Origin of the sequence: Aquicoccus porphyridii (assembly GCF_008369105.1) — a bacterium.
Classification (GTDB): Bacteria; Pseudomonadota; Alphaproteobacteria; order Rhodobacterales; family Rhodobacteraceae; genus Aquicoccus; species Aquicoccus porphyridii.
In genome coordinates this window covers 1-53898 of record NZ_VINQ01000019.1, presented here as the reverse complement: position 1 = coordinate 53898, position 53898 = coordinate 1, and the positions used below count along the sequence as shown (strand labels likewise).

At 65.4% G+C, this 53898-nt stretch carries 62 protein-coding genes and 2 pseudogenes (1 of these 64 only partly in view); 30 read left to right on the top strand and 34 right to left on the bottom strand.

All coding sequences use genetic code 11. The features are described 5' to 3' along the window. On the bottom strand, positions 1–209 hold the 5' end (the start) of the coding sequence (locus tag FLO80_RS18575; protein ID WP_111365807.1) for a helix-turn-helix domain-containing protein. The gene continues 655 nt to the left of window position 1, outside the view; only the first 209 of its 864 coding nucleotides appear in the window; the start codon lies at positions 207–209; its stop codon lies off the left edge, out of view. Positions 210–316: 107 nt separating this feature from the next. On the opposite strand from FLO80_RS18575, the gene FLO80_RS18570 reads away from it, so the two are divergent. Genes FLO80_RS18570 through FLO80_RS18560 form a run of 3 tightly spaced genes read left to right on the top strand, consistent with a single transcriptional unit; the run spans position 317 to position 2316 of the window. Then, positions 317–523 (top strand): DUF2061 domain-containing protein, encoded by a 207-nt coding sequence (locus tag FLO80_RS18570; protein WP_111365809.1) that lies wholly within the window; start codon positions 317–319, stop codon positions 521–523. After that, positions 516–1412 (top strand): fatty acid desaturase, encoded by an 897-nt coding sequence (locus tag FLO80_RS18565; protein WP_342781747.1) that lies wholly within the window; start codon positions 516–518, stop codon positions 1410–1412. The genes FLO80_RS18570 and FLO80_RS18565 overlap by 8 nt, the downstream gene beginning before the upstream one ends. 19 nt (positions 1413–1431) lie before the next feature. Then, on the top strand, positions 1432–2316 hold the full coding sequence (locus FLO80_RS18560) for an EamA family transporter (protein WP_111365814.1): 885 nt from the start codon (positions 1432–1434) through the stop codon (positions 2314–2316). Positions 2317–2332: 16 nt separating this feature from the next. Here FLO80_RS18560 and FLO80_RS18555 read toward each other — a convergent pair whose 3' ends face one another. Next, positions 2333–3070, bottom strand: a complete 738-nt coding sequence (locus FLO80_RS18555) for an NUDIX hydrolase (RefSeq protein WP_111365816.1) — start codon at positions 3068–3070, stop codon at positions 2333–2335. Between the two features lie 27 nt (positions 3071–3097). Further along, the gene (locus FLO80_RS18550) at positions 3098–3520 is read right to left on the bottom strand and encodes a DUF983 domain-containing protein (protein ID WP_246156731.1); all 423 of its coding nucleotides are present in this window, start codon (positions 3518–3520) and stop codon (positions 3098–3100) included. A 241-nt stretch (positions 3521–3761) separates the two neighbouring features. On the opposite strand from FLO80_RS18550, the gene FLO80_RS18545 reads away from it, so the two are divergent. From FLO80_RS18545 to FLO80_RS18530, 4 genes are all read left to right on the top strand, one after another. Then, a complete protein-coding gene (locus tag FLO80_RS18545; RefSeq protein ID WP_111365820.1) occupies positions 3762–4340 on the top strand; it encodes an EF-hand domain-containing protein in 579 nt (192 codons plus the stop codon). Positions 4341–4428: 88 nt separating this feature from the next. Continuing rightward, positions 4429–5019 (top strand): RNA polymerase sigma factor, encoded by a 591-nt coding sequence (locus FLO80_RS18540; RefSeq protein WP_111366399.1) that lies wholly within the window; start codon positions 4429–4431, stop codon positions 5017–5019. Next, a complete protein-coding gene (locus FLO80_RS18535) occupies positions 5012–5413 on the top strand; it encodes a hypothetical protein (protein WP_146611035.1) in 402 nt (133 codons plus the stop codon). Before FLO80_RS18540 ends, FLO80_RS18535 begins: the two co-directional genes overlap by 8 nt. After that, complete coding sequence (locus FLO80_RS18530) at positions 5410–5934, top strand: periplasmic heavy metal sensor (protein ID WP_111365824.1); 525 nt, start codon at positions 5410–5412, stop codon at positions 5932–5934. The genes FLO80_RS18535 and FLO80_RS18530 overlap by 4 nt, the downstream gene beginning before the upstream one ends. Positions 5935–5969: 35 nt before the next feature. On the opposite strand, the gene FLO80_RS18525 is transcribed toward FLO80_RS18530, so the two are convergent. Then, positions 5970–7385, bottom strand: coding sequence for a diguanylate cyclase (locus FLO80_RS18525; protein ID WP_111365826.1), 1416 nt, complete (start codon positions 7383–7385; stop codon positions 5970–5972). A gap of 85 nt (positions 7386–7470) precedes the next feature. Between FLO80_RS18525 and FLO80_RS18520 the strand changes: the two genes are divergently transcribed. The 10 genes from FLO80_RS18520 to modC all read left to right on the top strand — a co-directional run bounded on the left by FLO80_RS18520 (position 7471) and on the right by modC (position 18714). Beyond that, on the top strand, positions 7471–7755 hold the full coding sequence (locus tag FLO80_RS18520) for a DUF3572 domain-containing protein (protein ID WP_111365828.1): 285 nt from the start codon (positions 7471–7473) through the stop codon (positions 7753–7755). Positions 7756–7796: 41 nt separating this feature from the next. Continuing rightward, positions 7797–8510 (top strand): HAD family hydrolase, encoded by a 714-nt coding sequence (locus FLO80_RS18515; protein WP_111365831.1) that lies wholly within the window; start codon positions 7797–7799, stop codon positions 8508–8510. A gap of 386 nt (positions 8511–8896) precedes the next feature. After that, complete coding sequence (locus FLO80_RS18510; RefSeq protein ID WP_111365836.1) at positions 8897–10453, top strand: trimethylamine methyltransferase family protein; 1557 nt, start codon at positions 8897–8899, stop codon at positions 10451–10453. Between the two features lie 225 nt (positions 10454–10678). Beyond that, a complete protein-coding gene (locus tag FLO80_RS18505; RefSeq protein ID WP_111365838.1) occupies positions 10679–12325 on the top strand; it encodes a Na/Pi cotransporter family protein in 1647 nt (548 codons plus the stop codon). 194 nt (positions 12326–12519) lie between these two features. Beyond that, a complete protein-coding gene (locus FLO80_RS18500; protein ID WP_111365840.1) occupies positions 12520–14310 on the top strand; it encodes a DUF4153 domain-containing protein in 1791 nt (596 codons plus the stop codon). 67 nt (positions 14311–14377) lie between these two features. Next, complete coding sequence (locus FLO80_RS18495) at positions 14378–14965, top strand: heme NO-binding domain-containing protein (RefSeq protein WP_111365842.1); 588 nt, start codon at positions 14378–14380, stop codon at positions 14963–14965. Beyond that, entirely contained in the window at positions 14962–16005 is a 1044-nt protein-coding gene (locus tag FLO80_RS18490) for a GGDEF domain-containing protein (protein ID WP_246156730.1), read from the top strand. Before FLO80_RS18495 ends, FLO80_RS18490 begins: the two co-directional genes overlap by 4 nt. A gap of 119 nt (positions 16006–16124) precedes the next feature. Next, positions 16125–16904 (top strand): molybdate ABC transporter substrate-binding protein, encoded by a 780-nt coding sequence (modA, locus tag FLO80_RS18485; protein ID WP_246156729.1) that lies wholly within the window; start codon positions 16125–16127, stop codon positions 16902–16904. Between the two features lies 1 nt (position 16905). After that, on the top strand, positions 16906–17583 hold the full coding sequence (gene modB, locus FLO80_RS18480; RefSeq protein WP_111365845.1) for a molybdate ABC transporter permease subunit: 678 nt from the start codon (positions 16906–16908) through the stop codon (positions 17581–17583). A 3-nt stretch (positions 17584–17586) separates the two neighbouring features. Next, positions 17587–18714: a molybdenum ABC transporter ATP-binding protein gene (gene modC, locus FLO80_RS18475; RefSeq protein ID WP_246156728.1), complete on the top strand. Its 1128-nt coding sequence runs from the start codon at positions 17587–17589 to the stop codon at positions 18712–18714. On the opposite strand, the gene ureG is transcribed toward modC, so the two are convergent. The 19 genes from ureG to def (FLO80_RS18385) all read right to left on the bottom strand — a co-directional run bounded on the left by ureG (position 18702) and on the right by def (FLO80_RS18385) (position 33336). Next, positions 18702–19373 carry an urease accessory protein UreG gene (ureG, locus tag FLO80_RS18470; RefSeq protein WP_111366407.1) on the bottom strand — a complete coding sequence of 224 codons (672 nt, stop codon included), beginning with the start codon at positions 19371–19373 and terminating at the stop codon, positions 18702–18704. The genes modC and ureG overlap by 13 nt on opposite strands. An 11-nt stretch (positions 19374–19384) precedes the next feature. Then, entirely contained in the window at positions 19385–20017 is a 633-nt protein-coding gene (locus FLO80_RS18465; protein ID WP_111365851.1) for an urease accessory protein UreF, read from the bottom strand. After that, on the bottom strand, positions 20017–20517 hold the full coding sequence (locus tag FLO80_RS18460; RefSeq protein WP_111365854.1) for an urease accessory protein UreE: 501 nt from the start codon (positions 20515–20517) through the stop codon (positions 20017–20019). Before FLO80_RS18460 ends, FLO80_RS18465 begins: the two co-directional genes overlap by 1 nt. 9 nt (positions 20518–20526) lie before the next feature. Continuing rightward, positions 20527–22233 (bottom strand): urease subunit alpha, encoded by a 1707-nt coding sequence (gene ureC / locus FLO80_RS18455; protein ID WP_111365856.1) that lies wholly within the window; start codon positions 22231–22233, stop codon positions 20527–20529. Positions 22234–22235: 2 nt separating this feature from the next. Further along, a complete protein-coding gene (locus FLO80_RS18450) occupies positions 22236–22541 on the bottom strand; it encodes an urease subunit beta (protein WP_111365858.1) in 306 nt (101 codons plus the stop codon). Next, positions 22538–22693, bottom strand: coding sequence for a hypothetical protein (locus tag FLO80_RS22930; RefSeq protein ID WP_188078338.1), 156 nt, complete (start codon positions 22691–22693; stop codon positions 22538–22540). The genes FLO80_RS18450 and FLO80_RS22930 overlap by 4 nt, the downstream gene beginning before the upstream one ends. A gap of 13 nt (positions 22694–22706) precedes the next feature. Continuing rightward, entirely contained in the window at positions 22707–23009 is a 303-nt protein-coding gene (locus FLO80_RS18445) for an urease subunit gamma (RefSeq protein ID WP_111365861.1), read from the bottom strand. Between the two features lie 10 nt (positions 23010–23019). Further along, positions 23020–23838: an urease accessory protein UreD gene (locus FLO80_RS18440; protein WP_111365863.1), complete on the bottom strand. Its 819-nt coding sequence runs from the start codon at positions 23836–23838 to the stop codon at positions 23020–23022. A gap of 129 nt (positions 23839–23967) precedes the next feature. Next, positions 23968–24663 (bottom strand): urea ABC transporter ATP-binding subunit UrtE, encoded by a 696-nt coding sequence (gene urtE, locus FLO80_RS18435; protein WP_111365865.1) that lies wholly within the window; start codon positions 24661–24663, stop codon positions 23968–23970. A gap of 3 nt (positions 24664–24666) precedes the next feature. Continuing rightward, positions 24667–25407, bottom strand: a complete 741-nt coding sequence (urtD, locus tag FLO80_RS18430) for an urea ABC transporter ATP-binding protein UrtD (protein WP_111365868.1) — start codon at positions 25405–25407, stop codon at positions 24667–24669. Continuing rightward, positions 25404–26588 (bottom strand): urea ABC transporter permease subunit UrtC, encoded by a 1185-nt coding sequence (gene urtC, locus FLO80_RS18425; protein ID WP_111365871.1) that lies wholly within the window; start codon positions 26586–26588, stop codon positions 25404–25406. Before urtC ends, urtD begins: the two co-directional genes overlap by 4 nt. A gap of 3 nt (positions 26589–26591) precedes the next feature. Then, complete coding sequence (gene urtB / locus FLO80_RS18420) at positions 26592–28565, bottom strand: urea ABC transporter permease subunit UrtB (RefSeq protein WP_111366409.1); 1974 nt, start codon at positions 28563–28565, stop codon at positions 26592–26594. A gap of 72 nt (positions 28566–28637) precedes the next feature. Continuing rightward, a complete protein-coding gene (urtA, locus tag FLO80_RS18415; protein ID WP_111365873.1) occupies positions 28638–29921 on the bottom strand; it encodes an urea ABC transporter substrate-binding protein in 1284 nt (427 codons plus the stop codon). A 399-nt stretch (positions 29922–30320) separates the two neighbouring features. After that, positions 30321–30557: a GlsB/YeaQ/YmgE family stress response membrane protein gene (locus FLO80_RS18410; RefSeq protein WP_111365876.1), complete on the bottom strand. Its 237-nt coding sequence runs from the start codon at positions 30555–30557 to the stop codon at positions 30321–30323. Between the two features lie 12 nt (positions 30558–30569). Beyond that, entirely contained in the window at positions 30570–30809 is a 240-nt protein-coding gene (locus tag FLO80_RS18405; RefSeq protein WP_111366412.1) for a hypothetical protein, read from the bottom strand. Between the two features lie 10 nt (positions 30810–30819). After that, positions 30820–31740, bottom strand: a complete 921-nt coding sequence (gene fmt, locus FLO80_RS18400) for a methionyl-tRNA formyltransferase (RefSeq protein WP_111365879.1) — start codon at positions 31738–31740, stop codon at positions 30820–30822. Between the two features lie 92 nt (positions 31741–31832). Continuing rightward, complete coding sequence (def, locus tag FLO80_RS18395; protein WP_111365882.1) at positions 31833–32327, bottom strand: peptide deformylase; 495 nt, start codon at positions 32325–32327, stop codon at positions 31833–31835. Beyond that, positions 32324–32821 carry a peptide deformylase gene (gene def / locus FLO80_RS18390; RefSeq protein ID WP_111365884.1) on the bottom strand — a complete coding sequence of 166 codons (498 nt, stop codon included), beginning with the start codon at positions 32819–32821 and terminating at the stop codon, positions 32324–32326. The genes def (FLO80_RS18395) and def (FLO80_RS18390) overlap by 4 nt, the downstream gene beginning before the upstream one ends. Then, positions 32818–33336 (bottom strand): peptide deformylase, encoded by a 519-nt coding sequence (def, locus tag FLO80_RS18385; RefSeq protein ID WP_111365887.1) that lies wholly within the window; start codon positions 33334–33336, stop codon positions 32818–32820. Before def (FLO80_RS18385) ends, def (FLO80_RS18390) begins: the two co-directional genes overlap by 4 nt. Before the next feature lie 288 nt (positions 33337–33624). Here def (FLO80_RS18385) and FLO80_RS18380 point away from each other — a divergent pair, with 288 nt between their 5' ends. Further along, positions 33625–34794, top strand: a complete 1170-nt coding sequence (locus tag FLO80_RS18380) for a MalY/PatB family protein (RefSeq protein WP_111366414.1) — start codon at positions 33625–33627, stop codon at positions 34792–34794. A gap of 96 nt (positions 34795–34890) precedes the next feature. Here FLO80_RS18380 and FLO80_RS18375 read toward each other — a convergent pair whose 3' ends face one another. Continuing rightward, positions 34891–35244 (bottom strand): hypothetical protein, encoded by a 354-nt coding sequence (locus tag FLO80_RS18375; protein WP_111365890.1) that lies wholly within the window; start codon positions 35242–35244, stop codon positions 34891–34893. A 249-nt stretch (positions 35245–35493) separates the two neighbouring features. Between FLO80_RS18375 and FLO80_RS18370 the strand changes: the two genes are divergently transcribed. Beyond that, a complete protein-coding gene (locus FLO80_RS18370; protein WP_111365893.1) occupies positions 35494–36480 on the top strand; it encodes a glutathione S-transferase family protein in 987 nt (328 codons plus the stop codon). A gap of 10 nt (positions 36481–36490) precedes the next feature. Here FLO80_RS18370 and FLO80_RS18365 read toward each other — a convergent pair whose 3' ends face one another. Then, positions 36491–36856: a response regulator transcription factor gene (locus FLO80_RS18365; RefSeq protein ID WP_111365896.1), complete on the bottom strand. Its 366-nt coding sequence runs from the start codon at positions 36854–36856 to the stop codon at positions 36491–36493. Positions 36857–36983: 127 nt separating this feature from the next. On the opposite strand from FLO80_RS18365, the gene FLO80_RS18360 reads away from it, so the two are divergent. Then, entirely contained in the window at positions 36984–37631 is a 648-nt protein-coding gene (locus tag FLO80_RS18360; RefSeq protein ID WP_111365899.1) for a sulfotransferase family protein, read from the top strand. 125 nt (positions 37632–37756) lie between these two features. Next, positions 37757–38473, top strand: a complete 717-nt coding sequence (locus FLO80_RS18355; protein ID WP_111365902.1) for a Hint domain-containing protein — start codon at positions 37757–37759, stop codon at positions 38471–38473. A gap of 94 nt (positions 38474–38567) precedes the next feature. Here FLO80_RS18355 and FLO80_RS18350 read toward each other — a convergent pair whose 3' ends face one another. The 9 genes and pseudogenes from FLO80_RS18350 to FLO80_RS18310 form a co-directional block, all read right to left on the bottom strand. Then, positions 38568–40769 (bottom strand): 3-hydroxyacyl-CoA dehydrogenase NAD-binding domain-containing protein, encoded by a 2202-nt coding sequence (locus FLO80_RS18350; protein ID WP_111365905.1) that lies wholly within the window; start codon positions 40767–40769, stop codon positions 38568–38570. Then, the gene (locus FLO80_RS18345; RefSeq protein WP_111365908.1) at positions 40766–41263 is read right to left on the bottom strand and encodes a cupin domain-containing protein; all 498 of its coding nucleotides are present in this window, start codon (positions 41261–41263) and stop codon (positions 40766–40768) included. Before FLO80_RS18345 ends, FLO80_RS18350 begins: the two co-directional genes overlap by 4 nt. Then, a complete protein-coding gene (locus tag FLO80_RS18340) occupies positions 41263–42474 on the bottom strand; it encodes an acetyl-CoA C-acetyltransferase (protein WP_111365911.1) in 1212 nt (403 codons plus the stop codon). Before FLO80_RS18340 ends, FLO80_RS18345 begins: the two co-directional genes overlap by 1 nt. A gap of 26 nt (positions 42475–42500) precedes the next feature. Beyond that, positions 42501–43133: a glutathione S-transferase family protein gene (locus FLO80_RS18335; protein WP_111365914.1), complete on the bottom strand. Its 633-nt coding sequence runs from the start codon at positions 43131–43133 to the stop codon at positions 42501–42503. A gap of 301 nt (positions 43134–43434) precedes the next feature. Continuing rightward, positions 43435–44571 (bottom strand): acyl-CoA dehydrogenase family protein, encoded by a 1137-nt coding sequence (locus tag FLO80_RS18330; RefSeq protein WP_111365917.1) that lies wholly within the window; start codon positions 44569–44571, stop codon positions 43435–43437. Between the two features lie 20 nt (positions 44572–44591). Next, entirely contained in the window at positions 44592–44804 is a 213-nt protein-coding gene (locus FLO80_RS18325; RefSeq protein ID WP_111365920.1) for a hypothetical protein, read from the bottom strand. A gap of 45 nt (positions 44805–44849) precedes the next feature. Next, positions 44850–46625 carry an acyl-CoA dehydrogenase C-terminal domain-containing protein gene (locus FLO80_RS18320; RefSeq protein ID WP_111365923.1) on the bottom strand — a complete coding sequence of 592 codons (1776 nt, stop codon included), beginning with the start codon at positions 46623–46625 and terminating at the stop codon, positions 44850–44852. 46 nt (positions 46626–46671) lie between these two features. Continuing rightward, entirely contained in the window at positions 46672–47079 is a 408-nt protein-coding gene (locus tag FLO80_RS18315) for a MerR family transcriptional regulator (protein ID WP_111365926.1), read from the bottom strand. 201 nt (positions 47080–47280) lie between these two features. After that, positions 47281–47628 (bottom strand): annotated as a pseudogene (locus FLO80_RS18310) (MerR family transcriptional regulator); the annotation flags it as partial. 242 nt (positions 47629–47870) lie between these two features. On the opposite strand from FLO80_RS18310, the gene FLO80_RS18305 reads away from it, so the two are divergent. The 9 genes and pseudogenes from FLO80_RS18305 to FLO80_RS18265 all read left to right on the top strand — a co-directional run. Beyond that, positions 47871–48287 carry a PaaI family thioesterase gene (locus FLO80_RS18305; protein ID WP_111365932.1) on the top strand — a complete coding sequence of 139 codons (417 nt, stop codon included), beginning with the start codon at positions 47871–47873 and terminating at the stop codon, positions 48285–48287. After that, entirely contained in the window at positions 48287–48796 is a 510-nt protein-coding gene (locus FLO80_RS18300) for a PaaI family thioesterase (RefSeq protein WP_111365935.1), read from the top strand. The genes FLO80_RS18305 and FLO80_RS18300 overlap by 1 nt, the downstream gene beginning before the upstream one ends. Continuing rightward, positions 48789–50120 carry an MATE family efflux transporter gene (locus tag FLO80_RS18295; protein WP_111365941.1) on the top strand — a complete coding sequence of 444 codons (1332 nt, stop codon included), beginning with the start codon at positions 48789–48791 and terminating at the stop codon, positions 50118–50120. The genes FLO80_RS18300 and FLO80_RS18295 overlap by 8 nt, the downstream gene beginning before the upstream one ends. An 87-nt stretch (positions 50121–50207) precedes the next feature. Further along, complete coding sequence (locus FLO80_RS18290) at positions 50208–51455, top strand: lytic murein transglycosylase (RefSeq protein ID WP_111365943.1); 1248 nt, start codon at positions 50208–50210, stop codon at positions 51453–51455. Positions 51456–51729: 274 nt separating this feature from the next. Beyond that, positions 51730–52170 (top strand): hypothetical protein, encoded by a 441-nt coding sequence (locus FLO80_RS18285; RefSeq protein ID WP_246156727.1) that lies wholly within the window; start codon positions 51730–51732, stop codon positions 52168–52170. Next, positions 52170–52808: a MotA/TolQ/ExbB proton channel family protein gene (locus tag FLO80_RS18280; RefSeq protein ID WP_111365945.1), complete on the top strand. Its 639-nt coding sequence runs from the start codon at positions 52170–52172 to the stop codon at positions 52806–52808. The genes FLO80_RS18285 and FLO80_RS18280 overlap by 1 nt, the downstream gene beginning before the upstream one ends. 25 nt (positions 52809–52833) lie before the next feature. Then, the gene (locus FLO80_RS18275) at positions 52834–53184 is read left to right on the top strand and encodes a biopolymer transporter ExbD (RefSeq protein WP_246156726.1); all 351 of its coding nucleotides are present in this window, start codon (positions 52834–52836) and stop codon (positions 53182–53184) included. Next, a complete protein-coding gene (locus FLO80_RS18270; RefSeq protein WP_246156725.1) occupies positions 53181–53585 on the top strand; it encodes an ExbD/TolR family protein in 405 nt (134 codons plus the stop codon). Before FLO80_RS18275 ends, FLO80_RS18270 begins: the two co-directional genes overlap by 4 nt. Continuing rightward, a pseudogene (locus FLO80_RS18265) lies at positions 53585–53898 on the top strand (hypothetical protein); the annotation flags it as partial. The gene FLO80_RS18270 and the pseudogene FLO80_RS18265, both read left to right, overlap by 1 nt.

Here is a 53898-nt window from a genome sequence, read left to right as displayed (position 1 = left end):
GACACGCCGAGTGCCGAGGCACATTCGCCCACCACCTGCGCATTGGGCAGCCGCGCGCCTTCGCCCTTCAAGAGTTGTGAAATGGTCGAGCGGTCGACGCCCGTGCTACGGGCGAGCGCGCTTTGGGTGACGCCGCGGTTTTGCATGGCCTGGGAAAGGCGGTTGCGGAATTGCGCCGCACGGAGGCGTTTGTCGATTTTATGTCGCATATTGTGATAACTATCACCATTCGTGCGTTTTGTTAACCATATTCGGAATACGCAAACCCGCCACCGCCCTGTAACGCATATGTGACAGCAAAAAATCAGGAGGCGGAATGGAGAGCAGTCGGCGGACCATGCTCAAGGCGATCTTGTGGAACCTGTTGGGGTTGACGGTGATGGGCCTTGTCGGATTGGCCCTGACCGGATCGGCGGCCATCGGCGGGGCCATGGCGGTGATCAACACCGCGATCGGGTTCGTGATGTACGTCATCTATGAGCGTATCTGGGCGCATATCGGCTGGGGGCGCTATCATGGGTAGGATGCCGGCAGTAGAATGGCCGACGCTGGCCCTTGTGGTGCTGACCTACGCGGTCTGGGCGCTGGGCACGAGTGTGGTGGCGGGGCTGTTCCTGCCCTTGGGGATGGTGATGGTGACGCTTGCGGCGGCGCTGCATTCTTCGCTGTGTCACGAGGTGCTGCACGGGCATCCGACGCGGCACCGTCGACTCAATGAATTGCTGGTCTTTCCGCAACTTGCGCTTTTCGTGCCGTACGGCCGGTTTCGCGACACGCATATCGAGCATCACCGCGACGAGCGGCTCACCGACCCTTATGACGATCCCGAGACCAACTACCTCGATCCCGAGACCTGGGCACGGTTGCCGGGCTGGGCGCGGGCCGCGCTGCGGTTCAACAACACGCTGGCCGGCCGGCTCGTGATCGGGCCGCTGGTGGGGCAGGTGGCGTTCATGGCGGCGGATTGGCGCGCGATCCGGGCGGGGCGGCCCGGGGTTCTGGCGGCGTGGCTCGTTCATGTTCCGGCGGTGGCGATGGTGGCCTGGTGGATGGTGGCCTTTGGGCAGATGCCGGTCTGGGCCTGGCTTCTTTCGACCTATGCGGCGCTGTCGATTCTCAAGATCCGCACCTTTCTTGAGCATCGCGCGCATGAGACCGTGCCGGGGCGCACGGTGATCATCGAGGATCGCGGGCCGCTGGCCTTTCTCTTCCTCAACAACAACCTGCATGTGGTGCATCACAGCCGACCGGGCGTGCCGTGGTATCGGCTCTGGGCGCTCTACCAGGCCGAGCGCGAGGCGTTTCGCGCGGCCAATGATCACTACCATTACCAATCTTATGGCGAGGTCTTCCGGCGTTATTTCCTGCGCACGAAAGACCCGGTGCCACATCCGCTCTGGAAACGCCCCTGATTTGAGGGCATGAGAGGGCATGAGTTGGATTGCCCTTTCCATTGCCGCCGCCGCGTTCCAGACGCTGCGCTTCATGCTTCAGAAACATCTGAGCATGGGGGCGCTGTCGGCGGGGGGCGCGACGCTGTCGCGGTTTCTCTATTCCCTGCCTTTCGTGGTGGTGCTGGCGTTGGTCTATGCCGCGATGCAGGGTGGCTGGCCGGGGGTGGGGCCGTGGTTCTGGGCCTATGCGCTGACCGGGGGGCTGACCCAGATATTGGCGACATGGTGCGTCGTGGCGCTTTTCGCGCATCGCAATTTCGCCGTCGGGATCACCTTCAAGAAAACCGAAGTGGTGCAGACCGCGATTGTCGGGCTGGTTCTTCTGGGCGATCTTGTGTCGGCGCTTGGCATGGGGGCGATCGTGCTGGGGCTCGTCGGGGTGCTGATCCTGTCGAGGGGGGCCGAAGTCGGGGGCGGCGTGTTCAACCGGGCCGCCGGGCTGGGCATCCTGTCGGGGGCATTTTTCGCCGTGTCGGCGGTGACCTATCGGGGTGCCACGCTCGCGGTCGCAAGCGACGATCCGTTCCTGCGGGCGGTGATCGCGCTGGCGGTGGTGACAGTGGCGCAGACCATCGCCCTTTCGGCCTGGCTGGCGTGGCGGGAAAAGGGGCAATTGGCAAAGGTGATCGCGGCGCGGCGCACGGCGGTGTGGATGGGGTTGACCGGGATGGCGGGGTCACTGTGCTGGTTTACCGCCTTTACCTTGCAGAACGCGGCCTATGTCTTTGCCGTGGGGCAGATCGAGGTGATTTTCTCGATCTTCGCCGCGGTGATGTTCTTTGGCGAGACGATCACCCGGCGTGAATATGCCGGAATCGGGTTCCTGACGGCGAGCATCCTGGTGCTGGTGCTGTTCGGATAGGGCGATGCCGCGCCGGTCAGTCGTGGCGGATCACCTTGCCGGAAAGCGGACCCTTGCCCTTGAGGCGCAGAAACAGGCTCTCTTCGGTGCCGTTGTGGAAGAAGGGCACGTTCTCCGGCGGCGAGAGATCGCGGGCGCGGGCCGCGACCTCGGCCAGTACGACCTCGGTGATGAAGGGAAGGTCGAAACCGCGCACCCTGTCGAGCGGAATCCATTGCAGGTGCGAAAGCTCGTCCTGCGCGCCGTCGAAATTGTCGAGGTCATTGGCAATCTCGTCGGCATCGACGAGGAAGAACCGCGCGTCGAAGCGGCGCGGCCGACCCGGTGGCGTGATCGCGCGAAACACGAATTGCAGCGGATGGGCATCGGGCACGTAACCGGCGGCGGCGAAATCGGCCCAATCGGCGGGCGGCTCGACGCTCCATTCGCCCTTCTGGCCGAGGACGAGGCCGGTTTCCTCCCACAACTCGCGGATCGCGGCGGTGGCGAGCGCGTGGGTGCAATCGTCCTCGCAATTCTCAAGCAGGCGGTCGCGGCAGACCTGTGGCATGCGCCGGGCCAGTGGCACGCCCGCGTCGGCAGGATCGACCGCCCCGCCGGGAAAGACGAACTTGTTGGGCATGAAGGCCGCGCGCGCGCCGCGCTGGCCCATCAGCACCCTCGGTTCCGCCATCCGGTCGCGCAGCACGATCACCGTGGCTGCGTTGCGAACCGCGGTCTTGTCCGCCTTTTGCGGTGTCGTGTAATCGCTCATCTGGCCTCGCTTCGCTTGGGGGCGGGCTCAGTTTCGGTGCGCGCGATCCTCGTCCGCGAGGTCGTCATCGCCAAAACCATGCATCCGCCGGGCCCACTGAAACCCGACGACCGCGCCTTTCAATCTTGGCAGAAGGTATAGCGAGAGCGCGACGCAGCCAATAGCGAAGATGGTGAAAAGCACCAAAGGTTCGGGCCGCCAGCGCACGAAGACGATATGCAGGAGCGGTGCCATGATATGGCCGACGATCAGGATGGTGAGATAGGCCGGGCCGTCATCGGCGCGTTGGGGGGTGAGATCCTCGTGGCAGACCGGGCAGGTGTCGCGCACCTTGAGATAGCCCTTGAGCAGCGGACCCGAGCCGCAATTGGGGCAGCGCCGCCGCCAGCCCTTGAGCAGGGCCGGTTTCAGTAATCGTTCCTGCGGGGGCAGCCCGATGTCGGGTGCCATGGCGTGATCTTGCATTCCTGTTCCTCGCGTTCGCAACAAGAGAGTGGGGGCAATGTGGGGAAATGTGAAGGCTGTGCGCTGTCATTGCGTCGCCATGTCGCAAAGTTTCGCCGGGACGGGATGAAAAATCCGGACGGGTCGCGACGGAAAGGGCGGCGTGCTGCGTGAAACCTTGTGAAGCCGGGACAGAGGCCCGGTGGATGATTGACACGTAGCGCGAGAAACCAAGGAGACACGCGATATGAAACGGACCTATTTGATCACTGGCCTGACCCTTTTGAGCCTGGCGGCCGGCAGCGGTGTGGCGCTGGCCCATGGCATGAAGGGCGAGCGTGGCGGCATGGGCGGCATGGGTGGCGGCATGCCGATGATGCAGTTCGAGGATGCCGATGCGGATGGCGACGGCAAGGTCACGCGCGAGGAAGCGGCGGCCCATGCCCGGGCGAAGTTCGATGCGGCGGATACCGATGGCAATGGCCGGTTGAGCGATACCGAGATCAAGGCGGCGGTCGAGAAGCGCGCCGAAGAGGCCCGCCAGCGCCGGTTCGAGCGTATGGCGACGCGGATGATCGAGCGGATGGACAGCGACGGTGACGGCGAGGTCTCGTTCGACGAGATGCCCGGCCAGCGGTCCATGCAGGACCGGATGTTCGACCGGCTGGACAGCGACGGCGATGGCGCGGTTTCCGACGCCGAGATGCGCGCGGCGCGGGACAAGATGCAGGAGCGGCGCGGTGAGCGCGGCATGCAGCGCGATGATGGCAAATCCTATGGGGGTCATGGCAAGATGCATGGCCACGGCGACCGCCAGCGCAACTGATCGGGGCATTGGATCGGCCCCGGGGCGGTTGACGCCCCTCCCGGGGCCGCTTGTGGCGGAGCGGGGAAGCGGGTACGCCGAGCGGGCGATGAGCATGGCATTGGATGACAGCAGCGACCTGCCCGACGAGGCGCTCTTGACCCTGTTCGCCAATGGCGACCGGCAGGCGGCGCGTGCCTTGACGCTGCGGTTTACGCCGGTTGTCATGGCCCATGCCTATCGGTTGCTGGGCGACAGGGCCGAGGCCGAGGACGTGACGCAGGAGGCGATGTTGCGGCTGTGGCGGATCGCACCCGACTGGCGAGCGGGCGAGGCGCGGGTGAACACATGGCTTTATCGCGTGGTGGCCAATCTGGTGACCGACCGGCTCAGGCGCAGGCGGCATGTCGGGCCACCGCTTGACGCGGTGGACGAGCCGGTGGACGCTGCGGCGGGACCGGCCGAGCGATTGCAGGACAAGGCCCGGGCCGGGGCGTTGCAGGCGGCGCTGAACGGGTTGCCCGAGCGCCAGCGTCAGGCGGTGGTGCTGCGGCATATCGAGGGGCTGGCCAACCCCGAGATCGCCGCGATCATGGAGACCGGCACCGAGGCGGTCGAGAGCCTGATCGCACGGGGCAAGAGGGCGCTGGGCGCGGCACTGGCCGCGCGGCGCGATGCATTGGGGTATGGCGATGACTGAGACGGATCGCGACACGGAAGAGAGGCTGGAGGCGCTGTTTGCGCAGGCGCGCTCGGCACCCGAAGAGCCGGATGCGGCGCTGATGGCGCGGGTTCTGGGCGATGCGTTCGCCGAGCAGGCGGCGATTGCCGTGCCCGGCGACCGCATGACGCGCGTGCGCCGGGGTTGGGGCCTGTGGGCCGCGCTGGGCGGATGGCCCGCGATGGGCGGGCTGGCCACGGCGGCGGTTGCCGGGCTCTGGATCGGGTTCAGCCCCACGCTGGGCGTGGGCGATGCCCTCGGCACGGTTGTGGGCGGCAGGACGGATGACGTGATTTCGCTCGTGGATGTCAGCGGCGGTTTCGGCTTTGATCTTTACGAGATGGCCCTGGCGGGTGAGGAGGATGCGGGATGAACACGACGCCGAACGGACAGGCCCCCCGACCGGGGCGCAAATTGCGGATCGTGTTGTTCGCCTCCTTGGCGCTCAACCTGTTGGTCGTGGGGTTGATGGTGGGGGTCATGGCCGCACACGGGTTCGGCAAGGATTCTCGCCCGCCCCGGATGGATCAGGTGGGCGGGCCGATGGCGCGGGCGCTGAGCGACGAGGACCGGCGCGCGCTGGGCCGCGCGATGCACGAGGCCTATCGCGACCGGCGCCCCGACCGGGCCACGATCCGGGCCGAGTTCGAGCAGTTGATCGCCGCGCTGGAGCGCACGCCCTATGAGCCCGAGGTGGTGCGGGCGAGCGTCGAGCGGCAGATGCAGGCCGTGGCCGAGGGCGTGCGGTTGGGGCGTGAACTGTTGCTTGAGCGGCTGGAAAGCATGAGCGATGCCGAGCGCGCTGCCTATGCCAAACGGTTGCGCGAGGCGCTGGAGCGCAAGCGCAAACCCGGGCACGACAAGAGCGGACGGCGCTGGCATTCTGAACGCTGACGGCATTCCGGGGCGACTGTGAGATTTGCGTCCTGTCAGGCGGCTGGACGCCGTTTGCAGAACGTGACGCGGTTGCGGCCATGTGCCTTGGCGCCGTAGAGCGCGCGGTCGGCGCGCGCGAGCATTGCGGCAGGGCTGACCGGGTCGCCTTGCGGCTTCGCGGGGTCGCGCGGCGCGGGATCGGAAGCCAGGGCGACGCCGATACTGACGGTGATGCGGACCGGGCGTGGCTGCCCGGGGATACGAAACAGCGTGCCCGCGATCAGCCGGCACAGCTTTTGTGCCGCCATATGCGCGATCTCCGGCCCGGTGTCGGGCATGGCGATCAGGAATTCCTCGCCGCCAAGCCGCGCGGCAAGCGCGTCCTGCCCCATGGCTTCGCGCAGGATATGGCCGATGCGCGACAGGATCGCATCGCCCGCGGCATGACCGAACGTATCGTTTACCATTTTGAAATGGTCGATATCGACGACCATGACGGCGCAATCCCTGCCGATCCTGGCGGCCTCTTCGACCATCCGGGCAAGCCGGGGCATGGCATAGCGCCGGTTGTGAAGCCCGGTCAGCGGGTCGATCACGGCCGCGCGCAGCCCTGCGCGCATCGAGCGGCGCAGCGTTTCGATCCGGCGTTTGCGCAGGATCTGTCGGCGCAGGCGCAGCGCCATCTCGCGGCTGAGCGCGCCGTTGCCCAGCACTTCGGCCGCACCCCGGTCGAGGGCTTCGGCGGCCAGCCGCGCGCGCGGGGCCACAAGCGCCACGATCACCCCGGCGTCGCGGGTCGCAGGATGGGCGGTCAGTTCGGTCAGCAGCCGGAGCCCGGTCTCGGGTGCCTCGGCGGGCAGGACCATGCCGATCGCATCGGGCACGTCGGTGCGCCCGATATGGCGCATCGCGTCGGCAATGCCGACGGTGGTCAGCCGATCGGGCATGGACCGGGCCAGAAGGGATTTCCATTTCAGCGCGGTATCGGCGGTGTCGGCCACCAGCAGCACCCTGCCGGGTGCGTCGAAACCGGCGGGCGTTTCCGCCAGGCCCAGCACCTGCCCTGCGCCATCGCGCAACTGCTTTTCCTCGTGGTTGTGGCGGTGGCGCAGCAGGCTGCGCAGGCGGGCGAGGAAAAGATCGTCGGAGAGCGGTTTGAGCAGGATGTCATCGGCCCCGGCTTCGAGCATGGCCAGCCGGGTTGCAGGGTCGTGATCGGCCGTCACCACGATCAGCGGGATGTCCTCCAGCAGCGGATCGGCCCGCAACGCGCGGGCCAGCCCGGCGGCATCCATGTCGGGCAGGTTGGCCGGGCACAGGATGAGATCGGGCGGCATCTGTCGCGCGAGGGTCAACCCCTCGGCCGCCGTGGCCGCCTGTGCCACCTGGTAGCAGGCCGCCGCGAGCCGCACCTTGAACGTGATGCGGTTGGTGGCGATGTCGTCGATGATGAGCACCTTGCCGGGCACGGGGGGCGCCTTTCGAACTTGACCCTTGTATCGCTCCGATCATTTGCCCAGAGTGGTTAAGAAATCCTTTCCGAGGCCATTAAAAATGTCGATGTCGCAGGATTCCGCCGAAACCATCGCGCTTCAGGCGTTGGCCTGGATCGCGGGGAGCGACGATCTGTTGCCGGTGTTTCTCGGCTCGACCGGGACCGCGGCCGACGAGCTGCGGGTGCGCGCGAAGGATGCCGATTTCCTTGCTTCGATCCTCGATTTCCTGTTGATGGACGATGCCTGGGTCGTCGGGTTCTGCGATACGGCGGGGCTTCGTTACGACAAGCCGATGCTGGCGCGGGCGGCGCTGCCCGGTGGCAAGGACGTCTATTGGACCTGAGCGCGGATAGGGGCGAGAGCGGTAAATGAGGACGGGGCAAGATGCGGCTTGAGGGGATCGTTTTCGACAAGGACGGCACGCTTTTCGATTTCGCCGCCACCTGGGATTCCTGGGCCATGGCCTTTCTCGACCGGGTGACCGGGGGGGATCGCGCATGGGCCATTGACCTTGGTGCGCGGGTCGGATTCGACTATGCCAATCAATGCTTTGCACCCGACAGCATCGTGATCGCGGGCACCCCTGACGAAGCGGCGGCCGCCCTTTTGCCGGGGCTGCCGGGGATGGCGCATGCCCGGCTCGTGGCGATCCTGAACGAGGAAGCCGAACGCGCGCCGCAGGCCGAGGCGGTGCCGCTGCGCGCCTGCCTCGGGGCGCTGCGCGCTGCCGGGCTGCGCCTTGGCGTGGCCACCAATGACGCCGAGGCCCCGGCGCGCGCGCATCTGGCGGCGGCGGGGGTGGTGGACATGTTCGACTTTATCGCGGGCTGTGACAGCGGCCATGGCGGCAAGCCCGCGCCGGGGCAGCTTCTGGCGTTTCTCGATCACACCGGACTCGCCCCGGAACGGGTGGCGATGGTGGGCGACAGCACCCATGACCTGATTGCCGGGAAAGCGGCGGGGATGCGCCGGATCGGGGTGCTGACCGGCATGGCGGGGCATGGCGATCTCGAGGCGCTGGCCGAGGTGGTTTTGCCCGATATCGGGCATATCCCGGGGCTGATCGGGCTGCATGCGCGCAACGTCCCGGCGGGTTAACACGCGCTGAAACCGGGATTTGCGCAACGGCACGGCCCGGCTGTCGTCCGGCTGCTGCCCGTGCACCGCCGCAGCGCGGCATTCGTTAAGGGAAAATTGATCAATGCACCGCGCGCCCTGTCACGGGCGGCTGCTCTTTCTTGGGAAAAATACTCGAATTCACCCCGCGTGATGTCATTCCGACGTTTCGTCAGGCGCGGGTCGATGCCGGTCGGACCGGGCCGAGCGAAGCGAGGCCCCCGCCGCGACGCGCATCGCGCGGCGCAAGGTCTGCGCCGGTCACGTCGGGCCACCTGTTCTGAATCCGACAGAACCCGTCGCAGATGAGCAGGCGGACGCGAAGCGCAAGGAGTTTGATCGGGGCGAAGCGATCAGGGAGGCAAGCCATGGCGAGAGCGGCAACGAAACGGCGCGGCGGCGGGCGCGCGGGCAATGCGGCGCGGCGCGGCGGGGCGGTGATCGAGCAGATGCCCTGGCGGCTTCCGGTCAATGCCGACCGCCCGACCGAACCTTTGAGCGAAGAGGGGGTCGCGGCCATTCATGACGGCGCGATGCGCATTCTCGAAGAGGTGGGGATCGAGATCCTCAACGAAGAGGCGCTGGAAATCTTCCGTGCCGAGGGAGCGACGATCGACGGCACCAACACCCGCGTGGGGCGCGAGTTCATCATGGAGATGATCGGCAAGGCGCCCGAAAGCTGGACCATGACGCCGCGCAACCCCGCGCATGAGCTGGTCATGGGGCGGGGTCACATCCTGTTCGGCAATGTCTCGTCGCCGCCGAGCTATTGGACGATGGAGACCGGGCGCAAGATGACCGGCACGCGGGCGATGTGTGCCGACCTGATCAAGCTCAGCCAGTATTTCAACTGTATCCATTTCTGCGGCGGCTACCCGGTCGAGCCGCAGGATATCCATGCCGGTATCCGGCATCTCGACGTGCTTTATGACAAGCTCACGCTGACCGACAAGGTGGTGCATACCTATAGCCTTGGAAAGGAGCGGGTCGAGGACGCGATCGAGATGGTGCGCATCGCGGGCGGGCACAGCCACGAGGAGTTCGAGGCCAGCCCGAAATTCTATACCAACATCAACTCGACCTCGCCCTTGAAACACGATCAGCCGATGCTCGATGGCTGGATGCGGATGGCGCGGGCGGGGCAGGGGCTGGTCGTGACGCCCTTTACGCTCGCGGGTGCGATGGCGCCGGTGACGATGGCGGGCGCGGTGGCGCTGAGCCTTGCCGAGAGCCTGATCGCGGTGGCGCTGGCGCAGGTGATCCGGCCCGGGGCGCCCTGTGCGATCGGCACCTTCACCTCGAACGTGGACATGAAGAGCGGCGCGCCGGCTTTTGGCACGCCGGAATACATGCGCGCGACGCAGATGACCGGCCAGATGGCGCGGTTCTACAAGCTGCCGATGCGCTCGTCGGGGGTGTGCGCCGCCAACGTGCCCGACGGTCAGGCGGTGTGGGAGACCGAGCACAGCCTGTGGGCCGCGATCCAGTCGGGTTCCAACATGGTCTATCACGCCGCCGGGTGGCTTGAGGGCGGGTTGATCGCATCGCCCGAGAAATTCGTGATGGATTGCGAGATCTTGCAGCAGTTGCAGCGCTACATGGAGCCCGCGATCTGGGCGACCACGCCCGGGGATCTGGCCTTTGACGCGGTGGCCGAGGTCGGCAAGCAGGGGCATTTCTTTGGCCTGCAACACACCCAGGACCGCTATACCACCGCCTTTTACCAGCCGTTCCTGAGCGATTGGCGCAATTACGAGGCATGGGACGTGGCCGGTGCGGTCTGGACGCCCGAGCGCGCGCATCACCTATACAAGCGCATCGTCGAGAGTTTCGAGCCACCGGCGATGGACGAGGGCATCCGCGAGGAGCTGGCCGATTTCGTGGCCCGGCGCAAGGCCGAGGGTGGCGCGCCGACGGATTTCTGAACCTGTGCCGCATCGCGGGCGCGGTGCCGGGATCGGGGGTCGGCTGGGGGCTCTGCCCCCACGGCGCAAAACGCTGCGCGTTTTGCCGCCTTCCCCCGAGGTATTTCAGGTCAGATGAAGACACGGGTGAAGATACGGGCGGGGCGTGATCCGTCCTGCGGCGGCGTGATCGTGGTCAAACCCCGCGCCGTGTCATAGAACCGCCTTGAACGGAGACAGTCGGGCATGGGCGACACGGGCGGGATTCTGACGGCATTGGGCGGTGTTGGCCTGTTCTTGCTGGGCATGACGATGCTCACCGAGGGGTTGCAGGGGCTGGCCGGTCAATCGCTCAGGCGGCTTTTGCGGCGGTTCACGCGCACGCCGTTGCGCGGGGTGGCGGCGGGCGCGGTGGTGACGGCGGCGCTGCAAAGTTCTTCGGCGGTGACGGTGATGGTGATCGGCTTCGTCGGGGCGGGGCTTTTGACCTTCGCGCAGGGTCTGGGCGTGGTGTTCGGCGCCAATATCGGCACGACCTTTACCGGGTGGCTGGTCGCGCTTCTGGGGTTCCGGGTGGATCTTGGCGCGCTGGCCCTGCCACTGGTATTCGCGGGCGGGTTGATCCGGCTGCTCGGCGGGGTGCGCGGTCGGCATGTCGGCGGGGCGCTGGCGGGGTTCGCGCTGTTGTTCCTGGGTCTCGGGCTGTTGCAGGCGGGGATGGCGGGGCTGAGCGAGGTGATCACGCCCGAGCGGTTCCCCGGTGACACCGCGCTGGGCCGGGCGCAGCTTGTCCTGATCGGGGCGGTGGTGACGGTGGTGACGCAATCCTCGTCGGCGGGGGTGGCGACGGCGCTGGTGGCGCTCGATGCCGGGGCGATCGGGTTCGGGCAGGCGGCGGTGATGGTGATCGGGATGAATATCGGCACCACATTTACCGCGCTTCTGGCGACGCTGGGCGGCACGGTGGCGGCGCGGCAGACGGGGCTGGCGCACCTGTTGTTCAACCTCTTGACCGGCGGTCTGGCCTTCGTGCTGTTGATCCCGTTCGCGCCCTTGGCCGAGACGTGGATCGCCGAGGGCGGGCGCGATGCGGCGCGGCTGTCACTGGTGATCTTTCACACCGTTTTCAATGTCGTGGGTGTGGGGGTGATCCTCATTGCGCTGGGCCCCTTCATGGCGCTGGTGCGGACCCTGCTGCGCGAGCGGCGCGAGGCGTTGACGGCGCGGCTCGATGCGCGGCTTCTGGTGCAGCCGGGGGCGGCGGTGGATGCGGCCGGGGCGACGGTGAGCGATATTGCGCGGCACATGCAGGGCCTGCTCATCGCGCGGCTGTCGCCGTCGGGACCGGCACAGGGCGACAATACGCGACTGCGGCAGGCGATGCGCGCGCTGGAGGAGACGCGCGGGTTCGTCGGGAAGATCGACAGTGCGGGGTTGAGCAGGCCGGTGCGTGCGCGCTATGCCGAGATCCTGCACATCCTCGATCATCTCACGCGGCTGGCCTATCGCATCGCGCAGGAGGAGCGCGTTGCAACGCTGCACCGGGCGCCACGGCTGGCACGGTTGGCGCGGATCACGCGGACCGGGCTGATCCGGGGGCTGTCGGGCGACGGGGCCGGGCAGGCGGAGTGGTTCGGTCGCTGGCAGGCGATCGTTCAGGCCCGCGAGCGGCGACTGCGCGATGCGCTTCTGGCGCAGGCGGGGCAGGGTGCGGACACCCCCGGTGCGGCGCTGGCGCAGATGGATGCGGCGCGCTGGTTGTATCGGGTCAATTACCATGTCTGGCGGATCTGGCTGCATCTCGACCGGATCGAGCAGTCGCGCGAGGGCCGCGAAGAGATCATGCCGTCGCCCGCGCGAGACGAGGCGCGCGCGGATGTGCGGGCCGATTGATGCGGATCGGGCGGATCTGGAGCGGTCGCCGGATTTCGGGGCTGTCCCGATGTGTGAATGGGGTTAAAGCGTTTCAGGTTTCAACGGAATCGAAACGCGCTGCCTCTCCCTTCGGTCGAACGCGCGTTTCGATCCGGATGTTTTCGTGTAAACCTGAAACGCTCTAATCTGGCGTGGAATCGAGGAGGCGGGACATGGCACAGGCAGGCGATGGCGCGATCACGCGCAACCGGGCGGAAATGGCCGCGATCGGCGCGGCGGCGGGGCTGGCGCTGTGGCTTTTCGTCGATGTCCTGCCCGATGCGCTGGACGATCGGCGGCTGTTGCTGGTGCTGGCCACGCTGATCCTGGGCGGGTTCGGCGTGGTGCTGGCACTGGGTGGGCCCGAGCGGATCGGGCGGGCCGCGCTGGGCGCGTTGAGCGTCGCGGTGCCCGCCGCAGGGCTGATCTGGCTGGCGTCGTTGCGCTATCCCGTGGCCCCTGACCTCATGCAATATGGTCACGGGGCGGTGGCGCTGGGCGCGATCCTGTTCCTTGCCACGCCTTTCGCCGCCGCCGGTTGCACCGAGCCGGGCGGCTGGCGGCGGTATCCACTGCTTTTTGACGCGGCGTGGATGATCGTGGTGCGCTTTATCGCGGCGATATTTTTCACCGGGGTGTTCTGGGCGGTGCTGATGCTGTCGGACCAGTTGCTGCAACTGGTGGGGATCACCATCATCGACGATTTCATCGACCTCGACCCGGTGCCCTATGTCCTGAGCGGGCTGTTGCTGGGGCTGGCGATCCAGGTGGTGCACGAGATGCGCGCCTATGTGTCGCCCTTTGTCATTCATCGGTTGTTGCGGCTGCTGTTGCCGGCCCTGTTGCCGGTGGTGGCGCTGTTTCTGGCGGCGATCCCGTTTCGGGGGCTGGGCGGTCTTTTCGGCGGGCTTTCCCCGGCGGCGACGCTGATGGGGGTGGCGCTGGCGGCGGTCACGCTGATTTCCACGGCGACCGATCGTGACGATGCCAGCGCGGCGCAAAGCGGGGTGGTGCGCGATGCCGGGCGGCTGATGGCGCTGATGCTGCCGGTCCTGGCGGGGCTGGCGGTCTATGCGGTGTGGCGGCGGGTCGATCAGTATGGCTGGACCCCGGATCGTTTGCTGGCCGGGTTGGCGGCGGTGTTCCTGCTGGCCTACGGGCTGGCCTATGCGGGGGCGGTGTTGCGCGGGGCGGGCTGGATGGTGCGCATCCGCACGGCCAACCGGTGGATGGCGATGGCCGTGGTGGCGGTTGCGGGGCTGTGGCTCACGCCGGTGATCGACGCGACACGGATCAGCGCGCAGAGCCAGTTGGCGCGGATCGAGAGCGGGGCGCACGAACCGCAGGAGATGGCGCTTTGGGAGTTGGCGCAACGGTGGGGCCACGCCGGGCAGGCGGCACTGGACAAGGTGGAGGCACGCGCCGAAACGGCGGGCGATGCCACCCTGGCGCGGGCCGTGGAACGTGCGAGGACGACGCGCTCGCGCTATGGGTTCGAGCAGGCCACAGGCGAGACCGGCACAGATGCGATGGCCGAAGCGGTGAGCGCGGTGCTTGTGCGCATGCCGGGCGCGCGGAGCGTTCCGGTCGAGGCGCTGGACCGGGTGCCGGGTTTTCTTCTGAGCGAGTGGGAGCGGGCCTGCGCCATGGTGCTGGGCGACGGGCGACCGGGATGCGTGGCCGTCACCGGGCCGTTTCGCCCGGGGGTCGAAGAGGAACACGGTTTTATCCTGTTGCATATGGGGGGGGATCGTTTGCAGGTGCAGGGCATCGTCTTGCGCGACGGTGCGCTGTCGCGGATGGGAGGGGCCCATGACATGAGCGGTCGCGTCGATCCGGGCACGCCATTGACCGGCAGCGCGGAGGCACTCATCGGTGCGGCGCTGGACGGGCGGTTCGAGGTCGTTCCGGCGGGGGTGAATGCGCTTCGGATCGGGGACGTGGAATTAATTCCCGACAATTGAGATCATTGAGCCTTTGTTAAGGCGGGCGGGGCAGACTTGGGGCCGATAACAAGTTGCCGGGTGCCGTATGCATGGGATGATCAACAGGGCGATCCAGGGATTCGTGACCGATACCTACGGGCCGGAGCGGTGGGCGCGGATGGCCTGTGCCGCCGGGTTGGGGTTCACCGATTTCGAAGCCATGCTGGTCTATGACGTGGCGCTTACGCCGCGCATCCTGAACGCGGTTTGCGGCGATCTTGAAAAACCCGGTGACGAGGTGCTGGAGGATATCGGCACCTACCTGGTCAGTCATCCCAACGCCGAGGCGGTGCGTCGCCTGTTGCGTTTTGGCGGGGTCGATTTCGTGGAATTCCTGCATTCGCTGGACGATCTGCCCGACCGGGCGCGGCTGGCGGTGCCGAATCTCGACCTGCCCGAACTCGAATTGCACGAACGCGCCCCGGATCGGTTCAGCCTGACCCTGCGCTGGTCCCTGGACGGGTTCGGGCATGTGATGATGGGGGCCTTGCGCACCCTTGCCGACGATTACGGCGCGCTTGTGCTGCTCGATCATCAGGACACTGAGGACGGGCGGGAGATGATCGACATCACCCTGATCGAGACGGGCTTTGCCGAGGGGCGCGATTTCGACCTGGGGGCGCGGGCGGGATGACGGGCGGCGCGGCACAGGGGTGCGCCGGGCCGGACATGGCCGCATGGCGGGGCATCCTTGACCGGTTGTGCCCGATGCATGTGCTGCTGGATGCGCGCGGGTATATCATCCATGCCGGTCCGACCTTGCGGAAACTGCGACCCGGTGCGCCGCTGGCGGGGGGGCGGTTTCTCGACCGGTTCGATCTGCGCCGCCCGCGGGCGGTGATGTCGATGGCCGATTTGATGGCCGCGTCCGGGGTCAAGCTGCACCTGCGGTTCCGCGATCCGCCCGCGACCGGGCTCAAGGGGGTTCTGATGCCGCTGCCGGGCGGGCAGGGTGCGATCGTGAACCTTTCGTTCGGGATCTCGATCCTTGACGCGGTGCGCGACTATCGCCTGACCAGTGGCGATTTCGCGGCCACCGACCTGGCGATCGAGATGCTTTACCTGGTCGAGGCGAAATCGGCGGCGATGGAGGCTTCGCGCCTGCTCAACCAGCGTCTTCAGGGGGCCAGGATCGCCGCCGAGGAACAGGCCTTTACCGACACGCTGACCGGGCTCAAGAACCGGCGGGCGATGGATCATGTGCTGGGCCGGGTGATCGCGACGCAGATGCCCTTTGCGGTGATGCATGTCGATCTGGATTTCTTCAAGGCGGTGAATGACCGGCTGGGCCACGCGGCGGGGGATCACGTGTTGCAGGAGGTCGCCCGGATCATGATCGACGCGACCCGCCGCGGCAAGGATACGGTGGCGCGGACCGGGGGCGACGAGTTCGTGATCCTGTTCGAGGGATTGACCGACCGCGCCGCGCTCGACCGCGTCGCGGGCAGGATCATCGGCGAGCTGGAAAAGCCGATCCGCTTTGACGGCCATGTCTGCCGGGTCTCGGCCAGTTGCGGCACCGCCCTGTCGAGCGACTATGAACGCCCCGTCGCCGCGCGGATCATGGCGGATGCGGATACCGCGCTTTATGCCTCGAAATGGCGGGGGCGGGCCTGTCACACCTTCTTCTCGCCCGACTTGCCCCTCCCGTCGCCGCCATCGCCGCAAGGGTGAGATATGGAACGCCGGGGACGTCCCGGAAATCCGGTCTGTGTCGGGGCTTGTGGCAAGGCTTGACCGGGTGGAGGCTCCATGCGATCTGTTTCTGGGAACATATCGCATGGAGATACGCGATGCCCCCCTTTCCGATGCGCCGTTTCCTTGGCGGTGTGTTTTTCCTGCTAGCCCTGGGGTTTGGGCCGCTCGCGGCGCGGGCCGAGACTGCGCTGGCCGCGGTGGCCGCGAATTTCGCGGAGACCGCCGAGGCGCTGGTGCCGCTGTTTCGCGAGGCCACGGGTCATGACCTGGTGTTGACCACCGGATCGACCGGCAAGCTTTATGCCCAGATCGGGGCGGGCGCGCCGTTTGACCTGCTCTTGTCGGCCGATGCGGCAACGCCCGCGCGGCTGCTGGACGAGGGCAAGGCCGTCGCGGGAAGCGATTTCACCTATGCGATCGGTCGTCTCACGTTATGGAGCGGCGATGCGGCGCGGATCGGCACCGACGGGCAGGCGGTGCTGCGCGATCCCGACCTGCGCTTTGTTGCCATCGCCAACCCCGATCTTGCGCCCTATGGCGTGGCGGCGCGCGAGGCGCTTGAGAGCATGGGGCTTTGGGCGGCGCTGCAACCAAAGATCGTAATGGGGCAGAATATCGGCCAGACCCATTCACTCGTGGCGACCGGCGCGGCCGAACTGGGGTTTGTGGCGCTCTCGGCCGTGAAAAGCCCGCGCGCGGTGACGGGTGGCAGCCGTTGGGACGTGCCGCAGGCGCTGTTCACGCCGATCCGGCAGGATGCCGTGCTGCTCAACCCCGGGGCGGGGAACGATGCGGCGCGCGCCTTTCTCGCCTTTCTGCGCAGCGATCAGGCGGCCCGGGTGATCGAGCGTTTCGGTTACGGCGCGGGGGGATAACATGGACTTTCCCGACCTTGGCCCGCTTTGGCTGACGATCCGGCTGGCGGCGGTCACGACGCTTTTCCTGCTTGTTGTCGGCACGCCTATCGCGTGGTGGCTGGCGCATACGCGGTCGCGGGTCAAACCGGTGGTGGAGGCGATCACCGCCTTGCCGCTGGTTCTGCCGCCGACGGTTCTGGGGTTTTACCTCTTGGTGTTTCTCAGCCCGGACGCCCTGCTGGGTGGGCTGTGGCTGGATGCGACGGGCAGCACGCTCACCTTTTCCTTTTCGGGGCTTATCCTTGCCTCGATGCTTTATTCGCTGCCCTTCATGGTGCAGCCCCTGCAGGGTGCGTTCGAGGTCGTGGGCCGCGCCCCTCTCGAAGCGGCGGCCAGCTTGCGGGCGTCACCGTTCGATGCCTTTCTCACGGTGGCCACGCCGATGGCGCTGCGCGGGTATCTTACCGCGACGGTGCTGACATTCGCGCATACGATTGGTGAATTCGGCGTGGTGCTGATGGTGGGGGGCAACATTCCGGGTCGCACCAAGGTGGTTTCGATCCAGATTTACGAGCAGGTCGAGACGATCAATTACGACGCGGCGCATATGCTTGCGGCGATCCTGCTGGTGTTTTCCTTTGCCGTGCTTCTGGCGGTTTACAGTTTCAACCGCCGCTTTCCGGTGCATGTGGGATAGATGATGGACCATCTGAACGTCGATATCCGGGTCCGTTATCCCGCGTTTGAACTCGATGTCGCGCATGATTTCGCGGGCGAGGGGATCACGGCGCTTTTCGGGCCCTCGGGCTGTGGCAAGTCCACGCTTTTGCGCTCCATCGCGGGGTTTGAACGCGCGGCGACGGGCCGGGTTGCCCTTGGCGGCGAGGTCTGGATGGAGGGGCGTCGCGGTCTTGCGCCGCATCGGCGCGGGGTGGGGTACGTGTTTCAGGACACGCGGCTTTTTCCGCATCTGACGGTGCGGGGCAATCTCGATTATGCACAGAAACGCGCGGGCCGGGCCGCTGTGCGCTATTCCTTTGACGATGTGGTGTCGGGTCTCGATCTTGCGCCCCTGTTCGATCGCCGCGCCGGGCAGCTTTCGGGTGGGGAGCGGCAGCGGGTGGCGATCGGGCGCGCGTTGCTGGCGCGACCGCGGCTCTTGCTGATGGACGAGCCGTTGGCGGCGCTCGACACGAGGCGCAAGGCCGGGATCATGCCCTATATCGCGCGGTTGCCGCAGGCGTTTGGCCTGCCGGTGATCTATGTGACCCATGCGATCGAGGAGGTGACCCAGCTTTGCGACCGGATCGTTGCCCTTGCGGCCGGGCGGATCGTGGCCACGGGGGGCGTGGCCGAAACGCTTGAGCGGCTCGACCTTGGCGAGATTCAGGGCCGGTTCGAGGCGGGGGTCGTGCTTGAAGGGCGCATTGCCGCGACCGATGCCGAGATGCACCTCACGCGGGTTGACCTGGGGGGCAGGACGCTCGAAGTGCCACAGATCCTGGGCGCGGATGGGGGCGTGGTGCGCCTGCGGGTGCGGGCGCGGGATGTTTCGCTTGCCCGGACCCGGCCCGAGGGGTTGAGCATTCGCAACATGCTGGAGGCAAGGGTGCTGGCGCTTGAACCCGAGGCGGGGTCGGCCTTTGCCGAGGTGCTGCTTGATATTGGCGGTCAGCACCTGCGCGCGCGCATTACCCGCGCCGCGGTGCAGGAGATGGGGCTTGCACAGGGGCAGCCGGTCGTTGCGCTGATCAAGTCGGTGGCCTTTGATCGGCAGGCCCTGCCGCGCCCGCTGCGTCGGGGGCGTGAGTTCGATCAAGCGCGATAGGCGACAGGTGTGGATTCATCGTCGGGCAGGTCCGAAGCCGTGCGGGAGGCAGAGAGAGACAGCCCGCCATCGGTTTCGAGAAAGCGGATGATCCGATCCAGACCTGTGCCGTCCCGCAACCGGGTCAGCACGTAGGGGCGCGCGCCACGCGCCTGGGCGGTGTCGGAGTCAAGCTGTGCCAGATCGACACCCACATGGGGCGCGAGGTCGGTCTTGTTGACCACGAGGAGGTCCGACCGGGTCAGGCCGGGGCCACGTTTGCGCGGGATGTCCTGACCGGCGGCGGTGTCGATGACGTAGATCGTGAGGTCGGCCAGTTCGGGGCTGAAGGTCGCGGCGAGGTTGTCGCCGCCGGATTCGATCAGGATGAGGTCGAGATCGGGGAACGCGGTGTTCAACTCGGCCACGGCAGCGAGGTTGATCGAGGCATCCTCGCGGATGGCGGTATGTGGGCAGCCGCCGGTTTCGACGCCACGAATGCGGTCGCCGGGCAACACCTGTGCGCGCATCAGGTGCTCCGCGTCTTCGCGGGTGTAGATGTCGTTGGTGATCACCGCCATCGAGCAGCGCGACGCCAGCGCCCGGGCCAGCCCTTCGGTCAGCGTGGTCTTGCCCGCGCCCACCGGGCCGCCGATGCCCACCCGGAGGGGACCGTTCATTGTTGTGCTGGTCATGTGCGAAATATCCTCACTTCTTGTGTTGCGTGGCGCAGCGCGGCGAGATCACCGGCCAGCGCGCAGGTGCCAAGCGTGTTGAGCGGTGCCGTGGCGGCATCGTTGGCGAGCGTGTGGATCAGGGGGGCGAGGTGGTGAAGGACGGCCTGCCCCTCGGTCTGGCCAAGTGGCACGTGACGGATCGCGATGGTGACGAGGTTTCCGGCAAAGCCTTGCAGATAAAGCGCGATCACATCTTTTGCGGGAAGGTCAAGGGCGCTTGCCGCTTCGCCAAGCGCGATCGGGAGCATGCGGGGCGGCAGGGGGCGGCCGGTGATCGCGGCGACGGTGCGGGCCAGCGCGCTGCCTTGTTCCAGCCCTTCCTGCAACCGCTCCGCGCAGGGTTGCAGCGCGCGGGCCAGATCGTCCAGCACCTCGCAATCGCCCGTCAGCGCGTGGGCCAGAAGCACCGCATCCTGCCAGCCCGCGCCAAAGCGCAGGATGTTCGTGAGCCATTGTTCAAGGCTGTTGGCGTCACGGACCGCGCCGGTTGCGATCTCGTGTTCCAGCCCGTGGGAATAGGCGAAGGCCCCGGTCGGAAAGGCGGGGGACAGCCATTGGACGAGCGTGAGATGCGCAGGGGTCAGCATCAGGCATGGGTGTGATGGGTGTGACCGTGATCGTGGCCATCGTGATCGTGGCCCCCATGATCGTGCCCCATTGTGCGCCCCTTGCCATAGGCGCCGCCTTCGGGGCGGAACGGGCCGGTGACGGGGGTGAGGGTGGCGCCGAGATGCGCCAGCATGGCCTCGATCACGTGATCATGCCGGATCGCCAGGTGATCGGTCCCGATCTGGCAGGGCGTGTGGCGGTTGCCGATATGCCAGGCGAGGCGGGGCAGGTCGCCGCGCACCTCGATCAGGTTCTCGGGTGCGGGTTCGACCCCCACGGCGCGGCCATCGTCGAGCGCGAAGCCCCAGTGATCGTCAAGGTTGGTGACTTCGGCCAGATCGACGAGAAAGGCCAGCCCGCCACGCCCGACCAGCCGTTTGCGCCGCATCAGCCGCGCGTCATAGTCGAGCACGACGGTATCGGCGATGGTGTCGGGGGCGTGGGTCAGCAGGTCACGGGCGATGGGCAGGTCGGTCATGAAGGCACCTCAGAACAGGAAATAACGTTGCGCCAGCGGCAGGTCGCTGGCCGGTTCGCAGGTCAGCAACTCGCCATTGGCGCGCACCTCGTAGGTTTCGGGGTCGACCGCGATCTCGGGGGTCAGGTCGTTGTGGATCATGTCGCGCTTGCCGACGGTGCGGGTTTGCGCCACGGCCGCCGTGTCCTTGGCCAATCCCAGCGTCGCGCCGATCCCGTCGGCCTGTGCCGCGGCACTCACGAACAGGACCGAGGAACGTTCGAGCGACCGCCCGAAGGCCGCGAACATGGGGCGCGAATGCACCGGTTGCGCGGGGATCGAGCCGTTGGGATCACCCATCTGTGCCAGCACGATGGAGCCGCCCATCAGCACCATCTCGGGCTTGGCGCCGAAAAAGGCCGGGTCCCAGAGCACCAGGTCGGCGCGTTTGCCGGGGCTTATGCTGCCGATATGGGTGCTCATGCCGTGGGCGATGGCGGGGTTGATGGTGTATTTGGCGATATAGCGTTTGACGCGGGTGTTGTCGTTGTCGCCGGTCTCTTCGCTCAGCCGCCCGCGCTGCTTGCGCATCTTGTCGGCGGTTTGCCATGTGCGGATGATGACCTCGCCGACGCGGCCCATGGCCTGGCTGTCCGACGAGATGACGGAAAACGCGCCCATGTCGTGCAGGATATCCTCGGCGGCGATGGTTTCGCGGCGGATGCGGCTTTCGGCGAAGGCGACATCTTCGGGGATCGCCTTGTCGAGGTGGTGACAGACCATCAGCATGTCGAGATGTTCCTCGATCGTGTTGACGGTATAGGGCATGGTCGGGTTGGTCGAAGAGGGCAGCACGTTCTGCGCGCCCACCACCTTCATGATGTCGGGGGCGTGGCCGCCGCCCGCGCCCTCGGTGTGATAGGCGTGGATGGTGCGGCCCTTGAAGGCGGCAAGCGTGTTCTCGACAAAGCCCGACTCATTGAGCGTGTCGGTGTGGATCATCACCTGCACGTCCATGTCGTCGGCGACCGAGAGGCAATTGTCGATGGCAGCCGGGGTGGTGCCCCAATCCTCGTGCAGCTTGAGCGCGCAGGCGCCGGCATGGACCTGTTCGATCAGGGCGCCGGGCAGGCTGGCGTTGCCCTTGCCTGCAAGGCCGAAATTCATCGGAAAGGCGTCGAGAGATTGCAGCATCCGTCCGATGTGAAACGCGCCCGGCGTGCAGGTGGTGGCCAGCGTGCCATGCGCCGGGCCTGTGCCGCCGCCCAGCATGGTGGTGATGCCGGAATGCAGCGCGTCGTCGATCTGTTGCGGGCAGATGAAATGGATATGCGCGTCAAAGCCCCCGGCGGTCAGGATCTTGCCCTCGCCCGCGATAATCTCGGTGCCCGGGCCGATGACGATATCGACACCGGATTGCGTGTCGGGGTTGCCCGCCTTGCCGATGGCCGCGATGCACCCGTCGCGCAGGCCGATATCGGCCTTGTAGATGCCGCTATGATCGACGATGAGCGCGTTGGTGATGACGGTGTCCATGGCCCCTTCGGCGCGGGTGGCCTGGGATTGGCCCATGCCGTCGCGGATCACCTTGCCGCCGCCGAATTTCACCTCTTCGCCATAGCTGGTCAGGTCGCGTTCGACCTCGATGACGAGATCGGTGTCGGCCAGTCGCAGGCGGTCGCCGGTGGTGGGGCCATACATGCCGGCATAGGCGGGGCGGGGGATTTGCGTGGGCATGGTCAGAGATCTCCCATCACTTGCCCGTTGAAGCCGAACACCCGCCGCGCACCACCGTATGGCACCAGCCGCACCTCGCGGGCCTGGCCCGGCTCGAAGCGCACGGCGGTGCCTGCGGGGATGTCGAGGCGTTGGCCACGGGCGGCGGCGCGGTCGAAGGTGAGGCCGCTATTGGCCTCGGCAAAGTGGTAATGGCTGCCCACCTGCACCGGGCGGTCGCCGGTGTTGGACACCTCGAGAACGGTGACGGGCACGCCCGCGTTCAGGGTGATGTCACCCTTGGCGGGGAAGAGTTCGCCGGGGATCATTTGCGGCCCCGACCGATGAAATAGCCGCCCGTCAGGGCCAGCAGGCCCACGACGATCAGCCACATCGCGTCGATCCCGTGCGGGTGCAGGTGGGGGCCTGCATGGGCCTGCGCGAGCGTGGGCAGGAACAGAACGGGGATCAGGTAGCGCATGGAAACGGTCCTTTCAGCGGATGGGGTCGTGGACGGTGACAAGCTTGGTCCCGTCGGGAAAGGTGGCCTCGACCTGCACGGAATGGATCATCTGCGGGATGCCTTCCATGCATTGGTCGGCGGTGATGACATGGGCGCCGGCCTCCATCAGGTCGGCGACGCTGCGCCCGTCGCGCGCACCCTCGACCACGAAATCGGTGATCAGCGCCACCGCCTCGGGGTGGTTGAGCCTGACGCCGCGCGCAAGGCGCCCGCGTGCCACCATCGCTGCGAGGGAGATCAGGAGCTTGTCCTTTTCGCGGGGGGTGAGGTTCATCGCGGGTCTCCTAGAATTGCCAGACGCGGGGCAGCGGGCCGGGGCGCAGGGCCCGCACGAGGCGCATGATCTGTCGTCTGAGCGGCCAGCCGTCGGCGGCCATCAGGCGGATCACCAGCTTGCCGTCAAAGCCCGACGCGCCGCCGGTCACGCCCGGCTCGGTCAGCTCGGCGCGGGCACGGGTCACCGCGTCCTCGGCGCCTTGCGCCACCAGCGCGAGCGTGGCGAAGGCGCGCGCGCCGTTGAGGATTGCAGGACCGGCGGTGAGGGCATCGGTGGACAGATGCAGCGGCTCGACCAGCACGGGCCTGCCTGCGCGGGTGATGCGGCGGGTGTCGCGGAGGGTGACGCGCGTCACCGTCTCGCCCATGGCGGCGCGTCCCAGGACCACCGATTCGAGCATGAGGCACGCGGCGTCCGCCGCGAGGTCGATGGTGGTGTCGCGCACAAGGTGGCTGCCCTCGAACAGGATCGTTTCCTGCGGCAGCCAGTCGAGATGCCCGCCCGTGCCGACCGTGTGATGCACCGTAACGCTGGCCGCGCCGGTGGTGCTGCGATAGGCGCGTTCGGCGGTTTGGGTGGTGCCGGTGGCGCGACAGCCCGGGGCAAGGTCGATGCGACACGAGAGCCGGTCGCCGCCGGTCAGCCCGCCCGAGGTGTTGAGCAGGACGATTTCCGGCCCTGATTCAGCGGGATGCAGGAATGCCTTGGCCGACCCCTTCTGATGCAGCCGGTCGAGCCGACCGCCGTTTGGCCCCGGCAAGAGCGTGACATGCGCGGCACCATTGCTGCGCTCATGCGTGAGGGGTGGGGCGGGGCAGGCGGTCATCGGGGATCTCTTGTCACTGTTGGCCCGAGGCTAGCGTCATTGCCCCGAAGCGCCAGACGCAGGCCGGTGCGGGGCGAATTGCGCCGCATGACCCGCAGGCTTTTGCCCAAACTTAAGGCAGAGCGCCTGTCAAATGGACACTTCGCGCAAGAGCCGTTCACGCTCGACCGTTGCCGCAGGTTCCGAAAGCCGCACCTCGCCCCGGTTCAGCACCACGAGGTCATCCGCAAGGTCATAGGCGAAATCGAAAAACTGCTCGACCAGCACGATGGCGATCTCGCCCTCGTCGCGCAAAAGCCCGATCACCTCGCCGATCTGCTTGATGATATTGGGCTGGATGCCCTCGGTCGGCTCGTCCAGCAAGAGCACGCGGGGGCGGGCGATCAGGGCGCGGGCGATCGCAAGCTGCTGTTGCTGCCCGCCGGAGAGATCGCCGCCGCGCCGGCCTTTCATCTTTGCGAGCACCGGGAACAGGTCATGGATGCGCTCGGGTATGAAATGTTCGGATCTCGGCAGGCAGGCAAAGCCGGTTTGCAGGTTCTCGGTCACCGTCAGAAGCGGGAATATCTCGCGCCCCTGCGGCACATAGGCGATGCCGCTTTGCGCGGCCTGTGCGGCGTTGAGATGATCCAGTTCGTTGCCGTCCAGCGTGATGCGCCCGCCCGAGTAGGGATGGCGCCCGGCGATGGCCTTGAGGAGGCTGGTCTTGCCCACGCCATTGGTGCCCATAACGGCGGTCACGGCACCGGGTCGCGCGGCAAGGTTGATGCCATGGAGAATTTGTGAAGCCCCGTAATGCAGGGTCAGGTTCTCGACGCTCAGCATGGGTCAACGCCCGAGGTAGACATCTATCACCTCCTTGTTCTGCGTGACATGGTCGAGGCTGCCTTCGGCCAGAACCGCGCCTTCGTGCAGCACGGTCACCTTGCAGCCGAGGCGGCGGATGAATTCCATGTCGTGTTCGATGACCATGACGGCGTGGGTCTTGGCCGCGCGTTTGAGGATGTCGGTGGTGTGTTCGCGCTCGGCGGGTGTCATCCCGGCGGCGGGTTCATCGACCAGGAGAAGGCGCGGGTCCTGGGCCAGCAGCATGCCGATTTCCAACCATTGTTTCTGTCCGTGGCTCAACGCGCCTGCGCGGCGGGGCAGGTGGTCGCGCAGGCCGATTTCCTCGGCCAGTTCGGCGATGCGCGCGGCGCCTTTGCGGGATCTCTTGTGGAACAGCACATCGAACGGTCCGCGCTTGTTCCTGAGCGCCATGGCGAGATTTTCGCGCACGGTTTGTTCTTCGAAGACCGTGGGTTTCTGGAATTTGCGGCCGATGCCCGCGCGGGCGATCGCGCTTTCGCTCATCCCGAGGAGCGAGACGGATTTCTCGCCCCAGATCACCCGGCCCTCGTCAGGCCTTGTCTTGCCGGTGACGATGTCCATGAAGGTGGTCTTGCCCGCGCCATTGGGGCCGATCACGGCGCGCAGCTCCGGTTCGCCGATCTGGATCGAGAGGTTGTTGATCGCGCGGAACCCGTCGAATGTGACGGAGACGCCGGAGACTTCGAGCAGGGTGGTCATGGTTTCCTCACCAGCATGTCAAAGAGCCCGCTGATCCCGCGCGGGAAAAACAAGGTGACGGCGACGAAGCCGAGGCCCAAAAGCACCAGCCACCAATCGGTCCAGTTGATCGTGTAGAAGCCGAGATTGACATCGGGCGCGCCGCCGCCGGTGAACCAGCTTGACGCAAGGCTGACCACGGCCGCGCCGATCACCGCGCCGTAAAGCCGCCCGCGCCCGCCGATGGCGACCCAGACGGCGAGGTAGATGGAGGCGATGGGCGCGATTTCCGCCGGGTTGATGATGCCCGCCTGCGGGTAGTAAAGCGCGCCCGCGAGGCCGGAGACGATGGCGGTGAGGGTGAAGACCAGAAGCTTGTAGCTTTCCACGTGATAGCCCAGGAAACGCACCCGGGCCTCGTTGTCGCGGATGGCGCGGATGACCGAGCCGAACTTGCCCGACACCAGCCACGCGAACAGGAGATAGCCCAGCCCGAGCGCGAGCGCGGAGGCCCAGAAGAACCATAGCGCGATGGTCGATTGCGGCAGGTGCAAGAGGCCGGGGATGTTCTGCAATCCCGAGAGCCCGTTGTTGCCGCGCAGGCCGGTGTCGTTCTGGAAAAGGTAAAGCGACAGGGCCAGCGTCATCGCCTGTGTCAGGATCGACAGGTAAACCCCGGTGACGCGGCTGCGAAACGCCAGCCAGCCGAAGACGAGTGCCAGCAGGCCCGGCACCAGCGCCACCATCACGAGTTGCAGTGGCAGGCTATGAGCGAAGGCCCAGAGAGCCGGCAGTTCGTTGCTGCCCACGACGCCGAAAATCTGTGTCGCGATGGCGTCGCGGGTCTCGGCCTGCGTGGGCGGGATGGGGGCGTTGGCAAGGGATTCGACCACGATCCCCTCGGTGCGCGCATACATCAGCCACATGCCGATGGCATAGCCGCCGATGCCGAAAAACGCGAAATGCCCAAGGCTCAGGATACCGCAATAGCCCCAGACCACGTCCATCGCCACGGCGATGAGGCACAGGCACAGCGTCATTCCGAGGATCTTGACCATCGAGGTCGAGAGCAGTGCGGGGCCGAACCCCTGGGACAGGACCGTGACCCCCAGCGTGAACAGGCCGAGACAGCCGAGGAACCACGAAACCGACGGGTTCTCGGCAAGGAACCCCTTGCGGGGGGTGATATCGGGACGAGTCATGCGTTAATCCCCTGCGGCGCGGCCCTTGAGGGCGACGATGCCCTTGGGCCGGAACTGGATGAACAGGATGACGAAGAGGACCATGTAGGTCTGTGCGGCGAGCGTGTTCGACGGGTTGAACCATTCGATCCCCTTTTGCAGGAAGCCGATGAGCGAGGCCCCCGCCAGCGTGCCCCAGACATTGCCGACGCCGCCGACCACCACGGTCATGAAGCTTTGCACGATGTAGTTGGCGCCCATTTCCGAGGTCACCTGCGCATAAAGCCCGATGGCCACCCCGGCGATACCGGCGATGCCCGATCCCAGCCCGAAGGTCAGCATGTTGATGCGGTCGGGGTTGATGCCCATCGAGGCGGCCATGCCGGGGTTCTGCGTCACGGCGCGCACCTCGAGCCCCAGCCGGGTGCGTTTCAGGATGTAGAGCAGCAGCGCCAGAAAGATCAGCGCCAGTACGAAGATCGCCACCCGGATGGTCGAGATGCCGACGATGTCGTTGAGTGTGATTGCGCCGCCCAGCCAGTCGGGCGCGGTGAGCGGACGGGCCTGTGTGCCAAAGATGTTCTTGGCCAGTTGTTGCAGGGCGATGGAAATGCCGAAGGTGGCCAGCAGGGTTTCCAGCGGGCGGGTGTAAAGGTGGCGGATCACCAGCCGCTCCATCGCGACGCCCGCGCCGAAGGTGACGGCAAAGGCCAGCGGAAGGGCAATCAGCAGGCTGAGGGTGTAGTCGGGGATGAAAAGCTGCACCACGTAGCCGGTATAGGCGCCCATCATGATGAACTCGCCATGTGCCATGTTGATGACGCCCATGACGCCAAAGGTGATGGCAAGGCCAATGGCGGCGAGGAAAAAGATCGACGCGAGCGACAATCCGTCAAGCACCAGATCGGCGGTCTGGTAGAGGCCGAGCGCGATCCTGGTGGTGTCGAGCGCAGCTTCGGCGGCTTGGGTGATGTCGGGATCGGGTTGCAGGTATTCCTGGTAAAAGACATGCGCGGCGACCGCGTTTGCCACCTCGTCCGGCGCGGCGCGGGGCGGGACGGTGCCCGCGGCCTCCAGTGCCTCGTAGGCGCGGGCGCGGACCTCGGTCGTGTTAAGCAGATGTAGCGGAACGCCCCCGACGGTGCCGCCGACGATATGCTGGGCCAGCACATCGCGCAGATCCTTGGCGGTCTGGGGTGGCGGGGCGAGGTTTTCGGCGACCAGCCGATCGTAGGCCGCGGCTTCGGTGATATCCGTGCCCAGCTCCAGAACCCGGGCGATGTTGATATCTTCGGGCAAGGTTTGCGCCACCCCGTCGCGTCGCGCCGCAAGCTGGTTGAGGACGCTGCGCGCCTCGATGCTGATGTCGCCCGACAGGGCGGAGATGGCGTCGAGCCGTGCGGCCTTGGTTTCGCCGAACTGGGCGGTGAGCAGGGCGAGCATTCGTTCCTTGCGCGTTCTGAGATCGGCGTCGGGTTCGGTTTCGATGCTCTGGGCAAGGGGGGCGATCTGGCTGGCGTCGGAGCTTCGTGCAATAGCCGTGAGCGCGGCCAGACGGCGGGCGGGGTCGGGCGCGTTCAACTCGTAAGGCACGAGGGCCGCGGCAACTTCGCGTCGCACACCGGCATTGGGGCGGATCTGGTCAACGTCGCGGCTACCCACCTCGGCCACCGTTTCGCCGCTGTCGATGTCGATCAGGCGCAGGGCGTCGGTCGTTTCCTCGGCGTAGAAGAAAAGCCCGTCGGTCGGGCGCTGATAGACCTCGCGCGCCTCCCATTTGCGCAGGAAGTCGGCGATGCCGGGATGATCCGTTGCCAACAGTTCGGCGATCACCGGGCCAATCGTCTGGCGCGAGGGTTTGGCCAGATCGGCGGCATGGCCTTGCAGGATCGGCTGCAAGCTATCCTGCGCCGTGGCCATCTCGGCACGTGCCAGGGACAGGCCGATGAAGGTCACAAGGATCAGCAGAGCACGGGCAAAGAGGGCGGTGAAACGCATGTTCAGTCCGGACCAATTCGATGAAAACATAATAAGGGTCTGCGCGGTGTGACCCGCGCAGACCGCGTGGTCTCAGTAATTCGAGGTCATCTGCACGCAGGTATCGGTCTCAGTGTTGAACATGCCGCAGCCCAGATCCTTCCAGTCGCTCTTGAGCGGGGCGCTTTCGGGCAGATGGTCGGTCCAGGCGTCGCCGGGAACCTCTGTGGTCTGGCTGATGATATCAAATTGACCGTCATCGCGGATCTCGCCGATCAGCACCGGCTTGGACAGGTGGTGGTTGGCGTTCATCACCGCCATGCCGCCGGTCAGGTTGGGAAATTCCTGTCCCCACATCGCCGCGCGCACCGCGTCCACATCGGTGGTGCCTGCCGCCTCAACCGCGTTCACCCACATGTTGAAGCCGATGTAATGCGCCTCCATCGGGTCGTTGGTCACGCGATTGGTATCGCCGATGAAATCATGCCATGCGGCGATGAAGGCTTCGTTTTCCGGCGTGTCGGCGGATTGGAAGTAATTCCACGCGGCCAGGTGACCCACCAGCGGCGCGGTATCGAGGCCCGAGAGTTCCTCTTCCCCGACGGAGAAGGCGACCACGGGAATATCCGCCGCATCGACGCCCTGTGCGGCCAGTTCCTTGTAAAAGCCCACATTGGCGTCGCCGTTGATGGTCGAGATCACGCCGACCTGCTTGCCCGAGGCGCCGAGCGCGACCACGTCCGACACGATGGTCGCCCAGTCGGAATGGCCGAAGGGGGTGTAGTTGACGAAGATGTCCTTGTCGGCGATGCCCTTGGATTTCAGGTAGGAATCCAGGATGTTGTTTGTGGTGCGGGGATAGACATAGTCGGTTCCCAGAAGTGCAAAGCTTTCGACGCCCAGTTCCTCGAGGAAATAATCCACCGCCGGGATCGCCTGCTGGTTGGGTGCGGCGCCGGTATAAAAGACGTTGCGCGACGATTCCTCGCCCTCGTACTGCACCGGGTAGAACATCAGGCCGTTCAGTTCCTCAAGCACTGGAAGGGCCGATTTCCGGCTGACACTGGTCCATGAGCCGAAGATCACGTCAACCTCGTTCACTGTCAGCAATTCGCGTGCCTTTTCGGCAAAGAGCGGCCAGTCCGAAGCCGGATCGACCACGACGGCCTCGATCTCGCAGCCAAGAACGCCGCCTTTCGTGTTCTGCTCGTCGACGAGCATCAGCATCACGTCCTTCAGCGTGGTTTCGGAAATGGCCATGCTGCCGGACAACGAGTGCAGCACGCCCACCTTGACCGGGCACTCCTGGGCGAATGCAGGTGCAGTAAACAGCGTTGTTGTCATGGCCAGACCGGCCAGCAGGGTTTTGCGTGTCATCGTTCTTTCATCTCCCGTGTCAGTGCTGCCACAGCGGCAACATGAGGCATTGCGCCGTTTCTCGCGGGGCTTTTGCCGCGGTGGTGCGGCCGGGCCCTTCTTTGCGATGTCGTTGTGATGGGCTTGGCGACCTTTCGACCGGTCGCGTCTCGCCCTTAACGACGAGCATCAGCAAACATCGCGGTCACGGGTGGGGCAAAGAAAGGACGGGCGGAATGCGGCCCTGAAACCGCGCACGCCGCGGTTTTAGACGTGTCCGGTCTGTTTCGCCTATTTTTTCTGCAGGTGCGAAATGATTTCTGCGCTGCCAAACCAGAGGGGTTCAGCACCGCCCGGCCACATCACGTGCCGGAACGGAACAGCGAGGCCTGTTGTGGACGATCCCATGCGCCTGTCCGGTTATCTGCGGATATAGGTTTCCCACAGCCAGATCAGGAGGAGCGCGCCGAGCACCGCGCCGATGAAGCCGGCGGCGAAGCTCATCATGCTGAGCAATATGCGCAGGATCAGCCCGCCGATCAGCGCCCCGCCGATGCCGATTGCCACCGTGGTGATGATGTCGGTTTCGAGCTTCATGATCCGGGTGGCGAGAAACCCCGCCGCCGCGCCGATGATGATGAGCCAGACGATGGCCATGGGCCGCTCCTTTCAGCGTTTGCGGAAATGGGTGGGCACGATGACGAGCGCGCCGATCGACGAGGCGATCGCGTTCACGCCCGGTGAGCCGAAGCCGATGCCGAACATCAGCCGGACGAAATAAAACAGGAAGGCGCCGCCGACGCAGATGATGATCGACGGGATGTAACCGTTATGGGTAAAGCCCGATTTCTCGGAGGCGTAGCCGATGATGCCTGCGATGACGACGGTGCCCATGATGGTGGGGAACATGTGAAAGTCCTTATTCGAGCCGCGCGCCGGGGCCGAGCGGGATGCCGCGCAGGAACGCATCTGCACTCTGCGCCGTGTGACCGGGTCTTTGCAAGCGCGTGATCTGCACCGCGCCCCGATCCCCGCCTGTGCCACAGGCCACGGTGAGGGCGGTATCGAGCAGGGCGCCGGGCGTGCCTTTGCCCAGGCCCATGCGGGACCCCAGCAGTTTGAGCCGCTCGCCATTCATCATGCACCATGCACCGGGAAAGGGGGAGAGGCCGCGAATCTGGCGGTCGATCTCGGGCGCGGGGCGGGTCCAGTCGATGCGGGCCTCGGACTTGTCGATCTTGGCGGCATAGGTGACGCCGGTTTCGGGTTGTGGTTGCGCGGGGAGTTGATCGAGCCGGTCGAGTGTTTCGATGATCATCCGTGCGCCCATGGCGGCGAGGCGGTCATGCAGGTCGGCGGTGGTGTCCTCGGGGCCGATGGGCGTGGCGCGGCGCAGGAGCACCGGGCCGGTGTCGAGGCCCTCCTCCATCTGCATGATGCAGATGCCGGTTTCGGAATCGCCGGCCATGATCGCGCGATGGATCGGCGCCGCCCCGCGCCAGCGTGGCAGGAGCGAGGCGTGAATGTTGAGACAGCCGTGTTTCGGCGCGTCGAGCACGGGTTTGGGCAGGATCAGCCCATAGGCCACGACCACGGCGATATCGGCGCCGAGACTGGCAAAGGCGGCCTGTTCCTCGGGGGATCTGAGCGAGGTCGGATGCCGGACCGGCAGGCCGAGTTCCGCGGCGCGGGCGTGGACCGGGGTGGGGCGGTCCTTCTTGCCGCGCCCGGCGGGGCGGGGGGGCTGGCAATAGACGGCGGCGATGTCGTGGCCCGCCTCGACCAGCGCGTCGAGCGCGGGGGTGGAGAAATCGGGGCTGCCCATGAAGATGATGCGCATGTCTGGCACCTTTTGCCTTGGTCGAGGGGGCGAGGGGCCAGCCCCTCGCGCTCCCCGAGGTATTTTCGGTCAGATGAAGGGATGGTGTGGGGTCATTTGATCTTTTGGGCGCGCTTGAGGAGCCGGTCGCGTTTGAGTTTGGAGAGGCGGTCGAAATACATCTTTCCGTCAAGATGGTCGACCTGGTGCTGCACCGAGGTGGACCAGAGGCCGACGAGATCGCGGGTTTCGGTTTTGCCCGCGTCGTTGAGAAAGCGAATCGTCACGCCGCGGGGGCGTTTGAGCCGGGCGGAGACGCCGGGCAGGTTGGGGCTGGCCTCTTCGTGTTCGCGCAGGATGGCCGAGGCCTCGATGATCTCGGGGTTGGCCATGCGGATCGTTTGGCCGCGCGCATCGCTGGCGTCGACCACGGCGAGGCGCAGCATCACGCCGATCTGGGGCGCGGCGAGGCCGACACCGGGCATGGCCTCCATCGTCTCGATCATGTCGTCCCAGATCGCGCGGATTTCGGCGGTGATGTCGGTAACGGGGTCTGCGGGGGTACGCAGGCGGCGGTCGGGCCAGGGGATGCAGGGGCGGACGCTCATGCGCGGGCCGCGAGCCAGGGTTTTTCGAGCGCGTCGCGCAGGGCGGGGTCGATCCGGTCGAAATGCAGCAGGCCGTTGAGGTGGTCGAACTCGTGCTGGATCACGCGGGCCTCGGCACCGTCGAAATCGCCCATGTGGATGTCGCCGGTCGCGTCGGTCCATTGCATGGTCACGGCCTTGTGCCGCTCGACCGGCACGGCGAGGCCGGGGATCGAAAGGCACATTTCCTCCATCACCACGGGGACGCGTTCGCAGGCGATGACCACCGGGTCGATCATGATCATCGGGGCCTTGTCACCCTCTTTCCATGTCGTGTCGAAGACGAAGAGCCGTTTCATCACGCCCACCTGTGGCGCGGCGAGGCCACGGCCCTTTGCGGCATACATCGTGTCGAACATGTCGGCGATGAGCGGGCGCAGATCCTCGTGGCCGACATGGTCGCAGCGTTGCGTGAGCCGCTTGTCGGGCCAGGTCAGGATCGGCAGGACGCTCACGCGCGGGCCTTTTCCCGCTTGAGCTTTTGCATCTTGCGGGTGATCATCTGGCGTTTCATCGCGCCGAGATAGTCGATGAAGAGCTTGCCGTCGAGGTGGTCGATCTCGTGCTGGACGCAGGTGGCCCAGAGGCCGGTGAAATCCTCGCTTTGCGGGTTGCCGTCGCGGTCGATCCACCTGACGCTGACTTCGGCGGGGCGGGTGACATCGGCATATTGTTCGGGGATCGAGAGGCAGCCCTCTTCGTAGGTGCTTTGCTCGTCCGAACGGGCGGTGATCTCGGGGTTGAACATGATGAGGGGACGGGGAGCGGCACCCTCTTCCTTGACGCAGTCCAGCACGATGAGGCGGTTGAGCACGCCCACCTGCGGCGCGGCAAGGCCAATGCCCGGCGCGTCATACATGGTTTCGAGCATGTCATCGGCCAGCGCGCGCAGATCGTCGGAGAGATCGGGCACGGGGGCGCAGGCCTTTTTCAGGCGTGGGTCGGGATGGATGAGGATGGGCCGTTTCATGGGGGTGATTTAGGCGATGCGGGGACAATCTGCAACGGTATCGGGTGCGGGCCGGACAGGGGTGAATGGGACCGCGTCATTGCCGGGGGTGTTCCGGATGTGTATTGGGAGGACAGTGTCCCATGGCGCCGTAATCACGTGGAATGAATTCCCTTAATTTTCTATAAATGTAGAACGGACTTCCATTTCATCTCGGAATATTGGAATATCGTGGTTCGGCGGAAAGGCGGTTGTCACCCGTCTCGCGATCAGATTAGCTTGCCACGCGGCGCGATCAAGGAGAACGTGATGAATTTCGATGAGGTCATCGACCGGCACGGCACCCATTCGGTGAAATGGGACATGATGGAAAAGATATACGGGGTGCCGGCGGATGACGGGATCGCGATGTGGGTGGCGGATATGGATTTCCGCCCGCCAGCCGCGATTCAGCGCGCGTTGCAGGGGATGCTGGATCACGGGATCTATGGCTATTACGGCGATGATGCACCCTATCGCGCGGCGATCGGGTGGTGGATGAAGAACCGCCATGGCTGGACGATCGAGCCGGAATGGATTTTCACCACCCATGGGCTCGTGAACGGGACGGCGATGTGCGTGGATACATGGACCGAGCCGGGCGACGGGGTGGTATTGTTCACACCGGTCTATCACGCCTTTGCCAAGGTCATCAAAGCCAACAACCGTCGGGTGGTGGAATGCCCGATGGTGATCCGCGATGGCCGTTACGAGATGGATTTCGACAATTATGACGCGATCCTCGACGGGTCGGAAAAGATGGTGATCCTGTGCAGCCCGCATAATCCGGGCGGGCGGGTCTGGTCGCGGGCCGAGCTGCAACAGGTAGCGGATTTTGCCAAACGGCACGACCTGATCCTTGTCTCGGACGAAATTCACCACGACCTGGTGATGCCGGGGCAGACGCATATCCCGATGGCGCTGATCGAGGGTGTGGCCGACCGGCTGGTGATGATGAGTGCCACGACCAAGACGTTCAACATCGCCGGAAGCCATTCGGGCAACGTGATCATCGCCGACGAAACCCTGCGTGCGCAGTTCGGGGCGCGGATGGCGGGGCTGGGCATGTCGCCCAATTCCTTCGGGCTTGTCATGGCCGAGGCGGCCTATAGCCCCGAGGGCGCGGAATGGGTGGATGCGCTTTGCGCCTATCTCGACGGGAACAGGCGCGTGTTCGACGAGGGTGTGAACGCGATTCCGGGGGTGCGGTCGATGAAGCTCGACTCGACCTACCTGGCCTGGGTGGATTTCGAAGGCACCGGGATGTGCCGGGACGAGTTTACCCGGCGTGTCGAGCAGGGCGCCCGGGTTGCCGCCAATCACGGGCCGACCTTCGGGTCAGGCGGCGAGAGCTTCCTGCGCTTCAACCTTGCCACGCCGCGATCCCTGGTGAGCGAGGCGGTGGAGCGGCTGCAGGCGGCGTTCGGCGATCTGCAATGAGTCCCGGCCGTCTCGGGGGCTGAATCCTTTCGACGAACCCGGCCAAGATTCCCTTGAGGATTCTTGCCGGGCGCGCGGGCCGTTTCGGCGATGCGGTTATCGCGCGTGTTCGATCAGGCCGGTGGGGGCCTCGTCATCGCGCGCGAAATCGAGCGGTGCGCGGTCGTGGGCCGTGGTGGTGCGTTTATACTCATATCGCATCTCAGCCCCCTCTTTCTCGGAGGCGATGACGAGGCATTGAGCCTTGTGGCGGGTGCCGTCGTAAAGATCGACCAGCCCGCGCATATGCGGTGCATCCTCGGCATCAAGGGCGAAACCGTCTTTCCAGAGGCGCAGCACGGGATAGGTGTCTTCACCCACCTTGACGCGCATGCGGGCGTTCTTGCGTGCCGCGAGCTTGCGGGCCTGTGCCAGCCCGGCGCGCAGCTCTTCGGTCAGGAAGTCGGTCATCGATGGGGCCCCCAGCGGTCGAATCCGTTTCAGCATAACTCTGCCCTGCAGGATCGAATAGTCAAGTTAAGGTCTTGTGAAACACCGCGTTCGATCTGCGCGATCGAGCCGGTCCGCTGGTTTGTAATGCCATGACCTTTGTGTTTATTCAGGTGCTGTGCGCAGATGCGCAGTGCTCTGCGCGCGCCGCGAGGCTTGGACAGATGCGATGCAGTGCATAGGTGACGCCAAAGGGCAAGGAGTGTGGCGATGGGCCAATTGGTTGACGGGACATGGCACAGCGGGTGGTATGACACGAAATCCTCGGGTGGCGCCTTTCGGCGCAGCGCTGCGGTGTTTCGCAACTGGATCACCCCGGACGGTGCCCCGGGGCCCAGCGGTTCGGGCGGCTATGTGGCCGAGAGTGGACGATATCACCTTTATGTTTCATATGCCTGCCCATGGGCGCATCGCACCCTGATCTTTCGCGCGCTCAAGGGGCTTGAGGATCATATTGGCGTTTCGGTGGTGCATCCCGACATGCTCGACGATGGGTGGAGTTTTGCCAGCGATTTCCCCGGTGCAACGGGGGACGGGCTGCATGATCTGGCCTTCCTGCGCGATCTTTACCTCAAGGCCGAGCCCGAGATGTCGGGACGGGTGACGGTGCCGGTGCTGTGGGACCGCCAGACCGGGACGATCGTCTCCAACGAAAGCGCCGAGATCATCCGTATGTTCAATTCGGCCTTTGACGCGATCACCGGCAATCGCGAGAATTTCTGGCCGTGGGACATGCGCGGGGATATCGAGGCGGTGAACGCGCGGATTTACGACACGCTCAACAACGGGGTCTACAAGGCGGGGTTTGCAACCACGCAGGCGGCCTACGACGCGGCGGTGGGGCCGCTTTTCGACACGCTCGACTGGCTTGAGCGGCACCTTGCGGACAATCGTTACCTGATGGGTGCGCGGATCACCGAGGCCGATTGGCGGCTGTTCACCACGCTGGTGCGGTTCGATGCGGTCTATCACGGGCATTTCAAGTGCAACCGGCGGCGAATCGTGGATTATCCCAACCTCTGGGCCTATACGCGCGAGCTTTATCAATGGCCGGGCGTGCGCGAGACAGTGCACATGGATCACATCACCCGCCATTATCATTACAGCCACGAGACGATCAATCCACACCGCATCGTGCCGATCGGACCAGTGATCGATTTCGAGGCGGCGCATGGGCGCGCAGCGATGCGGTTCTGACGCGGCGCGCTCAGACGGTGCGTTCACCGTAATGAGAGACCATCGCGACGAGGTCTTCGGGCGGGGTGTCGGACTGCACGAAGGCGCAGGCATTGGCGCAGTACCGAAAGATCGACCCGTCGGAAAAGAAGCTGGTATTGGTGACGAAGATCACCCGTGCGCCAGGGTGGCGGTAGCTTGCGAAATCGGCCACGGCAAGTGCGCTTTGATCGTCGAGCATGAGGTCGATCACCAGGATCTGGTAAGGTTTTTCCAGCATCAGCGCGGTCGCTTGGTTGATGCCATGGGCGATATCGGCGTCGATGCCGTGGCGCGTGAGGTGCCGCGCCCAGAGCCGCGCCAGCGCGCCCTTGCTTTCGACGATCAGCGCCCGCATGTGGCCCCCTTCGACTCGGCGTGATTGGATAGAGCACAATCGTTCAAAGCTGTTTCCGCCGCAAGCCCCGCATGCCCCCTCTGAGCGGGGCTTTACCGAGGGGGGCGAGCACAGTAGCGTCTGCGCCATGATCATTTCGCGGGGCCGGTCCTATATCTTCGTGCATATCCCCAAGACCGGGGGAACGGCGCTGGCGCTGGCGCTGGAGGGGCGGGCGATGCGGGATGACATCATGATCGGCGACACGCCCAAGGCTTTGAAACGGCGCCGGAAACTGGCCGGGGTGCAAAGCCGGGGGCGATTGTGGAAACACTCGACGCTGGCCGATATCGACGGGCTGATCGGGGTCGATGAGATCGCGGGCATGCTGTGTTTCACGTTGGTGCGCAATCCGTGGGACCGGATGGTGAGCTACTACCACTGGCTGCGCGACCAGAGCTTCGACCACCCGGCGGTGCGGCTTGCGCGATGCGAGGATTTCAGTGGCTTCCTCAATCACCCGCAGACGCAGGCGGCAGCGCGGGCGAATCCCTATGCGACCTATATGCGCGATGCGACCGGCACGGAGCGGGCGGGGCATTACATAAGGCTGGAGCATTTCGCGGCCGATGCCGTGCCGCTTTGGGAGCATCTGGGATTTCAACTCGATCTGCCCATGGCCAACCGGTCGGATCGGGCGCGCGATTACCGTGGCTATTATAGCGATGATGACCGGTGGCTCGTGGGGGCGCTTTGTGCCGAGGATGTCGCTCGGTTCGGCTACGCGTTTGACTGAGCCTTGTCGGTAACGGCTTGTTACCGGTCGGCGTCACTCTTCCTCAGCGGGCGGTTTCTTGGTATCGTTCGGTTTGAGGTTGTGCAGGACAGGCGCATAAGAATGAAGACAGGCAGTGATCCATCATGTCCCTTATGAAACGGCGTGTCTGCGCCTATCGGCACCTGGATGCCGGATGTTCGCGCTGTGGCGGAAGCGGATTGGTCGAAGGCACGCATCTGACCACCCAAGATGGGCCATGGCCGCTGGGTGCATTGGAGCAGGGTGCGAGACTGCCGGTTTTTCCCGGTGGCGAAAGGGTTCTGGAAGCGATCGCCCATGAACGAATTTGGCTCGACCCGATCGACTGTCCCAGTGTGGTGAAGCCAATCGAGGTGCCCGAGGGAGCCTTGGGCAATGCGCGGGCGGTGTTGTTGCAGGCCGATACACGTATCCTATTCCATGACGAAGCGATGATCGAGACGCTGGGGAATGCGTGGCTGACGCTGCGGGCGGGCGATCTCGAAGGGTTTCGTGGAATCGGGCAGGTTGAGCCACCACGGCAGGCGCGGCTTTACCGGCTGCAATTCGAGGATGTTGAGTTCGTTACGGTCGAGGATGCCTTTCAGGTTCTGGTGGTGCCGAGTTTCATCACGCTGGACAAGGCGGTTGGGTGGTCGGGGTTGCGCAGGTGGTTCGGATCGCAGGAGGTGGCGCATCTTGGTCCGGAGCAGGCAGATGCCTATCTGGCGGTGCTTGAAAACGATCTGGGCGGGGTAGGGGCCGCTTGGCCGCGCGAGCGCACCATGTTTCGGCCCGGACCCCGGTCAGGTGGGGAAATGCGACGGGAAACGTTGGCGTAGGCACTCCGGGGCGCCTGTCGTAATTCGGGCCCGAAAAGGAGAAAGGCGCGCCGGGGTGGCGCGCCTTTATTTTTGTCGCCGGGCTGTTTGCGCCTCAGGCCGCCTTGGCCTGATCCGGGGCGAAGCGGCCGTAGAAGGTCTCGTTCTTCTCGGCCATTTCGCGCAGGAGTGCGGGGGGCGTGAAGCGGTCGCCGAATTTCGCGGTCAGTTCCTCGCAGCGTTCGACGGCATAGGGAGTGCCGATGATGTCGAGCCACGAGAATGGTCCGCCCGACCACGGCGCGAAGCCCCAGGCGAGAACCGCGCCCACGTCGCCTTCGCGAATGTCTTCGAGAACACCTTCTTCGAGTGCGCGCACTGCCTCCAGAACCTGCGCGAACATCAGCCGGTCCTGCACCTCTTGCAAGGGGGGCTGTTCGTCGGCCAGCGGATACTTGTCGTGGATGCCTTTCCAATAGCCCTGCCGCTTGCCGGTCTCGTCATAATCGAAATACCCGGCCTTGGCCTTGCGCCCGAGGCGGCCCTGTTCTTCCATCCAGAACACGAGGTCATCGGCCTCGGAAGCGGGGTATTCATTGCCCATCGCCTCCTTGGTGGCGCGGGTGATCTTGGCGGCAAGGTCGATCGAGGTTTCATCGCCAAGCTGGATCGGCCCGACCGGGAAGCCCAATTGCCGTGCGGCGTGGTCGATCAGCGGCAGCGCCACGCCTTCGGTGACCATGCGCGTCGCCTCGTTGCCATAGGGGATGATGCAGCGGTTGCAGTAGAAGAACCGCGCATCGTTCACGACGATGGGCGTCTTGCGGATCTGGCGCACGTAATCGAGCGCCTTGGCCACGGCGCGCGGGCCGGTTTGCGCGCCCTTGATGATCTCGACCAGGAACATCTTTTCCACCGGCGAGAAGAAGTGGATGCCGATGAACTGCTCGGGGCGTTTGGAGGCCTTGGCGAGGTCGGTGATCGGCAGGGTCGAAGTGTTGGAGGCAAAGATGCAATCCTCGCCGATGACCGCTTCGACCTTTTGGGTCATGTCGGCCTTTACTTTCGGATCTTCGAACACCGCCTCGATGATCAGGTCGGCACCTTCGAGGGCCGAAAGATCCGCAGTGGCGGTGATCAGGTCGAGCGCCTTTTCCTTCTTCTCGGGCGTGGCCTTGCCGCGTTTGATCCCCTTGTCGAAGTAATCCGCAGAATAGGACTTGCCGCGCTCGGCGGTTTCGTCGTCGCGGTCGATCAGCACGACCTCGATTCCGGCCATGGCCGAGACGAGCGCGATGCCCGAGCCCATCATGCCGGCACCCAGAACGCCGATCTTCTTGACCGACTGGTCGGGCACGTCCTTGGGCCGTACCGCGCCTTTCTCAAGCGCTTCCTTGTTGACGAAGAGCGAGCGCATCATGGCAGCCGAGGAGGGGTTCATCAGGATGTTGGTGAACCAGCGCGCTTCGATCCTGAGCGCGGTGTCGAACGGCACCTGCGCGCCCTCGTAAACCGCCGACAAGAGCGCCTTGGCCGCCGGGAAGGCGCCCTGGGTCTTGCCATGGACCATGGCCGAGGCGCCGACGAAGGTCATGAAGCCCGCCGGGTGATAGGGGGTGCCGCCCGGCATCTTGTAGCCCTTGGCATCCCAGGGTTTCACGAGATCGGTTTCTTTCGCGTTCAACACCCATTCCTTGGCGGCTGCCAGCGGGTCGTCGGCCACTTCGTCGATGAGACCGGCCTTTTGTGCCTTGTCGGGTGCGACCATCTTGCCTTCGAGCAGGTAGGGCGAGGCGCCCATCGCACCCAGCTTGCGGGCCAGCCGCGTGGTGCCGCCCGCGCCGGGGAAGATGCCGACCATGATTTCGGGCAAGCCGATCTTGGCCTTCGGGTTGTTGGCGGCAAAGATGCGATGCGTGGCCAGCGGCAGTTCGAGCCCGATGCCCGCGGCGGTGCCCGGAAGAGCGGCGGCAATGGGTTTGCCGCCCTTCTTGGTCTTGAAGTCCATGCCCGCGAGCTCGATCTTGCGCAGAAGGCCGTGCATCTGCATCACGCCCTCGAAGAGACCCTTGGCGGGGTCATCGCCGGCATTGTCCTTCATGTCGGCCAGAACGGTGAGGTCCATGCCGCCGGCGAAATCGGACTTTGCGCTGGTGATGACCACGCCCTTGATATCGTCGTCAGCCAGGGCCCGGTCAATCGCCGCATCCAGATCCTTCAGCCCTTCGAGGGTCATGACATTCATGCTTCTCCCGGGCACGTCCCAGGTGATGAGGGCAATACCCTCGGGTTCCACGGAATAATGGAAGTCGGTCATTTCTGGTCTCCTTTCGTCGGCAGGTCGCGGGGTCCGGCCCATGTGCTGCCGTCGTGATAGGTAAAACGGGGCTCTCCGCCCTGCATGTGAATCATCATGTCGACATCGCCATAGGTTGCGACCTCGTCGGGGTGGCTTGTGCCGACCACGAGAAAGCTGGCCGGGGTGTCCGAGCGGTTGACGAAATGGTGCGCGTTGGCTTCTCCGGCCTTCCACGCGGCACAGTCGCCCGAACGCATCACGGTTTCACCGTCGTCCTCGACGAGAACCAGTTCGCCGGTGAGGACCATGGCAAACTCGTCTTCGCGCAGGTGCCAATGCCGCAAGGACGCGGGCGCCCCGGGTTCAAGGTGAACGATGTTCACCCCGAATTGTGTCAGGCCTGCCGCCTCGGCGAGGGGACGCCAGGACCGCCCGGCCATCTGGCTCGCATAGGGTTCGGGATAGATAGATGCCTGACGCCGTGGCACCTTGTTGAGGTCGATCTTGGGCATCAGACACGCTCGATGATGGTGGCCGCGCCCATGCCCGAGCCGATGCAGAGCGTGGCAAGGCCCACTTCCTTGTCGGCGCGTTCCAACTCGTCCAGAAGCGTGCCGAGGATGATTGCGCCGGTCGCGCCCAGCGGGTGGCCCATGGCGATCGAGCCGCCGTTGACATTGACCTTGGCATGATCGACGCCGAACGTCTGTTCAAAGAGCAGCACGACGCTGGCAAACGCCTCGTTCACTTCGAACAGGTCGATATCGCCGATCTCCATGCCGTTCTCGGCGAGGATCTTTTTCGTCACGGGCACCGGGCCGGTGAGCATGATGGTCGGGTCGGTGCCGATCTTGGCGGTGGCGCGGATGCGGGCGCGGGGTTTGAGGCCGTATTTCTCGCCGAATTCCTTGCTGCCGATCAGTACGGCGGCGGCGCCATCAACGATGCCCGAGGAGTTGCCGGCGTGGTGGATGTGGTTGATCCGCTCAAGCTCGGGGTATTTCAGAAGGGCGACGTTGTCGAAGCCGGGCATCTGTTCGCCGATCTGCTGGAAGCTGGGTTTGAGGGCGCCCAGCGTCTGCATGTCGGTGCCCGGGCGCATGTATTCGTCATGATCAAGGATCGGCAGGCCGTTCACGTCATGCACCGGCACGATGGAGCGGACAAAGCGCTTGTCGTCCCAGGCCGCCTTGGCGCGGTTCTGGCTTTCCACGGCCATTGCATCGGCGTCGTCGCGGCTGAAGCCGTATTTCGTGGCGATGATGTCGGCACCGATGCCTTGCGGCACGAAATACTGGTCGAACGCGATCTGTGGGTCGACCGCGATGGCGCCGCCGTCGCTGCCCATGGGCACGCGGGACATGCATTCGACGCCGCCCGCGATATAGCCGTCGCCCGCGCCGCCGCGCACCTGGTTGGCGGCGACGTTGACCGCTTCAAGCCCCGAGGCGCAGAACCGGTTGATCGAAAGGCCGGGGATGGATTCGTCGAGATCCGAGGCCAGAACGGCGGTGCGGGCCAGGCAGGCGCCCTGTTCGCCGACTTGCGTGACATTGCCCCAGACCACGTCCTCGACGGCGTGGCCTTCGAGATTGTTGCGATCCTTCATCGCGTTGAGCGCGATGGCCGAAAGCCGCGCGGCGGTCACCTCGTGCAGGCTGCCATCGGCGCGGCCCTTGCCGCGCGGCGTGCGCACGGTGTCGTAGATATAGGCGTCGGTCATTGTCGTCTCCTTTTCTCGGGTTCCGGTCACGCCCTGTCGGACGGGTTGCCGGGCATCAGGTCATAGGGGTGTTTCCAGCCGGGCGTCTGTTCGAGGTTCGACAGCCACCGGTCGATATTGGCCCAGTCCTTGCGGTCGAAACCGAAAGGTTCGGGATAGAAGAGATAGCCGCAGCACGAGAGATCGGCGTTGGTGAGATCGTCGCCCACGATCCAGTCGCGCCCCGCGAGATGGGTATCGAGCGTCTGGTAGGCCGCTTTGAGACGGCCCTGCGTGAAGGCGATCACGTCGGCGGGGCGCTTGTCCTCGGGCAGGAAGTTCATCAGGAAGCGGGTCATGCCGGCAGGCGAGCTGAGCTTGTGATTGTCCCACAACACCCAGCGCAGCACCTCGTACTTGTCCTCGACGCTGCCGCCGAATCTGCCGGTCTGGTCGGTGATCCATTGCTGGATCGCACCCGATTGGGTGAGGCGGAAATCGCCGTCTTCGAGCATTGGCGCCTCGCCCATCACGTTCTTGGCGCGGTAGTCGGGGCTGCGCGCGGCACCGCCGAAGAAATCGACGAAGACCGACTCCCATTCGAGGCCGGAGAGTTCGAGCGCGAGCGCGGCCTTGTAGGAATTGCCTGACTCGCCGAAGCAGTGGAGTTTGATGGTCATGGGTGGCTCCCTGTGGTTGGGGCGGAAGTGGGGGTTTTGCACCCCCACACCCCCGCAGAGTATTTCCGGCAAGATGAAGAGACTTTTTTACCGGGCGTTAAGGTTAATGCGTGATGACTCGGAGCGCGGTACAGGCTGGAGAGCCGATGGCCGCGCAAGGTGAAGCCCCGCGTTCCGGTGCCATGGCGCCCGAGGCAGCAGCGCACCGGAACCGGGGTGGGCGTGCCCCTTGCTTCATCTTGCACCAAATACTCCCGCCGGAGGCGACCAATGGCAGGGATATGCTCGGCGGCTGAAATCATCAGAGCGACCTCGCGATCAGTTCCTTCATGATTTCGTTGGTGCCGCCATAGATGCGTTGCACGCGGGCATCGGTCCACATTTCGGCGATGGCATATTCTTGCATGAAGCCGTAGCCGCCATGCAGTTGCAGGCAGTCGTCAAGCACTTCGCCTTGCGTATCGGTGGTCCAGTATTTCGCCATGGCCGCCTTTTCGACGCCGAGTTCGCCGCGCAGGTGCTCGGTGATGCATTCATCGACGAAGCTGCGGGCGATGGTCAGCTTGGTCTGGCACTCGGCCAGTTTGAAGCGGGTGTTCTGGAATTGCGTGAGCGGGCCGCCAAAGGCTTCGCGCGTCTTGGCATACTCGATGGTGCGTTCGACCGCGCCCTGCATGGCCCCCACGGCGCCACAGGCGATGATCAGCCGTTCCTGCGGCAGTTGCTGCATCATCTGGTAGAAGCCGCGACCCTCTTCCAGCCCGAGGATGTTTTCAGGCGGGATTTCCACGTTGTCGAAGAACAGCTCGGACGTGTCGGCGGCATGCATGCCGATCTTTTCGAGGTTGCGCCCACGGGTAAAGCCGGTCGCGCCGTCGGTTTCGACCACGACGAGCGAGACGCCCTTGGCGCCCTGGCTCGGGTCGGTCTTGGCGGCGACGATGATCAACTCGGCATGCTGGCCGTTGGAGATGAAGGTTTTCTGGCCGGAGAGGCGCCAGGAGTTGCCATCCTTGACGGCGCGGGTCTTGATCGCCTGCACGTCCGAGCCGGTCGAGGGTTCGGTCATCGCAAGCGCGCCGACCATTTCGCCCGAAACCATTTTCGGCAGCCAGCGTTGCTTCTGTTCCTCGGTGCCATAGGCGAGGATGTAATGCGCGACGATGCCGGAATGGATCGGGTTGCCCCATGAGGCGAGGTTGGCACGCGGATGTTCCATCATGATCACCGCCTCATGGCCGAAATCGCCGCCTGCGCCACCATATTCTTCGGGGATCGAAGGGCAGAGCAGGCCGAGCGCACCGGCTTCGTTCCAAGCGGAGCGGTCCATCTGGCCCTGTTTGCGCCAGCGTTCGAAATGGGGCGCCCATTCCTCGGTGATGAAGCGCGCCGTCATGTCGGCCAGCATCTTGTGTTCTTCGGTCATCCAGGATGACATGCGGTCCCCTCCCAAGGATACTATCGTTTACGCGCGTCCAGTTCGGAATTGAACAGCCGCAACCGCGCGGTCAGGTTCTCGTGATTGGTGACGCTGTCGAAATGTTCGAACAGGAAGCTGAGGGCCTCGCCCTCGTCGAGCCCGGCCTCGGCGGCGAACCGCTTGAGCCTGCGATAACCGTCCTCGGTCATGGCGACGGGGAAGCGGCGGGTCAGACGGAAGCGTTTGGGCATGTGTTTCCTCCGGGGTGGCGGGGCCGGGGCTGAACCCGGCCCGGCTCAGAACGCCTCGGCGTCGAGCGCCATCACAGGGTCGGCCCCGCTTTCGATTCGCGCAAGGTGCATTGCCGTGGCGGGCAGGCGGCGGGTCATGTAATAGCGCCCGGTGGCGAGCTTTGCCTCGTGGAACGCCGCGTCCGAGGGGTCATCCTCCAGCGCCTTGAGCGATGCGCGTGCCATCATGCCCCACATCAGGCCAAGGCAGACATGGCCGAAAAGATGCATGAAATCGCTCGACCCGGCCAACGCCGCGTTGGGGTTCTTCATGCCGTTTTGCATGAAATACATCCCCGCCGCCTGAAGATCCTTGGAGGCTTTCTTGAGCGGCTCGACGAAATCGGCCATGCCCTCTACATCCTTGTTCTCGGTGCAGAAATTCTTGACCATCTCGAAATAGGCCATGACATGCTTGCCGCCGTCCTGGGCCAGTTTGCGGCCCACGAGGTCGAGCGCCTGAACGCCGTTGGCACCTTCGTAGATCATGGCGATGCGGGCGTCGCGGGCGAATTGCGACATGCCCGATTCCTCGATATAGCCATGACCGCCAAAGACCTGCTGGGCCTGGATCGTCATGTCGAAACCTTCGTCGGTCAGGAAGCCCTTGATGACCGGCGTCATGAGCGAGATCAGGCCATCAGCGTCCTTGTCTTCGGCGCGGTGCGCCTTGTCGATCAGTGACGCGCCCCAGAGGATGAAGGCGCGTGCGCCTTCGACAAAGCTTTTCTGATCCATCAGCATGCGGCGCACATCGGGATGAACGATCAGCGGATCGGCCGGGCCGTCGGGGTTTTTCACGCCTGTCACATCGCGGCCCTGAAGCCGGTCCTTGGCGTAGGCGAGCGCGTTCTGATAGGCGACGTCGGCCTGGGCCAGCCCCTGCATGCCGACACCGATGCGGGCCTCGTTCATCATGGTGAACATGGCGCGCATGCCCTTGTGTTCCTCGCCCAGCAGGTAGCCGGTGGCGCCGTCGTAATCCATCACGCAGGTCGAGTTGCCATGGATGCCCATCTTTTCTTCGAGCTTGCCACAGGTGACGCCGTTACGGTCGCCCAGGCCACCGTCTTCCTTGACGAGGAACTTGGGCACGATGAAGAGCGAGACGCCCTTGATACCCTCGGGGCCGCCGGGGATCTTGGCCAGAACGAGATGGATGATGTTCTCGGCCATTTCATGCTCGCCCGAGGAGATGAAGATCTTCTGCCCGCTCAGCTTGTAACTGCCGTCATCCTGCGGTTCGGCCTTGGTGCGCATCAGGCCCAGATCGGTGCCGCAATGCGGCTCGGTCAGGTTCATCGTGCCGGTCCATTGGCAACTGACCATCTTGGGCAGGAAGGTGTCTTTCTGCTGGTCGCTGCCATGGGTGAGAATGGCAGAAGCCGCGCCATGGGTCAGGCCCTGATACATGGTGAAGGCCTGGTTGGCGGCGGAAAACATTTCGCCCACCGCCGTGCCCAGCACATAGGGCATGTTCTGGCCGCCATACTCCTCGGGCATGTCGAGGCCGGTCCAGCCGCCCTCGCGGACTTGATCGAACGCGTCCTGAAATCCGGTGGGCACGCGCACAACGCCGTTTTCCAGCGTGCAACCTTCGGCATCGCCCACGGCATTGAGCGGGGCGATCACCTCGGAGGTCAGTTTGCCGGCTTCTTCGAGCACGGCGGAGGTGAAATCGGGTTCAAGCTCGGCATAGCCGGGGACGTCGGATTGCGAGACGCGGAGCACGTCATGCAGCACGTATTGCAGGTCTTTCGTCGGTGCGGTGTAGCTGGGCATGGGTCTTGTCCTGTTGGCGTTGTGTTTGGGTCAGGCGAAAGGGGTCTTATTCGGCGGCTTTCTTCGTCTGTTTCATCGAGGCGATGATCTTGGCACCCCAGTCGAGCTGTTCCTTCAACTCGGTTATGGCCTCGTCGAGTTCGGCGCGCTGACGTTCCATGTCGGCCAGGCGGTCCTGCGCGATTTCATAGGTGCGTTGAATCTGGGTCTGTTGCTGGTCGCCGATGTTGTAGAGTTCGAGCAACTGGCGGATTTCCTCGAGCGAGAAACCGAACCGTTTGCCGCGCAGGATCAGTTTGAGCCGGGCGCGATCGCGTTTGGTGAACAGGCGTTTCTGACCCTCGCGGATCGGGAAAAGCAGTTCCTTGGATTCGTAAAAGCGCAGGGTGCGGGGCGTGACGTCATAGGCCGCGCACATCTGGCGAATGGACATCAGGTCGTCTGAATCAGTCATCAAACCGGCTCCGGCTGCGTGTCAGATGCCACGAGATTGAGGGTTTGGCCGAGTCGTTGCAAGTAAAGTTGACGTTAACGTAAGCGTAACGTCACGTCATTTCGACTTCTCCGTCTCGTCGGGGCGGAACTCGATCTCGATATTGGGACGGAAGGCTTCGCCGATATCGCCGCCCTCATCCTCGATCTCGATCAGTCTCACGGTGCTATCGCGCGATTGTTCCAGCGTCTCGATCGCGTCCTTGAGATCTTCGAGCTGCGCGCACAGCACTTCGAGCTGATTATTGGCGGATTTTACCCATGCCTTGCGGGCGTGATAGCCGTCTTTCTCGTAGATCAGCAGCCATTGGCGGATGCCTTCGAGCTGAAACCCCCATTTGCGGCCGCGGAGGATCAGGATCATCCGCTCGATCTCGCGTTTACCGTAGTAGCGGGCGCGGCCTTCGCGCTCAGGCTGGAGAAGCTCGATATACTCGTAATAGCGCAGGGTGCGGGGTGTCACGTCGAACCGCTCGCACATTTCCTTGAAGGACAGTCGGATCTCGGACATCGTGTTTCCCCTTTGGTCGGGATGGTATTGCGTCGCGCGGGCAAGGGCAACTGCCCGGACACCTGAATGGCAGGCCTCGACGCGATGCAGCATCCTGCAGCTTCCGCGCCGCAGTATTGAAATTTCCGCGCCCGTATCAAGGCCCTCCGGCGAAAAGACGCAAAGTCATTTCCCAGCTTGCGGCGCTATGGCATACCTGTTCAAACATGGCTGCAACTCCGAAATTGGGAGCGACGTGGGCGATGGACAAGACAAAGATCGCGAAACAGTTCATTCAGGCGATCCCGCATTCCAAGGCGCTTGGGATGGAGTTGACCCATATCGGCGACGGGGTGGCGGAGATCGTCATGCCCTATGACGCGCGTTTCGTGGGCGACCCGGAAACCGGTGTGATCCATGGCGGGGCGGTGTCGGCCCTGATGGACACCTGTTGCGGGGCGGCGGCGATGAGTCACCCGGCCTCGCCGGCGAGCACGGCGACGATCGACCTTCGGATCGACTATATGCGCCCCGCGACCGCCGGGCAGGCGATCAAGACGCGGGCCGAATGCTATCACATCACCCGTTCGGTCGCCTTTGTCCGCGCCGTGGCCATGGACGAGGACGAAAACCGACCCGTCGCCACGGCGACGGGTACATTCACGGTGGAGGCGAAGTGATGGCGCACAAGAAGCCCGAGCCGGTGCAGGTGATCAAGCAGCGTCGCGACGCGGCGCTGGCGGCGCTGGTGCATGGTGTGCCCTATATCAACTACATGGGCATCGAGTTCGAGCGACGGGGCGACGAATTGACCGCGATCATGCCGTTCGACGAAAAGCTGATCGGCAACCCGCTATTGCCTGCGCTGCATGGCGGCGCGACCTCGGGGTTTCTTGAGGTGACAGCGGTGATCGGGTTGAGCTGGGCGGTGCTGTGGGACGAGATCCAGAGCGGTGAGCAGGTGGTCGAGGAGATCGTCAGGGGGCATCTGCCACGCCTGCCCAAGACCATTGATTTCACGGTGGATTACCTGCGCTCGGGCTTGCCGCGCGACGCCTATGCGCGGGCCAAGGTCAATCGCTCGGGACGGCGCTATGCCAGCGTGCATGTCGAGGCGTGGCAGGACAACCGCAACCGCGCCTATGCCCAGGCGACAGGGCATTTCCTGATGCCGCCGCGCCATGGCTGAGGCTGTGCAGGTCGGCGAGACGATCACCCATGCCCGTGTCCTGAAGATCGCCATTCCGATCCTGCTGGCCAATGTCACCGTGCCGATCCTCGGTGCGGTGGACACGGCGGTGGTGGGCCAGATCCCCGCACCCGAGCCGATCGCGGCGGTGGGGGTGGGGGCGATCATCCTGTCGGCAATCTACTGGATCTTCGGGTTCCTGCGGATGGGGACCACCGGCCTCACCAGCCAGGCGGCGGGGGCGGGCAACCGCGCCGAGGTGGCGGCACTTCTGACCCGGTCGCTGATGATCGGGCTGGCGGGCGGCGTGGTGCTGATTGTCTTGCAAGGGCTTGTTTTCGCGGGCGCATTCCGGGTGGCCCCGGTCAGCGACACGGTCGAGGTGCTGGCGGGTGAATACATGCGCATCCGCGTCTGGTCGGCCCCGGCGGCGATCGCGATCTATGGCATCACCGGTTGGCTGATCGGGCAGGAACGCTCGCGCGGGATGCTTTGGCTCTTGCTGTGGATGAACGGGGTCAACGTGGTGCTGGACCTTTGGTTCGTGCTGGGGCTGGACATGGGCGTGGCAGGCGTGGCTTGGGCTACCTTTCTTGCCGAGTGGTCGGCGCTGGGGTTCGGGTTGTGGTTGTGCCGGGCCGCGTTCCGGGTGCCGGACTGGCGCAACTGGGCGCGGGTGTTCGACCGTGAAAAGCTGCGCAGGATGGCGGTGGTGAATACCGATATCCTGATCCGGTCGATGCTGCTGCAGGGAATTTTCGTGTCTTTCCTGCTGCTTGGGGGCAAGTTCGGCGATGTGGCGCTGGCCGCGAACCAGGTGCTTTTGCAATTCATCCATATCACCGGCTTCGCGATGGACGGGTTCGCCTTTGCCGCCGAGGCGCTGGTCGGGCAGGCCTTTGGTGCGGGGGCGGTGGCGCGGTTGCGGCGTGCGGCCATCATGACGAGCCTTTGGGGCGCGGTGGTGGCGGTGGTGATGGCGGTTGCGTTCTGGGGCGGCGGGCCGATGATCATCGACCTGATGGCGGTGGACGAGGACGTGCGCGTGGCGGCGCGGAGCTATCTGCCATGGGTGATCGCGGCGCCGGTGATGATCCTTGGCCTGGTGATGCTCGACGGGATTTTCATTGGGGCCACGCGAACCGCCGACATGCGCAACATGATGCTGGTCACCGCCGTGATCTATGGGCTGGCGGTCTGGGCGCTGATCGGGCCGTTGGGCAATCATGGGCTGTGGCTGGCGATGCATGTGTCCTTCGTGGTGCGCGGGGTGACGCTGGGGTTGCGATACAAGGCGCTGGAGCGGGCGGCGGCACTGGCCTGACCGGAAAGCCGCCGATGCCACGCACCGGGCTTGTGCCGAATCCCGCCTTGCGGCACATTTGTAAAAAACCGGGCAGAGGTGGGGCAAATGACTGTAACGAGACGTTTTTTCACGATTGGTGCGGCGGCGGGACTGGTCGCGGGATGCCGCGCGGGGCCGGGGCAGGTGATTGCAAGCACGACCCCGGTCGATCCAGGACTGCAACCGCAGCCCAACGCGGGCTATGACGCTTGGGTGGCGTCGTTCCGGGGGCGGGCCGAGGCGGCGGGGATTTCGCGTGCGACGCTCGATGCGGCGTTTCGGGGGGCGGGGTTCCTGCCCGGGGTGGTCGAGAGGGACCGCAACCAGACCGAGTTCACCCGCACCACCGAGGATTACCTTGCCATCGTTGCATCGGAGGACAAGGTGGCGCGGGGGCGGGCGGCGTTTGCGCAGAGGCGGGCGCTTCTGGGCGAGATCGAGACGCGCTTTGGCGTGCCCGCGCAGATCGTCGCGGCGATCTGGGGGGTGGAGAGCCAGTACGGCACACGGCGCGGGAATATCCCCGTGATTTCAGCGACTTCCACGCTGGCCTACGATGGGCGGCGGGGGTCGTTTTTTGAAAGCCAGTTGATGGCGGCGCTGCGTATTCTTGAACGGGGCGACACCACGCCTGCGCGCATGACCGGGAGCTGGGCGGGTGCGATGGGGCATACGCAATTCATTCCAACCACTTACCAGTCTTTCGCGGTGGATTTCCAGGGCGACGGGAAACGCGACATCTGGTCGGAAGATCCCACCGATGGGCTGGCTTCGGCGGCGGCTTACCTGGCGAAATCCGGTTGGAGGAGGGGCCGCAAATGGGGGTTGGAAGTCGTTGTTTCGCAAGGATTTAATCCGGCCCTCGCCGGACGCGGCAAGGGCCGGGCGGTGAGCGAATGGGCGGCGATGGGGGTGCGGCCTGCGGCGGGGGGGAGCCTGCCGGATCATGGCGCGGCGTCGGTCCTGTTGCCTGCGGGGCCGGGCGGGCCGGCCTTCATGATCTTCAGCAATTTCAATGTCTTGCTGCGTTACAACAACTCGGAAAACTATGGGCTGGGCGTGGGATACCTGTCGGACCGGCTGGCCGGGGGTGGGCCGCTCAGGGGGCGGTTCCCGCCGGATGACGATGGGCTAACTATCGACGATCGCAAGGAAATTCAGCGCCGCCTGACGGCGCGGGGCTATGACACGGGCGGTGTCGACGGGGTGCTGGGCAAGAAGAGCGAGGCGGCGATCCGCGAGTGGCAGGCGGCGCAGGGCGTGGCCGTCACGGGCCGCCCGTCGCGCGGGTTGCTGGCCCAGCTTGGCGGGTGAGCGCAAAAGGTTAACGCCACCGCACGGTGCGAAATCAGGGGGGTGACTTCCGCGCACCGTCCGGCTGCCACCCGGCTGCCGGGCAAAGCGGTTTCAGATGTAACCGAATTTGGTTAACGCACCGCGCGCCCGCACGCCCGGCCGGGCCGCGCAAGCGGGCGAAACGGTCGCACCCCGCCATGCCCGGGTCGGCGAAATTGTCAGGCTGGAGGCCGGGTGATATGTGACGGTTGAGAATGCCGTATCGGCATCGGTCCGTCGGGGGAATTGAGACATGGAATTTCGCGGATTTCATCTGATGGCTGCGCTCGGGTGCCTTGTCGGTGCCGCGCTGCCGGGACAGGGACAGGCGCAGGAGGATCTGGGCGCGGGGGTGAGTATCGAGCTCAATGCGCTTGACCCGGGCGAGGGGGCCTGCCGGATCAGTTTCGTGATCCAGAACGGCCATGCGCGCGACATTGACAGCGCAGTGTTCGAGGCGGTGCTGTTCGACGCGGATGGGCGTGTCGAGCGGCTCACCCTTTTTGATTTCGGCGCGTTGCCCGCGGCGCGGCCCCGGGTGCGGCAATTCGCGGTGCCGGGGCTCGACTGTGACGGGCTGGGCCGGGTGCTGATCAACGGGGCCGAGACCTGCGCGGGCGAAGGCCTCGCGCCGGGGGCCTGCATGGAGGGGCTTGAGTTGCGCAGCCGGACGGATGTGGAGTTGATCGGGTGATGGAGCAACTTTCCGAGGCGCTGGCGCGGATCGCCGATCTGGGCGGGCCGGTGGTTCTGCTGCTGGGCGCGTTGTCGGTGCTGGTTCTGGCGGTGGTGCTTTACAAGCTGTGGCAATTCGCGAGTGCCGGTGTCGGGCGGCACCGCGCGCTCAGCGATGCGGTGGCGGCGTGGGACCGGGGCGCGGCGGATGAGGCGCAGCGGCACCTTGGTCGCTCGACCAGTTACCTGCGCCCGGTGGTGGCGATGGCGATGGAGGGCGCGGCGGATGCGCGGCGGTTGGAGGCCGAGGCGGAGCTGCGCTTTGCGCGGCTGGAATCGGGGTTCCGGCTGCTCGATTCGGTGGCGCAACTGGCGCCGCTTCTGGGGCTGTTCGGCACGGTGCTGGGCATGATCTCGGCGTTTCAGGCGTTGCAGGCGGCGGGCGCGCAGGTCGATCCTTCGGTTCTGGCCGGGGGGATCTGGGTGGCGTTGCTGACCACGGCGGTGGGGCTGGCGGTGGCGATGCCGACGGCACTGATCCTGAGCTGGTTCGAGGCGCGGATGGACGGCGAGCGGGTGCTGGCGCAAAAGGCGCTGCATACGGTTCTGGCGCCTGCGGGTGCGTTGGGCGCGCCGGGCGCCACGGGCGATGCGTAGGGCGCGGCGGCGGCGCCGGATGTCGATGACATCGCTCATCGACGTGATCTTTCTCTTGCTGCTGTTCTTCATGCTGAGTTCGAGTTTTACCCGCTTTGCCGAGGTCGACCTGACCACGGCGGGGGGCGGCGGTGTGGCCATGGCAGAGGCGCGGCCGGTGTTCCTGCGGCTTGGCCCCGAGGGGGTCAGTGTGAACGGGGTCGAGGCCGGTTTGGATGGCGTTCCGGGCGCGTTGGGGGCGCTGTCCGGGGAGAGCGGCGAGATGCCGGTGATCGTGGCGATGCGCGGGGCGGTGACGGCGCAGCGGCTGACCGATCTTCTGGTCGTGCTGCGCGGGGTGCCGGGGTTGCGCGTGACGGTGCTGGAGGCGGGATGATTCGGGGCATGGGCAGCGCGGGGTTTCGCCGGTCGGGCGTTCGCAAGGGGCGCGAGCCGACCATCGCGCTGATCAATATCGTGTTTTTGATGCTGGTGTTCTTCCTCGTGGCGGGCACGCTGACGCGGCCGCTCGACCCCGAGTTGCGGCTGGTGAGCGTGGCCGACCTTGAAGGGGTCGCCCCGGCGGATGCGCTGGTGATCCGTGCCGATGGCGGGATGCGCTGGCGTGGCGAGGTGGTTGCGGATGTGGCGGATTTCGTGGCGGCGCAGCCCGAGGCGGGGCGGGTGCGGGTCGTGCCCGACCGCGCATTGCCCGCCGCCGATCTGGTGCGGATCGGGCGGGCGCTGCGCGCGGCGGGGGCGGGCCGGGTGGTGATCGTGACCGAGCGGGGGCTGTGATGATCGCGGGGTCGTATATCGCCAAGCTGGTCGCGCTGGGGTTGGCGGTCGCGGTGCATGGGGCGGTGCTTCTTGCGCTGGGGCCGGGTGGGCGCGAGGCGGTCGCGGTCGAGGGAGCCGAGGGGGCGGGCGAGGTGCGGCTGGGGCAGGGGTTTTCCGACATGGCGGCGGGGCGTCTTGAGGCGCAGGCGGCGGTGGACGCGGTGCAGGCGGAGGCGCCCGAGAAGGTCGAGGCGACGGCTGCCGAGGCTGTCGTGCCGGTTGAGCAGGCCGAGGTGGTGCGCGCCGAGGCGGTGCCCGACACCCCGGCCCG

What these genes read in the sequence shown, in the direction of transcription:
- FLO80_RS18570 (WP_111365809.1), top strand. Translation starts at nt 317, where the DNA reads ATGGAGAGCAGTCGGCGGACCATGCTCAAGGCGATCTTGTGGAACCTG.
- FLO80_RS18565 (WP_342781747.1), top strand. Translation starts at nt 516, where the DNA reads ATGGGTAGGATGCCGGCAGTAGAATGGCCGACGCTGGCCCTTGTGGTG.
- FLO80_RS18560 (WP_111365814.1), top strand. Translation starts at nt 1,432, where the DNA reads ATGAGTTGGATTGCCCTTTCCATTGCCGCCGCCGCGTTCCAGACGCTG.
- FLO80_RS18555 (WP_111365816.1), bottom strand. Translation starts at nt 3,070, where the DNA reads ATGAGCGATTACACGACACCGCAAAAGGCGGACAAGACCGCGGTTCGC.
- FLO80_RS18550 (WP_246156731.1), bottom strand. Translation starts at nt 3,520, where the DNA reads ATGGCACCCGACATCGGGCTGCCCCCGCAGGAACGATTACTGAAACCG.
- FLO80_RS18545 (WP_111365820.1), top strand. Translation starts at nt 3,762, where the DNA reads ATGAAACGGACCTATTTGATCACTGGCCTGACCCTTTTGAGCCTGGCG.
- FLO80_RS18540 (WP_111366399.1), top strand. Translation starts at nt 4,429, where the DNA reads ATGAGCATGGCATTGGATGACAGCAGCGACCTGCCCGACGAGGCGCTC.
- FLO80_RS18535 (WP_146611035.1), top strand. Translation starts at nt 5,012, where the DNA reads ATGACTGAGACGGATCGCGACACGGAAGAGAGGCTGGAGGCGCTGTTT.
- FLO80_RS18530 (WP_111365824.1), top strand. Translation starts at nt 5,410, where the DNA reads ATGAACACGACGCCGAACGGACAGGCCCCCCGACCGGGGCGCAAATTG.
- FLO80_RS18520 (WP_111365828.1), top strand. Translation starts at nt 7,471, where the DNA reads ATGTCGATGTCGCAGGATTCCGCCGAAACCATCGCGCTTCAGGCGTTG.
- FLO80_RS18515 (WP_111365831.1), top strand. Translation starts at nt 7,797, where the DNA reads ATGCGGCTTGAGGGGATCGTTTTCGACAAGGACGGCACGCTTTTCGAT.
- FLO80_RS18510 (WP_111365836.1), top strand. Translation starts at nt 8,897, where the DNA reads ATGGCGAGAGCGGCAACGAAACGGCGCGGCGGCGGGCGCGCGGGCAAT.
- FLO80_RS18505 (WP_111365838.1), top strand. Translation starts at nt 10,679, where the DNA reads ATGGGCGACACGGGCGGGATTCTGACGGCATTGGGCGGTGTTGGCCTG.
- FLO80_RS18500 (WP_111365840.1), top strand. Translation starts at nt 12,520, where the DNA reads ATGGCACAGGCAGGCGATGGCGCGATCACGCGCAACCGGGCGGAAATG.
- FLO80_RS18495 (WP_111365842.1), top strand. Translation starts at nt 14,378, where the DNA reads ATGCATGGGATGATCAACAGGGCGATCCAGGGATTCGTGACCGATACC.
- FLO80_RS18490 (WP_246156730.1), top strand. Translation starts at nt 14,962, where the DNA reads ATGACGGGCGGCGCGGCACAGGGGTGCGCCGGGCCGGACATGGCCGCA.
- modA (WP_246156729.1), top strand. Translation starts at nt 16,125, where the DNA reads ATGCCCCCCTTTCCGATGCGCCGTTTCCTTGGCGGTGTGTTTTTCCTG.
- modB (WP_111365845.1), top strand. Translation starts at nt 16,906, where the DNA reads ATGGACTTTCCCGACCTTGGCCCGCTTTGGCTGACGATCCGGCTGGCG.
- modC (WP_246156728.1), top strand. Translation starts at nt 17,587, where the DNA reads ATGGACCATCTGAACGTCGATATCCGGGTCCGTTATCCCGCGTTTGAA.
- ureG (WP_111366407.1), bottom strand. Translation starts at nt 19,373, where the DNA reads ATGAACGGTCCCCTCCGGGTGGGCATCGGCGGCCCGGTGGGCGCGGGC.
- FLO80_RS18465 (WP_111365851.1), bottom strand. Translation starts at nt 20,017, where the DNA reads ATGCTGACCCCTGCGCATCTCACGCTCGTCCAATGGCTGTCCCCCGCC.
- FLO80_RS18460 (WP_111365854.1), bottom strand. Translation starts at nt 20,517, where the DNA reads ATGACCGACCTGCCCATCGCCCGTGACCTGCTGACCCACGCCCCCGAC.
- ureC (WP_111365856.1), bottom strand. Translation starts at nt 22,233, where the DNA reads ATGCCCACGCAAATCCCCCGCCCCGCCTATGCCGGCATGTATGGCCCC.
- FLO80_RS18450 (WP_111365858.1), bottom strand. Translation starts at nt 22,541, where the DNA reads ATGATCCCCGGCGAACTCTTCCCCGCCAAGGGTGACATCACCCTGAAC.
- FLO80_RS22930 (WP_188078338.1), bottom strand. Translation starts at nt 22,693, where the DNA reads ATGCGCTACCTGATCCCCGTTCTGTTCCTGCCCACGCTCGCGCAGGCC.
- FLO80_RS18445 (WP_111365861.1), bottom strand. Translation starts at nt 23,009, where the DNA reads ATGAACCTCACCCCCCGCGAAAAGGACAAGCTCCTGATCTCCCTCGCA.
- FLO80_RS18440 (WP_111365863.1), bottom strand. Translation starts at nt 23,838, where the DNA reads ATGACCGCCTGCCCCGCCCCACCCCTCACGCATGAGCGCAGCAATGGT.
- urtE (WP_111365865.1), bottom strand. Translation starts at nt 24,663, where the DNA reads ATGCTGAGCGTCGAGAACCTGACCCTGCATTACGGGGCTTCACAAATT.
- urtD (WP_111365868.1), bottom strand. Translation starts at nt 25,407, where the DNA reads ATGACCACCCTGCTCGAAGTCTCCGGCGTCTCCGTCACATTCGACGGG.
- urtC (WP_111365871.1), bottom strand. Translation starts at nt 26,588, where the DNA reads ATGACTCGTCCCGATATCACCCCCCGCAAGGGGTTCCTTGCCGAGAAC.
- urtB (WP_111366409.1), bottom strand. Translation starts at nt 28,565, where the DNA reads ATGCGTTTCACCGCCCTCTTTGCCCGTGCTCTGCTGATCCTTGTGACC.
- urtA (WP_111365873.1), bottom strand. Translation starts at nt 29,921, where the DNA reads ATGACACGCAAAACCCTGCTGGCCGGTCTGGCCATGACAACAACGCTG.
- FLO80_RS18410 (WP_111365876.1), bottom strand. Translation starts at nt 30,557, where the DNA reads ATGGCCATCGTCTGGCTCATCATCATCGGCGCGGCGGCGGGGTTTCTC.
- FLO80_RS18405 (WP_111366412.1), bottom strand. Translation starts at nt 30,809, where the DNA reads ATGTTCCCCACCATCATGGGCACCGTCGTCATCGCAGGCATCATCGGC.
- fmt (WP_111365879.1), bottom strand. Translation starts at nt 31,740, where the DNA reads ATGCGCATCATCTTCATGGGCAGCCCCGATTTCTCCACCCCCGCGCTC.
- def (WP_111365882.1), bottom strand. Translation starts at nt 32,327, where the DNA reads ATGAGCGTCCGCCCCTGCATCCCCTGGCCCGACCGCCGCCTGCGTACC.
- def (WP_111365887.1), bottom strand. Translation starts at nt 33,336, where the DNA reads ATGAAACGGCCCATCCTCATCCATCCCGACCCACGCCTGAAAAAGGCC.
- FLO80_RS18380 (WP_111366414.1), top strand. Translation starts at nt 33,625, where the DNA reads ATGAATTTCGATGAGGTCATCGACCGGCACGGCACCCATTCGGTGAAA.
- FLO80_RS18375 (WP_111365890.1), bottom strand. Translation starts at nt 35,244, where the DNA reads ATGACCGACTTCCTGACCGAAGAGCTGCGCGCCGGGCTGGCACAGGCC.
- FLO80_RS18370 (WP_111365893.1), top strand. Translation starts at nt 35,494, where the DNA reads ATGGGCCAATTGGTTGACGGGACATGGCACAGCGGGTGGTATGACACG.
- FLO80_RS18365 (WP_111365896.1), bottom strand. Translation starts at nt 36,856, where the DNA reads ATGCGGGCGCTGATCGTCGAAAGCAAGGGCGCGCTGGCGCGGCTCTGG.
- FLO80_RS18360 (WP_111365899.1), top strand. Translation starts at nt 36,984, where the DNA reads ATGATCATTTCGCGGGGCCGGTCCTATATCTTCGTGCATATCCCCAAG.
- FLO80_RS18355 (WP_111365902.1), top strand. Translation starts at nt 37,757, where the DNA reads ATGTCCCTTATGAAACGGCGTGTCTGCGCCTATCGGCACCTGGATGCC.
- FLO80_RS18350 (WP_111365905.1), bottom strand. Translation starts at nt 40,769, where the DNA reads ATGACCGACTTCCATTATTCCGTGGAACCCGAGGGTATTGCCCTCATC.
- FLO80_RS18345 (WP_111365908.1), bottom strand. Translation starts at nt 41,263, where the DNA reads ATGCCCAAGATCGACCTCAACAAGGTGCCACGGCGTCAGGCATCTATC.
- FLO80_RS18340 (WP_111365911.1), bottom strand. Translation starts at nt 42,474, where the DNA reads ATGACCGACGCCTATATCTACGACACCGTGCGCACGCCGCGCGGCAAG.
- FLO80_RS18335 (WP_111365914.1), bottom strand. Translation starts at nt 43,133, where the DNA reads ATGACCATCAAACTCCACTGCTTCGGCGAGTCAGGCAATTCCTACAAG.
- FLO80_RS18330 (WP_111365917.1), bottom strand. Translation starts at nt 44,571, where the DNA reads ATGTCATCCTGGATGACCGAAGAACACAAGATGCTGGCCGACATGACG.
- FLO80_RS18325 (WP_111365920.1), bottom strand. Translation starts at nt 44,804, where the DNA reads ATGCCCAAACGCTTCCGTCTGACCCGCCGCTTCCCCGTCGCCATGACC.
- FLO80_RS18320 (WP_111365923.1), bottom strand. Translation starts at nt 46,625, where the DNA reads ATGCCCAGCTACACCGCACCGACGAAAGACCTGCAATACGTGCTGCAT.
- FLO80_RS18315 (WP_111365926.1), bottom strand. Translation starts at nt 47,079, where the DNA reads ATGACTGATTCAGACGACCTGATGTCCATTCGCCAGATGTGCGCGGCC.
- FLO80_RS18305 (WP_111365932.1), top strand. Translation starts at nt 47,871, where the DNA reads ATGGACAAGACAAAGATCGCGAAACAGTTCATTCAGGCGATCCCGCAT.
- FLO80_RS18300 (WP_111365935.1), top strand. Translation starts at nt 48,287, where the DNA reads ATGGCGCACAAGAAGCCCGAGCCGGTGCAGGTGATCAAGCAGCGTCGC.
- FLO80_RS18295 (WP_111365941.1), top strand. Translation starts at nt 48,789, where the DNA reads ATGGCTGAGGCTGTGCAGGTCGGCGAGACGATCACCCATGCCCGTGTC.
- FLO80_RS18290 (WP_111365943.1), top strand. Translation starts at nt 50,208, where the DNA reads ATGACTGTAACGAGACGTTTTTTCACGATTGGTGCGGCGGCGGGACTG.
- FLO80_RS18285 (WP_246156727.1), top strand. Translation starts at nt 51,730, where the DNA reads ATGGAATTTCGCGGATTTCATCTGATGGCTGCGCTCGGGTGCCTTGTC.
- FLO80_RS18280 (WP_111365945.1), top strand. Translation starts at nt 52,170, where the DNA reads ATGGAGCAACTTTCCGAGGCGCTGGCGCGGATCGCCGATCTGGGCGGG.
- FLO80_RS18275 (WP_246156726.1), top strand. Translation starts at nt 52,834, where the DNA reads ATGACATCGCTCATCGACGTGATCTTTCTCTTGCTGCTGTTCTTCATG.
- FLO80_RS18270 (WP_246156725.1), top strand. Translation starts at nt 53,181, where the DNA reads ATGATTCGGGGCATGGGCAGCGCGGGGTTTCGCCGGTCGGGCGTTCGC.